Source organism: Brevibacterium zhoupengii, from assembly GCF_021117425.1.
GTDB lineage: Bacteria > Actinomycetota > Actinomycetes > Actinomycetales > Brevibacteriaceae > Brevibacterium > Brevibacterium zhoupengii.
Window position 1 is genome coordinate 3,395,394 of sequence record NZ_CP088298.1, and the last position, 57,671, is coordinate 3,453,064.

The 57,671-nt window shown below is 58.7% G+C and carries 45 protein-coding genes (1 of these 45 only partly in view); 14 read left to right on the forward strand and 31 right to left on the reverse strand.

Annotated elements, in window-relative coordinates:
• Positions 1–102 precede the first annotated feature (102 nt).
• Complete coding sequence (locus tag LQ788_RS15445) at positions 103–591, forward strand: cupin domain-containing protein (protein WP_231442450.1); 489 nt, start codon at positions 103–105, stop codon at positions 589–591.
• Between the two features lie 142 nt (positions 592–733).
• Entirely contained in the window at positions 734–1,465 is a 732-nt protein-coding gene (locus LQ788_RS15450; RefSeq protein WP_231442452.1) for an alpha/beta hydrolase family protein, read from the forward strand.
• A gap of 107 nt (positions 1,466–1,572) precedes the next feature.
• Here the strand turns inward: LQ788_RS15450 and LQ788_RS15455 are convergent, their stop codons facing one another.
• The 5 genes from LQ788_RS15455 to LQ788_RS15475 all read right to left on the reverse strand — a co-directional run bounded on the left by LQ788_RS15455 (position 1,573) and on the right by LQ788_RS15475 (position 8,056).
• Positions 1,573–3,966, reverse strand: a complete 2,394-nt coding sequence (locus LQ788_RS15455) for a bifunctional salicylyl-CoA 5-hydroxylase/oxidoreductase (protein WP_231442455.1) — start codon at positions 3,964–3,966, stop codon at positions 1,573–1,575.
• Positions 3,967–3,982: 16 nt separating this feature from the next.
• Complete coding sequence (locus LQ788_RS15460; protein WP_231442457.1) at positions 3,983–5,629, reverse strand: AMP-binding protein; 1,647 nt, start codon at positions 5,627–5,629, stop codon at positions 3,983–3,985.
• Between the two features lie 43 nt (positions 5,630–5,672).
• On the reverse strand, positions 5,673–6,605 hold the full coding sequence (locus LQ788_RS15465; protein WP_231442460.1) for an acyl-CoA thioesterase: 933 nt from the start codon (positions 6,603–6,605) through the stop codon (positions 5,673–5,675).
• A 34-nt stretch (positions 6,606–6,639) separates the two neighbouring features.
• Positions 6,640–7,113 (reverse strand): cupin domain-containing protein, encoded by a 474-nt coding sequence (locus LQ788_RS15470; protein ID WP_231442461.1) that lies wholly within the window; start codon positions 7,111–7,113, stop codon positions 6,640–6,642.
• A gap of 106 nt (positions 7,114–7,219) precedes the next feature.
• Positions 7,220–8,056 (reverse strand): fumarylacetoacetate hydrolase family protein, encoded by an 837-nt coding sequence (locus tag LQ788_RS15475; RefSeq protein WP_231442463.1) that lies wholly within the window; start codon positions 8,054–8,056, stop codon positions 7,220–7,222.
• A 237-nt stretch (positions 8,057–8,293) separates the two neighbouring features.
• Here LQ788_RS15475 and LQ788_RS15480 point away from each other — a divergent pair, with 237 nt between their 5' ends.
• Positions 8,294–8,734, forward strand: coding sequence for a RidA family protein (locus LQ788_RS15480; protein WP_231442465.1), 441 nt, complete (start codon positions 8,294–8,296; stop codon positions 8,732–8,734).
• Positions 8,735–8,887: 153 nt separating this feature from the next.
• Here the strand turns inward: LQ788_RS15480 and LQ788_RS15485 are convergent, their stop codons facing one another.
• The 8 genes from LQ788_RS15485 to LQ788_RS15520 all read right to left on the reverse strand — a co-directional run bounded on the left by LQ788_RS15485 (position 8,888) and on the right by LQ788_RS15520 (position 16,436).
• Positions 8,888–9,745: a PaaX family transcriptional regulator gene (locus LQ788_RS15485; protein WP_231442467.1), complete on the reverse strand. Its 858-nt coding sequence runs from the start codon at positions 9,743–9,745 to the stop codon at positions 8,888–8,890.
• Positions 9,746–9,900: 155 nt separating this feature from the next.
• On the reverse strand, positions 9,901–10,662 hold the full coding sequence (madM, locus tag LQ788_RS15490) for a malonate transporter subunit MadM (RefSeq protein WP_231442469.1): 762 nt from the start codon (positions 10,660–10,662) through the stop codon (positions 9,901–9,903).
• The gene (gene madL, locus LQ788_RS15495) at positions 10,662–11,069 is read right to left on the reverse strand and encodes a malonate transporter subunit MadL (RefSeq protein WP_231442471.1); all 408 of its coding nucleotides are present in this window, start codon (positions 11,067–11,069) and stop codon (positions 10,662–10,664) included. The genes madM and madL overlap by 1 nt, the downstream gene beginning before the upstream one ends.
• A 114-nt stretch (positions 11,070–11,183) precedes the next feature.
• Positions 11,184–12,254: an LLM class flavin-dependent oxidoreductase gene (locus LQ788_RS15500; RefSeq protein ID WP_231442473.1), complete on the reverse strand. Its 1,071-nt coding sequence runs from the start codon at positions 12,252–12,254 to the stop codon at positions 11,184–11,186.
• 2 nt (positions 12,255–12,256) lie between these two features.
• Positions 12,257–13,615, reverse strand: coding sequence for an LLM class flavin-dependent oxidoreductase (locus tag LQ788_RS15505; protein ID WP_231442475.1), 1,359 nt, complete (start codon positions 13,613–13,615; stop codon positions 12,257–12,259).
• Positions 13,616–13,657: 42 nt separating this feature from the next.
• Entirely contained in the window at positions 13,658–14,434 is a 777-nt protein-coding gene (locus LQ788_RS15510) for an ABC transporter ATP-binding protein (protein ID WP_231442478.1), read from the reverse strand.
• Positions 14,416–15,303, reverse strand: a complete 888-nt coding sequence (locus LQ788_RS15515) for an ABC transporter permease (protein ID WP_231442480.1) — start codon at positions 15,301–15,303, stop codon at positions 14,416–14,418. The genes LQ788_RS15510 and LQ788_RS15515 overlap by 19 nt, the downstream gene beginning before the upstream one ends.
• Positions 15,300–16,436, reverse strand: coding sequence for an ABC transporter substrate-binding protein (locus tag LQ788_RS15520; protein ID WP_231442482.1), 1,137 nt, complete (start codon positions 16,434–16,436; stop codon positions 15,300–15,302). Before LQ788_RS15520 ends, LQ788_RS15515 begins: the two co-directional genes overlap by 4 nt.
• Positions 16,437–16,749: 313 nt before the next feature.
• Between LQ788_RS15520 and LQ788_RS15525 the strand changes: the two genes are divergently transcribed.
• Positions 16,750–18,615, forward strand: coding sequence for a DEAD/DEAH box helicase (locus LQ788_RS15525; protein WP_231442484.1), 1,866 nt, complete (start codon positions 16,750–16,752; stop codon positions 18,613–18,615).
• Positions 18,616–18,723: 108 nt separating this feature from the next.
• Here the strand turns inward: LQ788_RS15525 and LQ788_RS15530 are convergent, their stop codons facing one another.
• From LQ788_RS15530 to LQ788_RS15550, 5 genes are read right to left on the reverse strand one after another with little or no spacing between them, the layout of a single operon-like run.
• A complete protein-coding gene (locus tag LQ788_RS15530; RefSeq protein ID WP_394801341.1) occupies positions 18,724–20,460 on the reverse strand; it encodes an ABC transporter ATP-binding protein in 1,737 nt (578 codons plus the stop codon).
• Positions 20,460–21,377, reverse strand: a complete 918-nt coding sequence (locus LQ788_RS15535; protein WP_231442488.1) for an ABC transporter permease — start codon at positions 21,375–21,377, stop codon at positions 20,460–20,462. Before LQ788_RS15535 ends, LQ788_RS15530 begins: the two co-directional genes overlap by 1 nt.
• Complete coding sequence (locus LQ788_RS15540) at positions 21,374–22,327, reverse strand: ABC transporter permease (protein ID WP_231442490.1); 954 nt, start codon at positions 22,325–22,327, stop codon at positions 21,374–21,376. The genes LQ788_RS15535 and LQ788_RS15540 overlap by 4 nt, the downstream gene beginning before the upstream one ends.
• A 1-nt stretch (position 22,328) precedes the next feature.
• The gene (locus LQ788_RS15545; RefSeq protein WP_231442492.1) at positions 22,329–23,876 is read right to left on the reverse strand and encodes an ABC transporter substrate-binding protein; all 1,548 of its coding nucleotides are present in this window, start codon (positions 23,874–23,876) and stop codon (positions 22,329–22,331) included.
• The gene (locus LQ788_RS15550) at positions 23,873–24,940 is read right to left on the reverse strand and encodes a TetR family transcriptional regulator C-terminal domain-containing protein (protein WP_231442494.1); all 1,068 of its coding nucleotides are present in this window, start codon (positions 24,938–24,940) and stop codon (positions 23,873–23,875) included. Before LQ788_RS15550 ends, LQ788_RS15545 begins: the two co-directional genes overlap by 4 nt.
• Before the next feature lie 712 nt (positions 24,941–25,652).
• On the opposite strand from LQ788_RS15550, the gene LQ788_RS15555 reads away from it, so the two are divergent.
• Positions 25,653–26,849, forward strand: coding sequence for a stealth family protein (locus tag LQ788_RS15555; RefSeq protein ID WP_231442497.1), 1,197 nt, complete (start codon positions 25,653–25,655; stop codon positions 26,847–26,849).
• Between the two features lie 48 nt (positions 26,850–26,897).
• Here LQ788_RS15555 and LQ788_RS15560 read toward each other — a convergent pair whose 3' ends face one another.
• The gene (locus LQ788_RS15560; protein WP_231447459.1) at positions 26,898–28,355 is read right to left on the reverse strand and encodes a polysaccharide pyruvyl transferase family protein; all 1,458 of its coding nucleotides are present in this window, start codon (positions 28,353–28,355) and stop codon (positions 26,898–26,900) included.
• Between the two features lie 217 nt (positions 28,356–28,572).
• On the opposite strand from LQ788_RS15560, the gene LQ788_RS15565 reads away from it, so the two are divergent.
• Both LQ788_RS15565 and LQ788_RS15570 read left to right on the forward strand, forming a co-directional pair.
• Positions 28,573–31,995, forward strand: a complete 3,423-nt coding sequence (locus LQ788_RS15565) for a CDP-glycerol glycerophosphotransferase family protein (protein WP_231442498.1) — start codon at positions 28,573–28,575, stop codon at positions 31,993–31,995.
• Positions 31,996–32,027: 32 nt separating this feature from the next.
• Complete coding sequence (locus tag LQ788_RS15570) at positions 32,028–33,872, forward strand: glycosyltransferase (RefSeq protein ID WP_231442500.1); 1,845 nt, start codon at positions 32,028–32,030, stop codon at positions 33,870–33,872.
• Between the two features lie 344 nt (positions 33,873–34,216).
• Here LQ788_RS15570 and LQ788_RS15575 read toward each other — a convergent pair whose 3' ends face one another.
• Positions 34,217–34,399, reverse strand: coding sequence for a hypothetical protein (locus LQ788_RS15575; RefSeq protein WP_231442502.1), 183 nt, complete (start codon positions 34,397–34,399; stop codon positions 34,217–34,219).
• 12 nt (positions 34,400–34,411) lie between these two features.
• Between LQ788_RS15575 and LQ788_RS15580 the strand changes: the two genes are divergently transcribed.
• A complete protein-coding gene (locus LQ788_RS15580) occupies positions 34,412–35,458 on the forward strand; it encodes a CDP-glycerol glycerophosphotransferase family protein (RefSeq protein WP_231442503.1) in 1,047 nt (348 codons plus the stop codon).
• A gap of 45 nt (positions 35,459–35,503) precedes the next feature.
• Here LQ788_RS15580 and LQ788_RS15585 read toward each other — a convergent pair whose 3' ends face one another.
• The 8 genes from LQ788_RS15585 to LQ788_RS15620 all read right to left on the reverse strand — a co-directional run bounded on the left by LQ788_RS15585 (position 35,504) and on the right by LQ788_RS15620 (position 48,842).
• Complete coding sequence (locus LQ788_RS15585) at positions 35,504–37,396, reverse strand: glycosyltransferase (RefSeq protein ID WP_231442505.1); 1,893 nt, start codon at positions 37,394–37,396, stop codon at positions 35,504–35,506.
• 46 nt (positions 37,397–37,442) lie between these two features.
• A complete protein-coding gene (locus tag LQ788_RS15590; RefSeq protein ID WP_231442507.1) occupies positions 37,443–40,103 on the reverse strand; it encodes a polysaccharide pyruvyl transferase family protein in 2,661 nt (886 codons plus the stop codon).
• 110 nt (positions 40,104–40,213) lie between these two features.
• A complete protein-coding gene (locus tag LQ788_RS15595; RefSeq protein WP_231442509.1) occupies positions 40,214–42,334 on the reverse strand; it encodes an acyltransferase family protein in 2,121 nt (706 codons plus the stop codon).
• A 172-nt stretch (positions 42,335–42,506) separates the two neighbouring features.
• The gene (locus tag LQ788_RS15600) at positions 42,507–43,430 is read right to left on the reverse strand and encodes a glycosyltransferase family 2 protein (protein WP_231442510.1); all 924 of its coding nucleotides are present in this window, start codon (positions 43,428–43,430) and stop codon (positions 42,507–42,509) included.
• Positions 43,427–44,257 (reverse strand): CDP-alcohol phosphatidyltransferase family protein, encoded by an 831-nt coding sequence (locus LQ788_RS15605; RefSeq protein WP_231442513.1) that lies wholly within the window; start codon positions 44,255–44,257, stop codon positions 43,427–43,429. Before LQ788_RS15605 ends, LQ788_RS15600 begins: the two co-directional genes overlap by 4 nt.
• Positions 44,258–44,375: 118 nt before the next feature.
• On the reverse strand, positions 44,376–44,765 hold the full coding sequence (tagD, locus tag LQ788_RS15610) for a glycerol-3-phosphate cytidylyltransferase (RefSeq protein WP_198396695.1): 390 nt from the start codon (positions 44,763–44,765) through the stop codon (positions 44,376–44,378).
• A gap of 108 nt (positions 44,766–44,873) precedes the next feature.
• Positions 44,874–46,142: a CDP-glycerol glycerophosphotransferase family protein gene (locus LQ788_RS15615; protein ID WP_231442515.1), complete on the reverse strand. Its 1,269-nt coding sequence runs from the start codon at positions 46,140–46,142 to the stop codon at positions 44,874–44,876.
• Positions 46,143–46,322: 180 nt separating this feature from the next.
• The gene (locus LQ788_RS15620) at positions 46,323–48,842 is read right to left on the reverse strand and encodes a glycosyltransferase (protein WP_231442518.1); all 2,520 of its coding nucleotides are present in this window, start codon (positions 48,840–48,842) and stop codon (positions 46,323–46,325) included.
• Positions 48,843–49,181: 339 nt separating this feature from the next.
• Here LQ788_RS15620 and LQ788_RS15625 point away from each other — a divergent pair, with 339 nt between their 5' ends.
• The 3 genes from LQ788_RS15625 (at position 49,182) to LQ788_RS15635 (ending at position 53,238) form a co-directional block, all read left to right on the forward strand.
• Positions 49,182–50,915: a CDP-glycerol glycerophosphotransferase family protein gene (locus LQ788_RS15625; RefSeq protein ID WP_231442520.1), complete on the forward strand. Its 1,734-nt coding sequence runs from the start codon at positions 49,182–49,184 to the stop codon at positions 50,913–50,915.
• A 36-nt stretch (positions 50,916–50,951) separates the two neighbouring features.
• Complete coding sequence (locus LQ788_RS15630; protein ID WP_231442522.1) at positions 50,952–51,986, forward strand: XcbB/CpsF family capsular polysaccharide biosynthesis protein; 1,035 nt, start codon at positions 50,952–50,954, stop codon at positions 51,984–51,986.
• Between the two features lie 133 nt (positions 51,987–52,119).
• Positions 52,120–53,238, forward strand: a complete 1,119-nt coding sequence (locus LQ788_RS15635; protein WP_231442524.1) for a magnesium and cobalt transport protein CorA — start codon at positions 52,120–52,122, stop codon at positions 53,236–53,238.
• 50 nt (positions 53,239–53,288) lie between these two features.
• Here LQ788_RS15635 and LQ788_RS15640 read toward each other — a convergent pair whose 3' ends face one another.
• Together LQ788_RS15640 and LQ788_RS15645 are read right to left on the reverse strand one after the other, a co-directional pair.
• Positions 53,289–53,666 carry a hypothetical protein gene (locus LQ788_RS15640; RefSeq protein WP_231442527.1) on the reverse strand — a complete coding sequence of 126 codons (378 nt, stop codon included), beginning with the start codon at positions 53,664–53,666 and terminating at the stop codon, positions 53,289–53,291.
• Positions 53,663–54,187 carry a PadR family transcriptional regulator gene (locus LQ788_RS15645; protein ID WP_231442529.1) on the reverse strand — a complete coding sequence of 175 codons (525 nt, stop codon included), beginning with the start codon at positions 54,185–54,187 and terminating at the stop codon, positions 53,663–53,665. Before LQ788_RS15645 ends, LQ788_RS15640 begins: the two co-directional genes overlap by 4 nt.
• Before the next feature lie 163 nt (positions 54,188–54,350).
• On the opposite strand from LQ788_RS15645, the gene LQ788_RS15650 reads away from it, so the two are divergent.
• The 3 genes from LQ788_RS15650 to LQ788_RS15660 all read left to right on the forward strand — a co-directional run bounded on the left by LQ788_RS15650 (position 54,351) and on the right by LQ788_RS15660 (position 57,244).
• Positions 54,351–55,205: a glycerophosphodiester phosphodiesterase gene (locus tag LQ788_RS15650; protein ID WP_231442532.1), complete on the forward strand. Its 855-nt coding sequence runs from the start codon at positions 54,351–54,353 to the stop codon at positions 55,203–55,205.
• 399 nt (positions 55,206–55,604) lie between these two features.
• Positions 55,605–56,591: a malate dehydrogenase gene (locus tag LQ788_RS15655; RefSeq protein ID WP_231442533.1), complete on the forward strand. Its 987-nt coding sequence runs from the start codon at positions 55,605–55,607 to the stop codon at positions 56,589–56,591.
• A gap of 59 nt (positions 56,592–56,650) precedes the next feature.
• The gene (locus LQ788_RS15660; protein ID WP_231442536.1) at positions 56,651–57,244 is read left to right on the forward strand and encodes a helix-turn-helix domain-containing protein; all 594 of its coding nucleotides are present in this window, start codon (positions 56,651–56,653) and stop codon (positions 57,242–57,244) included.
• 27 nt (positions 57,245–57,271) lie between these two features.
• Here the strand turns inward: LQ788_RS15660 and LQ788_RS15665 are convergent, their stop codons facing one another.
• Positions 57,272–57,671, reverse strand: the 3' portion of a protein-coding gene (locus LQ788_RS15665) for a ChaB family protein (RefSeq protein ID WP_231442539.1). It continues 17 nt past the right edge of the window; 400 of the gene's 417 nt are visible here — the last part of the coding sequence; its start codon lies off the right edge, out of view; the stop codon is at positions 57,272–57,274.

The following is a 57,671-nucleotide window of genomic DNA, read 5'->3' on the forward strand; positions in this document are numbered from 1 at the left end:
CATATACAGCTATTTTCACGATCGCAATACCTATTGCATATACGGGGTCGGCTCTGGCATGCTTAATTCACCAGCAGTGGCGCACCGACGAAGGAGTCAAACATGGAATCACAACTCGGCCAAGAGATTATCCTTGGAGACCTGCCCAAGGGCATTACTTTGGCAAGCGAGACGATGGGGAACAGATCGTGGAATGTCCTCGGTCATACTTACTTATCCAAGGTTGACGGCCCGGACAGCTTCGCATGGTTATCTCTGGACCCGGCTGACACCGGAGTTCCACCACACGTCCACCCCCTGCAAGACGAGCACATCTACATCCTCGAAGGCATCTACACTCTGTATCTCGACGGGGAGTGGATGAAGGCCGGCCCCGGAGACACAGTCCGTATGCCGAAGGGTCTTCCTCATGCCTACTACGTCAAAGGCGGCGAAGCTGCGAAGTCGCTGTTCTGGGTCAGTCCTGCGGGGCAGCTAGCGACGCTGTTCGATGAACTCCACAATGTCTCCGACCCCGAGGAAGTCGTAAGACTCTCGGCACAGCGCGACGTGAACTTCCTACCGCCAGGAAGCGTCCCCGGAGCCGACTGATCACCAACATCGAGGTACCCGCTTGTCGCTGGTTCCTCCACCTTCAGCTTCGACGTCCGCTATTGAGCGGTCCTCGAGGCTGAAGGTGCGTGAAGAGTCGGTACCCGCAAGATATCCACCTCTCGGCTACACGATGCGGAAAATGAATACTGAAGAGCTCGGAGCGCAACGATCGCTCTCGTATGGAAATGACAAAGACCAGGTCTTCGACCTCTGGCTTCCAATAGGCAGTTACATCCGCGGTATCGCAGTATTGGTCCATGGCGGATATTGGCGCCAGCGCCTCGATCGATCCTTGATGGCGCCGATGGCGGAACTGCTCGTCGCCGAGGGATGGGCTATCGCGAACGTTGAGTACCGCCGGGGCCCAGACAGTCCCTGGCCGATCCCGTCGAGCGACCTTCGCACCGCTGCACAGAAGGTTCGCGCAGTCGCAGCCGCGGAGTCAATTTCAGGACCCTTCGTCTTCATCGGCCACTCAGTCGGAGGCCAACTGTGTCTGCTCAACTCCGATTATTCAGATGCGCTGGTGGCATTGGCTCCCGTTACCGATACCGCGAGAGTCTATGCCGAGCGTCTGGGTGACGGCGCTGCCCATGAGTATTTCCAAAGATCGCCCCATGAGGCGCCAGATGTCTATCAAAATTCATCGCCAATATGCTGCGCACCCCCGGAAGTTCCCACTTTGCTGGTGCAGGGCAACAACGATGATCGTGTTCCACCTGAGCACACAGCGAGGTTCGCAGACATGGTCCGCCCCACGACCTTTGTCGACCTGCATTGCTTCGATCAAGTTGGGCATATCGAACTAATAAGGGCCGATTCAGAGCATTGGGTTTCAACTCTGCGCTGGATGAATGCGCTGACACTATAACTGCTGAGGTTTCGATCAAAGTTTCTGAAAGCCAGCTTTTGAAACGCAATCTGCTATCTGAACGCGCATAGGGCCGCCCTGTTAAGGACGGCCCTATGCGCTTCTCTTCAGGCTCCGCTGAACGCCGGCTCCCTCTGCCCCTCGGGCTTCCAACGCAGATGCGGATCATCGATCAGCTCATCATCGCGCAGCAGCGACAGTCGAGGCCTCACGGCGTCGGTCCTGGCAGACGGTGGCTTCCTCCGACCGGCACGGAACTGATTCGGCCATTGCGCGCCTGGCCCTTCATATTCCTGTTCGACTGCAGCATGCAGCGTCCAGTTCGGGTCGTAGAGATGTGTCCTGCCCACCGCGATGAGGTCAGCTCGTCCGGCCAGAAGGATCGAATTCGCATCGTCGAATGATGAGATCGCACCAACTGCGACTACCGACACCCCCGCCGGTCCGGCGACCTCCTGACGAATTCGATCAGCGAACGGCGTCTGGTATGAACGTCCGTACGCAGGTTGTTCGTCGGCAGTCACCTGGCCGGTGGATACATCAATACCGTCCACGCCATGGTCCACGAATGCCTGTGCGATCCGCACAGCATCATCGACCGTATTTCCACCCTCGATCCAGTCGGTAGCGGAGATTCTCACTGTCAGTGCACGGTCTGGCGGCAAAGCACTTCGCACCGCGTCGAAGACCTCCAGTGGGAACCGCAATCGGTTCTCCACATTCCCCCCAAACTCGTCCGTTCGGTGATTGGCTATTGGGGAGAGGAAAGCGGAGAGAAGATAGCCATGAGCCGCGTGGAGTTCGATGACGTCAAAGCCGGCATCTGCAGCGTTTTTGGTCGCCTGCACGTAGTCAGACAGAATGGTCTCCATGCCGTCGCGGCCGAGTTCGTTCGGCGGGATGTTTCCCGGACCATAGGGAAGCGCCGAGGCGGACACCGTCTCCCAGTTGCCCTCATCGAGCGGCTGGTCGATGCCTTCCCACATCAGCTTCGTCGAACCTTTGCGCCCGGCATGACCCAGCTGCACGCCAGTCTTAGACGCTGAATGCGAGTGGATGAAGTCGTTGATCCGACGCCATCCTGCAACCTGTTCCTCGGAATAGAGCCCAACACACGCCGGCGTGATCCTCCCCGCTCGCGACACAGCCGTCATTTCGGCCATGACAAGACCAGCGCCACCCATCGCCTTCGAACCCAGATGGGAGAGATGAAAATCGGTGGGAACTCCGTCATCCCCGGCCGAGTACATGTTCATCGGCGATACGACTATTCGGTTCGCCAGTCTCTGCGGACCGAGGCTGTGGGGTTGGAACATCGCGGGTGCCACCTCGGCGGAGTCCTGCTGGGAGGCAAAGTGCTCTTCCACTTGGCGAGCGAAATCGGGATCTCGCAGGCGAAGATTCTCCTGAGTGATCCGCCGCGATCGAGTGAGGAGGTTGAAGGCAAACTGAACCGGGTCCTGGCCAGCATACATTCCGAGCACTTCGAACCACTCCAAGGAAGCCTGCGCTGCCCGCTGTGTCGATTCGACAACCGGACGACGTTCCGTCTCATAGGCGTTCAACCCCTGGTCAATCCCTGCATGCTCGTGCAGGCAGGCGGCCAGAGCCAGAGCATCCTCCATAGCCAGCTTCGTCCCCGAGCCGATCGAGAAGTGAGCCGTATGCGCAGCGTCACCAAGGAGCACGACATTGTCATGCACCCATGAGGCGTTGCGTACCGTAGTGAAGTTGAGCCATTTGGAATTGTTGAGAAGCAGCTGATGATCACCGATTTCCTCGGCAAAGATCTCCTCAATCTTCCCGACCGCGAACTCGTCGCTGACACCGGGGGGCAGCGACTGTCCTTCAGTGGCGTCGAAACCTGCACGACGCCACACATCCTCATGCATTTCGACAATAAAGGTTGAACCCTTATCTGAGAACGGATAGCCATGCACCTGCATGACACCGTGTTCTGTCTCCTTGATGAAGAATTTGAACGCTTCGAATACCTCAGAGGTGCCCAACCACATGTACTTGTTGGGGCGCGCATCGACGGAAGGGGCGAAGTCCGACTCGAATTGCCGCCTGATCTGCGAGTTCACGCCGTCTGCAGCAACAACGACGTCGTAGTCTCGGGACAGTTCCTCAATGTCGGGTGCCACAGTGGAGAACCGGACGTCGGCTCCGACTTCTTGTGTCCGACGCTGGAGCATCTCAAGCAGATCCTTGCGGTACATTGCGGCGAAGCCCTGTCCACCGACCGTCATTGTTTTTCCCCGATAGTGGATATCGATATCGGCCCACCGGGCAAAATGTCGCTGCATGTAATCAGAGACGACTGGGTCGGCATTGGCAATGCCGCCGAGAGTCTCGTCAGAGAACACAACGCCGAAGCCAAACGTGTCCGATGCCGCGTTCCGTTCCCAGACTGTGACTTCGTGGCCTGCGTCGAGTTGTTTCATAAGCGCGGCGAAATAGAGTCCTCCAGGGCCCCCGCCGACTATTGCTATTTTCATTTCTTGTCGCCCTTTCTCATGCGTGGACGGCTGTGGCAGCTTCGGCCTTGAGCTCGTCACGAAGTTTGAAATGTTGGAGTTTTCCACTGGGATTGCGGGGCAGAGCCTCCACGAAGCGGATCTCTCTCGGGTACTTGTATGGCGCTATCTGTGTCTTGACGAAGCTCTGGATTTCGCGTGCCTTTTCCTTGCCTTCCGCCGCCTCTTCTCGCAGGACGATGAAGGCAGTCACCAGGGACCCTCGTTCCTGGTCGTCCTTGCCGACGACGGCGCATTCGACAACATCCGGATGCTCATTGAGCGCAATTTCGACTTCGGGCGCGCCGATGTTGTACCCGGAAGAGATGATCATGTTGTCGCTGCGCGCCTGATAGACGAAGTATCCGTCGTCGTCGCGGAGGAAGGAATCGCCGGTGACGTTCCACCCGTTGACAACATAATTGTGCTGGCGCTCGTCGTTGAGATACCGACATCCCAGCGGGCCGCGCACCGCGAGACGGCCGACAGTGTTGTCTGGCACCTCGTGGCCATCTTCATCGAGGATCACGGCGCGGAAGCCTGGCACTGGCTTGCCTACGGCTCCGGGCTTGATATCGTCACCTGCTGCGGATATGAAGACGTGGAGCATTTCAGTGCCGCCGATGCCGTCGATGAGCTTGAGCCCCGTTGCCTCGTATACGGCCTCCCAGGTGGCTTGCGGCAGATGCTCACCCGCAGAGACCCCAAGTCGGAGATCAGAGAGGAGATCTGCTCGGCCCGCTTTGATGATCGCTCTGTATGCCGTCGGAGCCGTGTAGAGAATCGTCACCCCTGAGTCGTGAGCGTACTGCGCCAATTCAAGCGGGGTTGCCCGCTCTACAAGGAGTGACGCGGCTCCGAAGTACAGAGGGAAGACGACGAGCGCACCAAGACCGAAAGTGAAGGCAAGCGGAGCTGAGCATGCGCACTTGTCATCGGGGCCGACTTTGACGATATGGCGGGCAAAAGTGTCGGCATTAGCGAGGATGTCACGGTGGAAATGCATTGTCGCTTTCGGCACTCCGGTTGTCCCTGAAGTCGGACAGAGCAATGCCACGTCGTCTGCGGCCGTGACGACATTGTCGAACGATTCTGCCTTCTGCCTGGATCGGACGGTGAGGTCGTTGTCAGCATCCGACCCGATCGGGATGACCTCGACTCCGCGGCTGGCTGCCGGTTCAGAGATTCCGTCTAGGAATCGGTGGTCGACGAGCGCGAGGTTGGGTTGAGTCAGCTCGAGAAGCGAATCGACTTCTTTGTCCCTGAGCATCGCCATTGTCGTGACGACTACGCCACCGGCTTTGAGGACTCCGAGCCAGGCTGCGACAATCCATGGCGTATTTGGTGCCCTGAGGAGCACGCGGTTGCCGGGCACGATTCCGCAGTCATCGGTTATCAGGCGGGCGATCTGATTGGACCGGGCTAAGAGTTCGCCGTAGGTCCATTCCTCGCCTTCCGGCGTAAAAAGGGCCAGCCTTTCGGGACCGAATCGCGCCACTGCATCATCGATGAGCGTCGTGGCCGCATTCAAACGATCCGGGTAGTGGACGTCGTCGATGGTGAATTCAAGGTCGGGCCAGAGATCTGCCGGTGGGAGGTTGTCACGGGCGAACGTATCGACGTAGCCCGATGGAGTCAGTTCCATGTGCTTTCCTTCATTGTCGTCGCAGGCTCCTGGGAGTCTGGCCTCAGGCGTGAGCGCCGGGGGCGATCATTCCTTCTTGGGCAACAGTGGCGATGAGTTCACCTTGACGTGTGAAAAATCGGCCCAGAGACAGCCCTCGCCCTGACTGCATAGATTCAGCATCCTGGGAGTACAAGAGCCAGTCATCCATGGGAGCTTGCCGATGGAACCACATCGCGTGATCGAGGCTGGCTGTGACCAGGCCTGGGCTCGACCAGGTCAGTCCTTGTGTCCGCAGCAACGGTTCGAGAATCGTATAGTCACAGACGTAGGTCAGACCGATGCGATGCAGGTTTGCAACTTCACGGTCAGGTCCCCCGGCTGTCAGTGAGGTGAAGGCCCGCACCCACACACCCTGGTGTGATGACGATTCCTGCGCCTTGCCGTCACTATTGTGCTCGAGGTAAATGGGCCCCGGGATATGCCGCATATCGAAGCTTCGACCGTTCGCCCAGTAACGGGCGGCGTCGGTCTCGACACCTTCCAAAACTTCTGCAGCCGAGGAAAGGGAATCGGGATCGACATGCAAGTCATCACCAGCGGGCATTGAGTATTCTGCACCAAGCGTTGGCGCTTGGAACGACCCGGTCGAAATGAACGTGGTCTTTCCGTTCTGAATACCACGAACGTGCCGCGTCGCGAAGTTTCGTCCGTCGCGCAGAATCTCGACGTCATAACGAACGGGTTCGAGCATGTTCACAGGTCGCATGAATGTCGAATGCGTGGAGTGGATGACCTTCTCGTCGACCATCGTCGCGATCATCGCTGCAGTCGCTTGAGCAACCATGTCACCGCCGTAGGCCTTCGGCCACGGTGCGTACTGCGGAATCGCTTCGAAGCTCTTCAAATCTGCCCCGGTCGGCGCGTCGACTGGCACCAGGTCGACCGCATCAAGGAACGTCTGCGAAGTCTGTGGAGCAAGAATCTGGGTCGTCATGTCACGTCTCTTTCTTTGTCTGGTCGTCGATCGCTCAGGCCCGGCGGTAGCCGGGGAGCTGCTCATCGGGGACTTCGTCGAGATTGACGACGATGTTCTCCGGTGTGCGTGCGGTGATCCAGACGAGCTCCTCGGTTGTCGACATGTTGGCCTCAACGTGCGGCATGTACGGCGGAACGAAGACCCAGTCACCTTCTTCCATGTCCAGGTAATCCTGATATTTCTCACCGAAGTAGATGCGGCCGCGCCCCCTGAGGACACGTCCGCCCGTCTCGGCTTCACCGTGATGGTGAGGCACAGACCGATAACCGGGTTCATTCGAAACTTCGCCGAACCAGATCCGAGTCGCCGGCGTGTGTTGGGGAGAGACGCCGGACACGCGAATGCAGTCGCCGGACTGTGTCGTGTTTCGGTCTTCCTCCCCGTTGCGGGTCACGACCGGCACGACTTGGCCTGCGTCGTCTGCATATTTCGAGTTATCAATTTCCGCCGCGGTGGAATTTGTCATGATGTTCTTCCTTTCGGGTTCTTCACCGGTGATCAGCGTCATCGATGATCGAATTTCTGCTTGGACGTACTGCGGTCTTCATAGCGTTGAGCTTCAGACTTTGAGTTCAGGTGCTTGCAATAGACACTGCGTTTTTCAAGATGCCCAACCCTTCGATCCTCGTGCTGATGACATCGCCGTCGGCGAGGAATCGCGGTGGGGTCATTCCCGAACCCACTCCCCCAGGAGTGCCGGTGAGCACTACGTCCCCGGGTGTCAACGGAGTGAAGCGGCTGATGTAGGAGATGAGCTCGGCCGGTGGAAAGACCAACGTCGATGTATCGCCAAATTGCACTCGTACGTCGTTGACCCAGCCTTCAACTGTGAAGGTCGGATCGTCGTCAAATTCGTCTGCTGTGGTAATCCACGGACCGACTGGAGTGCTCGCTGCGAAGTTCTTTCCTTGAAACCACTGCAGAGTGCGCTTCTGCCAGTCACGCATCGACACATCGTTCGACACTGCATATCCCGCGATGGCTGCCGCAGCCGTCTTCACATCTGCGTCTGAGACATAATCGCCGACAATCACTGCAAGCTCGGCTTCCCAGTCAACTGCCCGACTGTTTTTGACGTTGATCTCACTGTTCGGGCCAGTGAGTGTGTCAGCATACTTTGCGAACAACGTCGGATGTTCTGGCAGATCTCTTCCCATCTCAGTGATGTGGTCACCATAGTTGAGCCCGCAGCAAATGACCTTGTTCGAAGTGGTCAGCGCAGACGCGAACTCCACGACGTCCGAAGCACCAAAAGTCGGGCTAGATGACATTGCCGTTTCGGCCATTTCTTGCCAATTTTGCGATCGCAGCAGTTCGGCGACGTCACCGAACGGCAGAAGTGCCCACCCGTCAGCCGCCGCGACAGCGGCTTGGGTAACCTCCCCCATTCGCAGGGTCGCAATCTTCATCTCTGTTCACATCCTTGTGTATTGAGCGTCGTCATATTCACTGCCGAGCCCGTATCGCCCGAGGGAATAATATATCCTTTCTTTCTGACGTTCGTCATGTAAAGTGAATGTAGCACATATGGCGAGCGTCACAACACCCTGTGCAGGGATTCGGATCCGAGTCCAGTCGACCGATGTCGGCACTCACTCGCCGTTCGAGCAGTGAATGTAGGAAAGCAACGAGCCAACGGAGGAAGCATGAGTTCGCAGCAGAACACAATTGAGCACCTGCCCACTGAGCATCAGGTAGTCAACCCTGAAGCACTGCCCAAGCCCCGGGGTTACGCGCACGGCGTCAGAGCGGGTGACACCGTTCACCTCGGCGGTCAGACTGCTCTAGACATCAATATGAATATCGTTTCGGGCGGAATCGTCGAACAGTTCCGTCAAGCATTCGGCAATGTACTCGCCACTCTCGCTGAGGCTGGTGGCGAGCCTCGTGATCTGGTGAGCGTGACGATTTACCTCACTGACGTCGACGACTATATGGAAAACGGTCGGGAGATCGGGAAGGCCTGGCGCGAGATGGCAGGTTCGGACTACCCAGCTCTGGCAGGAATCGGAGTGAGTAGGCTCTGGCAGAAGGAAGCACTAATCGAGATCCAGGGAGTCGCGGTCGTTCCGCCCTCACGCGCGTAGGCGGACCAGCGGAGAGAGCTAGACTTAGATTCGACTTTCACCGCCGCAAGTGCAAATAAGCAGAAAGGTGGTCGTACAGACATCGTCTGTACGACCACCTTTCTGCTCTCTATGCTGACTGAATAGTGATTAAATCGCTTTAAAGCAGGTTATTCACTCCCGACGTCCGCCGGCGAAGACGTTGTCAACGTATTCGCCAGCCTGGGCCGAAAGCATGTGATGGACCTCGTGGAAGATAGCTCTCACGCGAGGGCCGTTCCACTCAGTGAGTACAACGTCGACAGGCAGCGGCGGAACTAAATAGGGTAGCCGTCGCCACATCGTAAGCATCGGCACATAGATACGGAATGCCTCTTGAGCGATTTGTGCAGCCTCTAATGATTTCGTTACTGAACGAGTCCGCCATTGTTCAGCGATAGTCTCGTAGAAGGAGAGAAACTCGTCGAAGTACGAGTTGAGTTCGTCGAGGTCCCACCACTGGCCGACCTTTTCTGCGATTTTCTCCTCACCCATATATTGCCCGGAAAAGTATTCCACGTATCTGCCCAAGCCCTTTCGGTCGAGGACTATTTGAGCTTCGTGGAGGTTGGCAGCCGGAGCGATCCAGAGGCCCTGTCCGACGTTCCCGAATCCCAGACCGGTCAGAGTGGCTCGAATTTGGTGACGAAGCGAACGCTGAGACTCGGGAACAGAGAATGTGACAAGTGCCCAGTAGCCGCCACTATCGGGGCGCTTTTCGGAAAAGATCCTCTCGTCGCCATCCGAGATCGTTTCGGACATCGACGGATCCAACACATAGGAGGCCACTCCTCCATCTCGAAACGAGGCGAGAATTCCCTTGCGCTTGAGACGAGAGATGGCCGATCGCACCCCTGGCGAGTCGAATCCGAGATCACCCATGAGAGTCACCAGCGAAGCAACAGGAATTGCGACGTGAGGCGGTCGACCATACATGCCGAAGAGGGTGAGGATAACGTCCTGGTGGCGTAGATTTGGTTGCGGAATAAGCATGAAAAACCGTCTGGTCTCCTCGCAGAATCAATCGCGACATTGATCGTCGCATGCAATGCTCGTTATTGGCCCATACTATTCGACAATTTCAGCTCTTCCGGCTTGCTCTCGTCCCTCCAAATCACGGCATAGAAACTACAACGTCCTTGGTTAGCTCAGCCGACGAGCGCCCTGACGGCGAAGAACAGCACCGAAGGTGCCATGAGCAGGCCGAGTCCGGTGTAGAACGTTGAGGTCATTGCCCCGTAGGGCACCAGTCGTTTGTCGGTGGCGGCCAGCCCGGCGGTGACTCCGCTGGTGGTCCCGAGCAGACCTCCGAAGACAATGGCTGAATGCGGATTGTTCAGGCCGATGTACTTGGCTACGAAGGGTGTGGCGACCATGGTCAGAACCGATTTCACCAGTCCCGCGCCGACGCTGAGGGCAATCACTCCACTGCCGGCTCCCAGCGCTGCACCGGTGACGGGTCCCACGATGTAGGTGGCTGTGCCGGCACCGATGGTCGTCAGGTCAACGGGGTCGCGGTAGCCGAAGAACCATGCGATCACGGCACCGATGACGAAGGACAGGACAACGCCGAGCACCAGCGCGATGATGCCGCCCATGCCCGACTTCTTCATCTCATCGAAGCTGGCGCCGAAGCCGGTGGCCACGATCGCTAAGTTGATGAGCATGCCGCCGCCCACGAGTCCGACCCCGGAGAAGAGACTGAGGTCGGCCAGACCGTTCTCGCCACCGGTGGCGACACCACCGATGTAGGCGAGGACAAGGCCCAAGATGATGGCGATCGCGGATGCCTGGAACTTCCCACGGGTGAGCACCTTGGTGATGAGGATGGCCACGGCCATGACGAGTCCGACGAGGGCGAAGGCGACGACGAGGTCGTTGTCCTTCAGCGTGGTGAGCAGGGAATCCATCACTTCACTTCGGCGAATTCTTCGACGGGTTCGTCGATGCCCGGCGTCTTCACCCGGGCGAGCACCGGCACGAGGGCGAAGCTTGCGATCACCGCGGCGATGCCGGCCACGAGGGCGACGGGTCCTGCTGTCACGGCACCGACGACGTTCTGGGTCGCGGCCATCGCCACGACGATGGGAATGTACATCCCGGACCAGAACGAGATCCCCGAGGACGTCTCCGGCTTGAGCCGGCCTTTGCGGGCAAGGAGGTTTGTGGACAGGATGAGCAGAAGCATCGCGATGCCCACGCCGCCGACATTCGCATCAACTCCGAGCAGATCACCCAGGATCGTGCCGATCCATGTCCCGATCAGCAGGCTGCCCGATAACAGGGCTACGCCCAGAATAATCACTGAAAACCCCACTGTTCGATTGTGTATCGCCCTCCCGGGCGTGGACCTCGGAAAGATTATACGACAAGGTCAGCTGGGTCGTAGTGGGAGTCGGGAACTGAGACAGGCGGGAGAGGGCGACCAACGTCAGTGCCGTTTGAGCAGCGGCAGCAGATTGCGCCCGATGTTCTCCACTTCCTGCAGGTACGGAGTATCCGAAAGGATGAAGTGACTGACTCCCAGGAGACGATATCGCTCAAGGGCATCGGCGACCTCACGGTAGGAGCCGACCAGCCAGGTCGTGCCTGCACCTTGCCCGCCGAGCTGTCCCGGCGCGGTGTAGAGGACATCGTCGAGAACCTCGGATTCCTCCCCCAACGCCACCAATCTGCGCTGACCGACCGATCGGCTGTGATCCTCCTTCCACGTTTCGGCGATCTCCTCCTCCTGCATTTTGGCCACCCGTGATCGCGCCACCGACCACGCCTCCCCGGAGGTCTCTCTGACCACGACTGTCACCCTCAGCCCGAATTCCAACGGCGCATGCTCACGGCCCACCTCCGCGCTGAGCGCGACCAGCCGGGCGATCCGCTCTTCGATCGCTTGGTAGGTCTCTCCCCAGAAGAGCTGAACGTCAGCTTCGGCAGCCGCCACCCGCTCTGCCTCGTTCGAGGCACCGCCGAAATAGAGGGTGGGGTGATCTCTGCCTTCCGCGCTGACAGGTCGCGCACCCAGCCGCGCGTCAGTCAGAGAGTAGTACTGCCCAGAATGGGTGACCGACTCCTCCGTCCAAAGACGCCGAAGCACGTGGAGGAACTCCCTGGTACGTTCGTATCGGCTCGCCCGGTCTGTGACGGTGTCGCCGTATGCGGCAGGAGAATCGACTCCCGTGACGATGTTGATCAGCGTCCGTCCCGAGCTCAGATGATCGAGCGTGGCTGCTGCAGCTGCGAAGTTCGCGGGATGCCAATAGCCGGGACGCGCGGCGATCAGAGGCTGAAATCGTGTGGTTCGCGCTGCCAGCGCCGTACCGACGGTGAACGTATCCGGCCGAGTCCAGCCAGTTCCCAGAAGCGCCCCGTCCCAGCCCCAGCGTTCGACGGCCCGCGCTTGCTCGGTCAGGGTATCGAGCGAGTTGTGGTCCTCGCGGACAATGTCTCCGCGGTGGCCAGGACGAGCCTGATTCGGGATGTACCAGAGGTAGGTGTTCTCCGTCATACTCAGGCCACCTCGCCAACCGCGTTCGGTCTCGCAATGCCTGCCCGCACAGCGGGTCCAGGAAGCGGCAGACCATAGTGGCCGCGCAGAGTCTCGGACTCATAGCCGCGGCGGAACAGCCCGCGATCCTGCAGTATCGGAATCACCGTGTCAACGAACTCCTCCAGTCCACTGGGGAGTGCTGGTGGCATGATGTTGAATCCGTCGGCAGCATCAGCCACGAACCACTCCTCAATCGCGTCGGCGATCTGCTCCGGTGTTCCAACCACGGTGCGATGTCCCCGTCCCCCGCCGAGGCGAGCGATGAGTTGCCGCACTGTCAGCTCTTCCCGCCGTGCGAGGTCCACGATGAGCGTGTATCGGGACTTGGCACCCTCGATCTCATCCTCGTCGGGCAGATCGTCAGGCAGCTGGCTGTCAAGGGACAATTCGTCTGGGGTGACACGCAGAGTCTGAGCAAGCTGGGCGAGGGCGAACTCCGGCCGAATGAGGCGGTCGAGCTCTTCGTCCTTAGCCCGAGCCTCGGCCTCGGTGGCTCCGATGATGGGAACGATGCCGGGCAGGATCTTCACGTGCGCAGGATTGCGGCCGTGCTTGATCGCACGGCTTTTGACGTCGCCGTAGAAGGCGACTGCATCATCGAGCCGCTGATGAGCAGTGAAGACCGCCTCGGCGAATTTGGCCGCAAGCTCTTTGCCACTCTCAGAAGAACCGGCCTGCACAAGGAGCGGATACACCTGGGGTGAGCGCGGAATGTTGAGCGGTCCCGCAACTGTGAAGAATCGACCGTCGTGATCGATCGCATTGACCTTCGAATCCTCGCCCCAGACCCCTGACTCTTTATCGGCGATGACAGCATCGTCGTCCCAGGACTGCCACAGCCCCTGAACGACGTCGAGGAACTCCTCTGCCCTCTCGTACCGGGTCTGATGTGCTGGTCGCTCGTCGAGTCCGAAATTTCGGGCCGCGTCGTTCCCTGCCGTGGTGACGATGTTCCAGCCGACCCGCCCCTTGCTGATGTGGTCGATGGAGGAGAAGCGCCGCGCAAGGTTGTAGGGGCTGTTGTAGCTCGTGGATGCTGTGGCGATGAGTCCGATGCGCTTCGTGGCAATCGCCAGTGCGCTGAGCAGAGTCAGCGGTTCAAGATTTCCGGCCGGCCGTCTGCCGACTTCAGCGCGCAGACTGGGCCCGTCGGCGAAGAAGATGGAGTCGAATCCTCCACGCTCTGCGGTCTGTGCGAGGTGGATGTAGTGGTCGATGTCCGTTCCGGCCTGCGGGTCGCTTTCGGGCAGACGCCACGAGGCTTCATGGTGGCCTGTGGTCATGAGGAAAGCGTTGAGGTGCAGTGTCCTCGTCGTCATGGTGGTCGTTCCTTTCGATTGGAAGGGGGAGCTTCTGCGGAGTCAGACCGAAGCGTCGACGCCGAGAGCCTGGAGCAGAGTTCGGCGCAGCTCCGTAACCTCCGGGTCGAACAATGAGCGTGGATGCGCGGCCGGAACGCGGACATCGTGGGAGATCCGGCCCGTGTCGAGCACGAGGATCCGATCAGCCAGCAGCAGTGCCTCGTCGATATCGTGGGTGACGAGCAGCACAGCGGGTCGATGCGTCGACAGCAGCTCGTGGAGCAGACCGTGCATCTTGGTCTTGGTCAGAGCATCGAGAGCGCCGAAGGGCTCGTCGGCCAGCAGCAGTTCGGGTTCGCGGACGAGAGCGCGGGCCAGCGAGACCCGCTGCTGCTCTCCGCCGGAGAGTTCTTTGGGCCAGGACTTCTCCCGACCGGACAGTCCCACCTCGGCCAATGCCGCGCTCGCTCGTTCGACCGGTCGATCACCGCGGAGTCCCAAAGTGACGTTCGGCAGAACTCTCTGCCAGGGCAGAAGCCGGGAGTCTTGGAACGCGACTGATCTGGATGCAGGAACATCGACCTGTCCCCCTACCTCTTTGTCGAGCCCGGCAAGGGCACGCAGCAGGGTGGACTTTCCCGAGCCGCTGCGGCCCAACAGTGCGACGAATTCACCTGCGGCGATGTCAACGTCGATCGAGTCGAGGACGGTGCGGGAACCGAATCTGCGGGTCAGATCACGGACGCGGACGAGGGGGCGATCCACCTCGGCGATGCCCTCTGCCCGTTGTTCAGCTCCGGGAGCAGGTGTTGTCGATGTCAGAGTGTCTGGCGCCATGTCAGCGCCCTCCTTTCTGCGATGCGGACCAGCAGGTCGCTGCCCACGCCGAGGATGGCGTAGACGACGAGTCCGACCACGATGATGTCGATCTGCCCGTACAGGCGTGCCTGGTTCATGAGGAATCCGATGCCCGATGTTGCGTTGATCTGCTCGACGACGACCAGCGAAGTCCACGCACTCGTCACAGCAAGACGCAGACCGGTGAAGAAGCCAGGCAGGGCTCCGGGGAGCGCGACCCGAGCAATGAAGTCGCGGTGTGAGAGGTCGAGGGTGAGCGCCAGCTCTTTGTAGCGTCCGTCGAGGCCGCGCAGGGCGGCATGGGTGTTGATGTAGATCGGCACCATGACCGAGAAGACGATGAGGGTGACCTTCATGCCCTCGCCGATGCCCAGCCACACGATTGCCAAGGGAATGAAGGCCAAGGTCGGCACAGCACGCTTGACGTTCATCGGCCCGTCGATGAGGCTTTCGCCGAGGCGGGACAGCCCGGAGACGAGCGCCAGGGCCACCGCAATGACGATGCCGAGGCCGAGGCCGATTCCTGCTCGTTGGACCGAGGTCAGCAGGTTTGAGGTCAGGCGACCGTTCTCGATCAGGGAGATGCCGGTGACGACTGCCGTCCAGGGGGCGGGCAGCACCTGCGGATCGATGAATCCTGTTGCTGACCCGATGATCCAAGCGGCGAGAAGGACGACGATGCCCAATGAGATTCGCCGCACGGAGATTCGCCGCCACCAGGCGACCGCAGCGTCGGGCGAGGGTGCGCTCTCTGAGCTGACACTGTGCTGCCCTGGCGCAAGTCGAAAGGTGTCATGACCGTTATCTGGCTGCGTCGGTGCATCGACCGCTGTGATGTCGGTGCTCATTCGTCGAGGTCCTCTCTGTCGTGATGGGCGCCGATCTCGTCGACCGTCTTGTCGATGACGTCATTGAAGCGCTGGTCATACATCTCGTTGGCGTCGACCTCAACCGGCAGCTCTCCGGCGTCGAAGGCGACGTCGATCGTGTTCTGCTGGTCGTCGATGACCTTGTCGAGGGTGGGGAACACAGTCGTTCCCTCCTGTTTGCGGATGAAGTATCCGTCGTCCGCGCTCACGCCCTGGTTCTCGACGAAGTAGTCCTTGACCCACTGATCGGTGTGGTTATTCACCCATTCGTTGGCCTTGATCGTGTGTTTGACGTAGGCGCGCAGTGCCGCCGCCTTCGCCGGATCCTCCAGAGCCTCTTTTCGCGCGTAGATGTAGTTGAGCCCAGTGCCAAGACCCGATGTCTCCTTGTCCGGGAGATAGCCGCCGCCTTTGGCCTCGAATCCGTCGAGGTAGCGTGCCAGCCTGGCACCGGTCAGCGGAGCGATATCGACTTCATCAGACTGCAGCGCTTCACTGAACTCTGCGAGCTCGAGGCGGACGAGCTCGACGTCGTCGGTGCTCAGCCCCTCTCGCTTGAGAAGCTTGAGGACGATTGATCCCTGAGCGGTCCCCTCGGCATAGGCGATTTTGGCTCCCTTGAGCTGCGAGGTGGAACGCACCTTGGTGTGAGGCGCGGTACCGAGTCTCACTGAGTCCGGGTTCGAGCGGAGCGCCAGAATGATGGGGACGACCTCTCCTGAGGCGAAGGCATGGATCGGCGGGGTGTCCCCGACCCGAGCTACATCGACGGCATCCGCGCGGAAGGCTTCGAGGATCTCGGGCCCTCCGACGAAGTTCGAGAATTCGTGATCGAATTCGAGCTTGCCCAGCTCGCCCGAGGACTTGAGAGCGACTTGCTGCTGTTCCTGCTGATCGGCGATGCGCAGCACAGTACCCTCTGGAACCTCAGCAGATAGCGCCTGATCCTTGAGATCGTTGACCGAACCCTGCCCAGAGGCACCCCCACCACACGCGGACAGAGTCAGAGCAGCAACAGCAAGCGCGCCTGCCCAGCCGAATCTGCGGCGCGTAAGAGCCGCCGACTGTGTATGTGCGGGAGACAAAGCGGATGGGCGAAGTGGAATGGCCATGCTGCGGGTGTCCTTTCAATAGGTATCTGCAATCGGTTTCGCACGGAGTTTGAGTGCCCGCGATTCCCATACGCTAGGTGCTCGGCCGCTCGGCCTGCGGCGCTGTCGTCAACCAGCTTCATAATTAGTCTAGTAACTTCATAGACTTACTACCTTTAAGCCGAATGAGGAAGTGAATGCAGGCCTCCGAACGAGGAGAAATCGTCGTCTCGGCAGGCGGCGATGTATGCTGGTAGTACTTGCGAACCCGATCACGGGTTCCCTGCGTCGTCAGGACGCCTCGTCTCTGCGGTGGTGAATCACACCCGGCCGCATGATTACGAAGCCTTTCCTCTCGGCGTCTTGGAGCGCCAAACGGCGTTCTCACACCTTGACCGGGAGCGGCTTTCTGCCAGCATTCGATGGCGCCCGCGCGTCTTCCGGCACGTCGAAGGGCCATCTCATAGCTCCCTCACAGAACACCATCAATCGGACAGACACGACCGACCAGGACTCATCGTCCTCAGTCACCTTCGCCGAACTCGGCGTCCCTGCCCCATTGACCGAATACCTCGCATCCGAAGGCAAGACCACCGCCTTCCCCATCCAGCAGGACACTCTTCCCGACACACTCGCAGGTCGCGATGTGCTGGGCCGAGGAAAGACCGGTTCCGGTAAGACTCTCGCCTTCTCCATTCCCATGGTGACGCGTCTGGCCGCCGCGAAATCGGCCGGCTCGAAGCGCAGTCGCCCTCCTCGGGGCCTCATCCTGGCTCCCACGCGTGAACTGGCAACCCAGATCACGAACGTCGTCGATCCGCTGGCGCAGGCCTACGGCATGACGACCACGACCATCTTCGGCGGAGTGAAGCAGAAGCGCCAGGAAGTCGCCCTCAACGCTGGTGTCGATATCGTCGTCGCCTGCCCGGGACGGCTCGAGGACCTGCTCCAGCAGGGCCTGGTCTCCCTGGACCACATCGAGGTCACCGTCCTCGACGAGGCCGACCACATGGCCGACCTGGGCTTCCTGCCCAGCGTCACCCGGATCCTCGGCAAGACCCCGGAGCACGGGCAGCGGATGTTCTTCTCCGCCACTCTGGACAACGATGTGAACAAGCTGGTGCGCCGGTTCCTCCACAACGAGGTGCTCCATTCCGTCGACGATCCTTCCTCGCATGTCTCCGACATGACGCACCACGTGTTCGAGGTCCCCGATGACAATAAGAACGAACTGGTTCACCGTCTCGCCTCCGGCACCGGACGTCGCATCATGTTCACGCGCACCAAGCACCGTGCGAAGCGCTTCGCCCGGCAGCTCACCGCGCAGGGGATTCCGGCCGTCGATCTGCACGGCAACCTGTCCCAGGGCGCACGCGATCGCAACCTCGCAGCATTCAGCGAAGGCGATGTGAAGGTCCTCGTGGCCACGGACGTCGCCGCCCGCGGAGTGCACGTCGACTCCGTCGAGCTCGTGGTCCACGTCGATCCCCCGACCGAGCACAAGGCGTACCTGCACCGCTCCGGTCGCACGGCGCGCGCCGGCAGCTCCGGCGAGGTCGTGACGATCATGCTTCCCGAGCAGCGCAGAGACACACAGACGCTCCTGCGCAAGGCCGCCATCAAGGTCACCCCGCAGAAGGTCACCTCGGACTCCCCCGCAGTGACCGACCTGGTGGGCGAAACCGCTGACTATGTCGATCCGCAGATCGCCATCGACGCCGCAGCTGAGAAGCAGAAGGCTGAGCAGCCCCAGGGCGGTCAGCGCTCGTCCGGGCGTCGTCGCGGAGGTCGCGGGGCCAGAGGCGGCCGTGGCGGCGAGTCGGGTCGCGCCAACCAGTCCGGTGGCAGCACCGGCGGTCGAAGCCAGGAAGGCCGCTCACGTTCGAACGGCCAAAGCAGCCGCGGCGGAGAAAACACCCGTGGCGGCCAGAACACTCGCGGCGGGCAGCGCGGCCAGGGTGGTCAGAGCACCCGCGGCGGCCGTCCATCCGAGAACACCCGCGGTGGTCGTCCTTCCGAGGGTGGCCAAGGCGGACGTCGCAACGAGAGCACTCGTGGTGGCCGTCGCAGTGACAGCACTCGCACCGCCGGTGGCAACCGTCGGGCAGCGGAGACTCGGGGCACGAGCCCAGAGACCCGCAAGCGCAATCGCGGCCAGTCCTCTGGCAGCTCACGCACGGTCTATTCGACCAACACCTGAGCACCGCGCGCAGCAGAGCAGCAATCGACGGCCTTGCCCTAGTTGACTAGGGCAAGGCCGTCAGCTGTCTGTCATTCGAGTACTCTGCTGAGAGCGAGAACCAACCCCTCAGAACTTCGGTACGTCTGAGATCAGTGTGCGCGTGTACTCGTGCTTCGGGTTCTCCAGCACCTCGGCGGTGGGACCGTAGTCGACGATTGTGCCTTTGTTGAGCACGGCGAGGTTGTCGGCGATATGGCGTGAGAGCGCAATATTGTGCGTCACGAACAGCATCGCCAGCTCGTGTTCCTTCCGCAGTGTGCGCAGCAGCCCGATGATCGAGGCCTGCACACTCACGTCGAGTGCCGAGGTGATCTCATCACAGACGAGCACCGAAGGCTGGTTCACCAACGCGCGAGCGATCGCGGCTCTCTGCCGCTCGCCTCCGGAGAGGTCGCCCGGCCTCCGGTGATAGAAGCTGCGCCCCAGACGCACCGAATCCAGGGCCTCTTCGACTTGTGCCTTCCTGGTCGCGGCAGTGCCCTCACCGCTCATCTCCAAGGGCACGGTCAGTGACTGACCGATCGACCGCCGTGGGTTGAGGGAGGAGAACGGTGACTGGAAGACGTACTGGATGCCGACCCGCTGCTCGTTCGTCCGCTTCCGCGTCGACTTCGCCAGCTCAGTGCCGCGCAGCGCCACTGAGCCCGAGTAGTCATCGTTGAGGCCGGCCACACACCGTGACAGCGTTGTCTTACCCGATCCGGATTCACCCAGCAGCAGCGTGCAGTCGCCGGGTTCCAGGGTGAGGTTGATGCCGTCGAGGATCTGCGCCTTCCCGTAGGCCAATGCCACGTCCTTGACCTGCAGCAGCGGTGCCGTCGCCGAGGTGGCTGCACCGTCGGCAGGTTCAGTCGAGTCCTCAGACTTCGACGTCCCCGCCGAGACGAGAATGTGTGTGGCCTTGGGTTCTGGCTCCGGTTCCGCTGCCGCACCCTCGCCGATGGTCTTGCGACCGGCGAGGTCCGGCACGGCGGACATGAGCATCTTCGTGTATGCGTGCTGCGGATCCTCGAGCACGGACGCCACCGGGCCCTCTTCGACGAGATCACCACGCAGCATCACGGCTACCCTGTCGGAGATGTCCTTGATCACCGCGAGGTCGTGGGTGATGTAGAGACCGGCGACATTGTTCGCCACCGTCATCTGCCGGATCGTTTCGAGCACGACTGCCTGCGTGGAGACGTCGAGGCCGGTAGTGGGCTCGTCGAGGATGAGCACATCGGGGTACATGGCGAACGCCATGGCGATGCCGATGCGCTGCTGCTGACCGCCGGAGAGCTGGTGCGGCCACCGCTTCTGGTAGGCCTTGTCACCGGGCAGTCCGACATCGACGAGAACTGCGGCCACCCGCTCGATGCGTTCGGCCTCGGAGTTGCCGAATTCGTGGATGTCGAGGACCTCACGGATCTGCTCCCCCACTCTCATCGCCGGGTTCAATGAGAGCGCAGGGTCCTGCGGGATATAGGCGATGCGCGACCCGCGCAGGGATCGCACGGCCACCTCGTCGAGTTCGACCACCTCGACGGCGGTGTCATCACCGCGCGGCCACAGGCTCACGGACCCGGACGCGAACTTCAGGCCCTCTCGGAAGTGGCCCATGCAGGCCAGGCCCGCTGTGGTCTTGCCCGATCCTGACTCCCCCACGAGGCCGAGGATCTCGCCGCGGCTGAGTGCGAAGTTCACTCCGTGGAGGATCTCGTCGCCGGCGTTCGTCGCGATCTTCAGATCGGTGACACGAAGGACGATCTTCTCGTTGGGCAGGTTCGCATCATCATGGCGGACGGTGGTTGTCTGGGTGGTCATCATGCCTCCACTGAAGTCGATGCGGTGGCCCTTGCGAAGGAGTCCGCGAGCAGGTTGGTGCCGATGGTGAGCAGCGCGATGGCGATCACCGGCAGCAGCACACCCCAGGGTTGGATGCTCAGCGCGATCCGGTTCTCGTTGATCATCAGGCCCCAGTCAGCCGCGGGCGGCTGCAGGCCCAGTCCCAGGAATGACAGGGACGCGATGTAGCCGATCGAGTAGGTCAGGCGCAGCCCGGCCTCAACGCTCAGCGGGCCGGTGATGTTGGGCAGCAGCTCACGCAGCAGCACCTTCCACCGCGGCATCGCATACATCTCCGCGGCGAGGATGTAGTCCTCGGTGATGACGCCCAGGGTTGCCGAGCGTGCCACGCGGGCGATGCGTGGGGCGTGGGTGACGCCGATGACGGTCACCAGCACCCAACCTTGTGGGCCGAGTACGGTGATGGCCAGCAGCGCGAACACCAGCTGTGGGACGGCGAGGATGACATCGTTGAGGCGCATGATGATCGCATCGAAGGTCCCGCCCACATAGGCGGCGAGCATGCCGATGATCGCGCCCAGAATCATGCCCAGGGCTGTGGCGAGGACCGAATACACGATGAGGGTGAGTCCACCGGCGAAGAACCGGGAGAGCACATCGCGGCCGAGGTTGTCTGACCCGAAGAGCCCATGTGGGCTGAAGGGCTTGGCAACGAATTCGGTCGCCGTGTTGCCGGTCGCCCACGGCAGCAGCAATGGCCCGCAGAAGGCCAGGAGGAGGACGATGAGGGTGAGGACCAGACCGATCTTGCCCTGTTTCTGCGCCAACACGCGTTTGAAGAACGGGGTGTAGGTGGTCTGTGATTCCTTGGGCACCTCACCACCGTCGACGGCGGCGGATTTGAGGTCGTCGAGGCTATTCGTATTCGTGCTCATGCTGCACTCCTCAGCTTCGGGTTGGTGAGGATGCCGACGACATCGGCCGCCAGGTTCACCACAACGTAGACAGCGGCGACGAGCATGGAGATCGCCTGCACGACCTGCACGTCACGGTAGGTCACCGCGTCGATGAGCGCTTGGCCCAGCCCCGGATAGCGGAACAGGAACTCGACGACGACCACGCCGCCGGCCAACCACGCCAACTGGATGGCCACGACCTGTGCAACTGGTCCCAGCGCGTGAGGCACTGCATGGCGCATGATGACACGCGTCTCGGGAACGCCCTTGAGCCGGGCCATCTCCACAAAACCGGAATCGAGGACTTCGATCATCGTCGCGCGCATCATCCGCACAATGTAGGGAGTGACGACGAGGATGAGGGTCAGGGTGGGCAGGATGAGCTGCTCGGGTCGGCCCCACACGGGTTCACCCGGCGGAGCCAGGGTCACAGCGGGCAGGATCTGGAAGACCGAGGTCGCGAAGATCGCGATGAGGCCGATGCCGATGACGAACTCGGGCATGGCTGCGAAGACGAGGCTGAGGCCCGTCATGGCCTGATCACGTCGGCCGCCGCGATGCAATGCCTGGTAGACGCCCAAGCCGATGCCCAGAGGTACCGAGATGATGGCGGCTGCGGCCATGAGGATGAATGAGTTTCCGACTCGGTCGCCGAGAAGCTCCGCGACGGAACCGCCGCTGGCCGTCGAGGTGCCGAAATCGCCGACGAAGAGGCCGCCCAGCCAGGAGAAGTAGCGCTGCCAGGCAGGCTGGTTGAGACCCAGCTGCTCATTGAGCGCGGCGATGCGCTCCGGGGTGGCCTGCTGGCCGAGGATGGCTCGGGCCGCGTCGCCGGGCAGCAGCAGCGTGGCGCCGAAGACGAGGAGGGAGACTGCGAGGAGGATGAAGGCGGAGAAGATCAGCCTGCGTCCGATGACTTTTCCGAACATGTCACACCTTTCCGATCCATACGCGGTCGAACCGCCAGCCGCCCAGGGGGCGCCCGGTGGAGTTCTTGACCAGACCGCCGACGTACTTCTGGAAGGCATCGACCTGGTTGGCGAATCCCCAGATGATGTAGCCGCCTTCGTCGTAGAGCATCTTCTGCAGTTCGTGTTCCATGTCGCGTCGCTTCTCGACCTCGGGAATGCCGCGGACCTTGTCGAAGATCTTGTTGAAGGCCGGTTCGTCCCAGTGGGTTTCGTTGAAGGGTGACTCTTCGAGGGCGCAGGAGATGACCTGCGGCAGGAAGTCTCGGGTGTACCAGAAGTCCTGAGCGAAGTCCCACTGCAGGTATTCCTCGCCGAAGAACGTCGTCGCATCGACTCTGCGGATCTTGACCCGAATCCCTGCCTCGGCGGCCTGCTGAGCGAAGACCTGAGCAGATTCCACGGCACCGGACTGAATCGGTGCGGTCACCAACTCGACGTCGAGACCATCGGGATAGCCCGCCTCGGCGAGGAGCTTCTTGGCTTTGGGAATGTCCTGTTTGCGCTGCGGGAACTCGGGATAGTTCTCACTCAGCGGACCGAACATGTCATTGCCGACGGTGCCGAAGCCAGAGAGGACCTGTTCGATCATCTGCTCCCGGTCGACGACGAGACGGAAGGCCTGACGCACCTTGACGTCATCAAAGGGCGCCTTGTCCACGCGCATGGTCAAGGGCAGCCACATACCGGTCTCGGAGTTGAGAATGGCCATGCGTTCATCGGCGCCGATGACTTCGACCAGTGCCACCGGGATCTGCGCGATCGCGTCGACCTGGGTTGAAAGGAGCGCGTTGATGAGCGCATCTGAGTCGTTGAAGTTCAGCAGCTGCACCTCGTCGAGGTACATCTTGTCGTAGTCGAAGTAGTGCTCGTTAGGTACGAGCACCGTCGACTGGGCTGGAGTGAAGGACTTGAGTTTGAACGGCCCGGAACACACTGGGTTCTCCGGGTCGTAGCCTTCGGGGACGATTGCCGCGGTGTATTCGGCCACAGCGTCTTTGAACAGTCCGTTGGCCTCACTGAGGTGGAACTCCACGGTGCAGTCATCCTTGGCGACAACTTTGTCGAGCATGGAGAAGTTCGCGGCCGCTGTTTTGGGATCGTCGGGGTCAGTGATCCGCTTGAAGGTGAAGATCACATCATCGGGGGTGATCGGACTGCCGTCGGAGAACTTGATGCCTGCTTTCAGTGTGCACGTCCACACGGTGGCGTCGGCATTGGATTCGAAGGACTCGGCCAACAGCGGCACGACTTGGGAGTCGTCGTCCCACCCGTAGAGTGCGTTGTAGAGGTTCACTGCGCGGCAGACGTCGCCGCTGTTGACGGGAATGTGGGCATCGACGGTGTCCGCGGAGTTGCCGCCGGTGACTCCCACGCGCAGGCTTCCGCCTTTGACGGGATCTCCGGCATCGGCGGCTCCGACGGATGTGCCCCCGCAGGCGCTCAAGCCGGCGAGTGCGGATATCGACAGCCCAGCCCCCAACGCTTGTCTTCGATTCGGTGTGATCATGTGCCTTCTTCCTGCGGGTGCGGTACGGGTCGGTCAGAAGTTCGGGTGCCTCGCTTGCCTTGTGTCGGCGAACCGTGGTCAGGCACTGCGGCCGCGAGGTGGTCGTTGAGATAGTCATCGAGCATCTGCAGCGCTTCGTCATCAGTGATGTTCATCTGGCCCGTGCTGCGTGCAACTCCGAGTCCGTCGATGAAGACGCTCAGTCCCTTGGCCATGAGGATGGTGTCACCAGCACGAATGGTGCCGGCCTTCTGACCGGCGAGGACGACCGAGGCGAACAACTCGAACCATTCCGCGTACACCTCGTTGAGCGTGGCTCTGGCGTGCTCATCGACGGCGGCCCGGGCCCAGCTTTGGACCCAGATGGACCATACGCGTCGAATCGTGGCATTGACCCCGGCGTGGACACGCGCAAATTCGCGCAGAGTGGTCAAAGGGTCATCGGGGTCGGTGAGTCCGCGGATGCCGGAGAGGATGTCAAGGGTGTAGCGCAGTGTTGCCTGCAGCAGCTGCGGCTTCGACCGGAAGTGGTAGTTGACCGCCGAAGTGCTCAGTCCGCTCGCCTGTGCGACGTCCTCGGTGCGCACGTTGTCGACGCCCAGGTCAGCGTAGAGTTCCCAGGCTGCCGCGACGATCCGATGCCGGTTGCGTTTGCCCTTCGACATCCACTCCCCTGCCTTGGCCAGGTTCGGGAGTGATTCCTCGTAATCCAGCGAGGCAGTCGCGTCCGCAGACCCGGTCCGAGCATCGGGCCGCGCATCGGTGCCGGCCGGACCGTCGCCGGCTTCACGGTGGAAGTGGGGAACAGTCCGTCGCCGAGGTGGCTGTGCCGATCGTCCGGTGCTGAGCCAGTCCGTGCTGACGTTGGTCAGGGTGGCGATTCGCGAGATCTCCTCGACCCGGAAGTTTCGTGTTCCGGCCAGAGACTTGGAGAGTTTGCTCGGCTCAATGCCGATGTTGCGAGCGACTTCACTGTGGTTGATCCCGGCGGATCTGATCGCATCACGCACGCGGCTCACCAGGGACTCCTGGCTGTTGCCTGCACCATTGCTCGTCTCGACCACCACTACATTCTGCACAGTTGTTGCGATTTTGGCAATAGTTACTGGTGGGTTTGTTAGTTTTTCGTGACCTTCGGAGCGCTGCCCGTTTTGCTTTACAGCCGCTGTTGTTGAGGTTCGTCGGTGCGTTGACGCGTAACAAAACAACATGAACGATATAATTCTTGTTCAATAAATGTTGGCGAAACTTCTCGACGAAGCTTTTCCAAGCGAGCTACTTGCGCTACAGATACGAGGAGGCCCCGCGACCGTGCAGTCACTGCCATCGACGGTACGTTCCCACTTGGTCAAGAAACTGACCCCCAAACGCAAAGCATGGGCCTCAAAATTGCGTCACGGTGAACATGCTTGGCAGCGAGTGGGCACTAGCGACCGGCGCAACCCTGCCAGTAAAAGAACAACCTATGACGCCCGAGCCGAGCAAGAGGCTTCCCTCGCCGAAGTGCGTCGTCTAATGAGCGCAGCTGAAATCGAATTCGTCGAGCTGCCCCGACCGAGTGTTTTCAATCCTGTCCTGGTCGTCAAGGCCAGCGAACTTACACGACTTCTCTCTTCGGTAGTCGCCAACTTGTCGCATGCACGTGAAGGGAGCAGCCGAACTACTTCACCACTCGCAGACGAAATTTGGTCCATTAGCATCTATGATGCCCGGGGCGCCAAAATGAGTCGCCGAGGCGCCCGGAGACGACCATCGAAGGTTGCCAGAGTCAACTGCTTGAGAAAAATTGTCGCTCCCAATTCAAGTGTGCTGAGCACACCCGACCAAACGGTGTCGATCGAATTGTGGCAAGAGCTGAGCTCGAACGTTAAGCGCACCGATGGTGGACTTCATTTGCCCGGAACCATGCGCCGTCGAAATTCCGATCACGGCTTGGCCGTGGACTATATGGTGCCAGCTACTTGGGAAAGAGCGCTGAGGAACCACTCTCGTCTTGCCCTTCCTGCACCTCACCTGCGGGAGCTGCAGGAACCGGTCGACATTGTCTATACGTGGGTCGACGGGTCCGACCCGGAGTGGCGAGCACGAATGACCGCACTTCGCGACAGGCTTGATTTAAGGACCACCGCTTCTTCGTCGCTTTCGGAATCGCGGTTCACCTCGCGCGATGAATTGAGATTCTCACTTCGCTCACTCGAATACTATGCTTCGTGGGTTCGGCGAATCTTCATTGTTACGGATCAGCAGATTCCTGAGTGGTTGAACAAGGAACACCCGAAAGTCACCGTCGTCGATCACCGTGACATCTTCACCGACACAGGGGCACTTCCCGTCTTCAACTCGCACGCCATCGAATCTCAACTGCACCATATCCCCGGTCTAGCCGAGCACTATCTCTATCTCAATGACGACTGCTTCTTCCTCAGACCTACTGACCCTGAGTTGTTCTTCACAGCGAACGGCCTGTCCAAACATTTTCGATCGATCGTGCCCATCGATATCGACCACTGGACCCCTCGGGATCTTCCAATCATCTCCGCAGCCAAACAAGGAAGAGAGCACCTCGTCGATAAGTACGGCCGCACAGTCACCCACCGGTTCAAGCACACTCCACACGCGCAGCTTCGTTCCGTGCTCGAAACAATGGAGGCCGAAGAGCCCGAGCTCTTCGCGCGAGTTGCAGCTTCACCGTTCCGCTCGCCAGAGGATGTGTCCATCCCCTCGTCCCTCCACCACCTCGATGCTTTTGCCCGGGGACGATCAATCGAAGGGCAGATCGGTTATCAGTTCGTAGACCTCAACGAAGATGATTTGGAACTGCGCCTGCTCCGGGTCGCGCGTCGCACCGATTTGGATGTGTTCTGCCTCAATGAGACCACGCTCAGAGAGGAGTCAGAGCCGTCGGTGGATGCCTTAGTAGCCCGCTTCCTCAATCACCGTTTCCCTGTACCGTCAAGCTTTGAAGTCGACTAACGCGCGTCGAAATCCCCGCATCAGACCACCGCGCGGTACCGGCTGCATTCACTGGCCGCTTTGGCGGCGAAACAGCTTTTTCAGACTCAGCGGAACTTTCATCATCTTGTCTACTCGCCTGTCAGCACGGTCTGCAGTAGATCGGACTGATCGCACCGTACTTTGTGTTTCCCCAAGCGCGGCTTCTGCCTTGGCCAGACGACTTTCGATTTCGTGAAGCCTGCTCTCGGAAGGTTCTGCACCACTTGTCGCCTTGGCCGCTTTCTGCGCCTTTTTGAGAGCGAGGTAGCGACTCTGGAGCATCGAGGTCATACGGACGAACTCGGGTGGCACATCGTGCCACAGGCTTGCCTGTGGGTCCGGGTAGTCTGTCGATGACACACGATGCTCGTAATCTGCCAATGCGCCTTCTTGTCCGGGATCGTAAATGTGGGTGAATCCGTTGTCGTGTATGAAATCGCTCAAGACGTCGAAGCGTTCGGCGTGTCCACGATTGAACTCGGTGTAATCGGCTCGCGCATAGAGCTCTGCAACGGTACTCGGACATTCTTCAGCCGTGAGGTCGATAGTCGGCACCCCGTGATAGCGCGACAGTTCAAGAGTTCGCCCGTCATGGGCCAAGACGAGACCCGGCGTGCCCGCCAGGATGGCAGCTACATTTCCATGAATACGCGGGCCGAAGGAGAAGCTCATCTCGCTCATGCGCTTAATCCATACCGGCGCATCAAGATGAAACTGTGCCTTCGCCCCGCTGAACTGCGAGTGACTGCGTGAGAGCGGCAGTCGCTCGTCGTGACCACTGTAAGGAGTCGTCCCCCACAACATCATTTCCAAGGTGGCGAGGTCCTGCGGCATGTAGGTGGCGTCGAAATTGTCTTCAGCATCAGCGACGAGGTCGCCTCCGAACAGATTATTAGTCTGCACGTTGTAGGCGATTGGTGATCCCGGATTGAGCTCGTCGGCTTGCTCGACGCGATGCCCTCGCCCGTTCATCGTCATCGACGGGCACCCAACCACGATAACGTCCTTAAAACCGAGCGAGGTCAGATACTCAGCCGTGAGTTCGCCCCTCACTGTCAGTGCACTTGACTTGTCCAGCACCGCCTTCGCAAACCGTCTCACCGTCGGTTCAATTTTCTTCAAACTTGCTGGGTTGCCGTCCAGAGGCAATTGTGCGCCGCCAGAGAGCATGAGGAATGGAATCTTGAGATTTTCGATGAATTCTGTTGTACGGGTGAGTTCAGCCTCGAACCCCGGACGGAAAGCGTTTGCCAAAGGCAGAATAAAGCCGTCGTACTCGTCGTTGACCTTTGCCGCCATCGATTTGTTGATCTTGTAGCGATTTGCGTCGACTATGGCGTCAGCGGTCGAAAAGAGCTTATGAGCGGCATTGCCGAAGATCAAGTTGCCGTTATTTCGGCCAATTGTGTTGCGGTCAAGAGTATCGAATCCGTTGTAGGGCTCGAACGGAGTCTTTCCCAGCCTCATCAAATATCGCTTGCCCATTTCTTCCACACCATTCACTGTTGTTTTCGAGCGGCTGTTGCACTATCCGCCCCACTCTACTGTTCACAAACACCACGCGGCCACTGTCAACGAACCTCGTTAATGACCGGAATGTCGCGCCCACTGCGGCAACGCCTCGCGCCGCGACCCCGCCTGAAGTCATAGACTTAGCTCATTGAGGTCTGCAGTTAGACGACGACATAGTGGAGGAAGCCCCTTGGAGATTCGGAATCTCATCGCCCGCAGCGCAATCGCCACAATTGGCAGCGCGCGGAGAAAAATGACGAAGGCTTCTAAGGTAATGTCGCTTCGTTCGCAGACTCCGCCTCGCCCAACATCACGGTTGCAGTCGCTCAGTATCACCCATGCGCAGAACCTCCTCCATGTCGATCTCACGCCAAACGCAGCTGTTATCCCCACAGGACTCTGGATTGAGCACGATGGCAACCTAGTTCGCCTTGGCTCATTGGAGACATCCTTATCGCGGAACTCTGATGCTCAGCCCGTGACCACCTGCTCGATAAGCGTCAATCTCGATAATGTCATCGAACGACTCCCGGAGTGGTCTTCACCTACACCGGCTGAGGCAGATGCCGAAAACGACGACACCGGGTTCGTACTCCGCTTGCATCTCGAGTTCGACGGTATTGACTCGGGTGCTCTCCCCAGCTCTCACCTCGAAGCATCACACCGCGGCGTACCAGTGGCACTAGTTCGGCTGGGTCGGGCCAAGCAAACCCAGGCGTCAAATTTCAACTACCGCCATGCGAATGACCATTTCTACTATCCTCTGATCAACCGCAATGGTCATGTGGTGATCGAAGTGGATCGACCTCACCGGCCTTATGCGCAGGTCCGCAATGACGGCCTGATCATCGAGAACGGTACGCTGAAGGTCAAAGGGAGAATCACCGCACGCGGCACTGAATATGTAAGCGCCAAACTCGTAGTGCGCGGCCGAACCTCCGGGTTCCGAGCAACTTCCGAGGTCGACCTCAAGCTCAACGAGGCGCTCTCAACAAATCGGTTCGGTCTCAACCACTATGTCTTTGCATCTGAACTCGATTTCAACGAACTCGTCGACGAGATCAGCGATGACAATGCAGACTTGTATTTGGACCTGGATCCCGCTTTAGCAGACAAGCCAAAGCGAGCGCGAATCGGGACAAGCCGCTACCTCGTTCGCGTCAGCACGACTGGCAATACGGTGAAGTCCGGATCGCGTACTGTCTCAATCATCCCCTACTACACATTCAAGGCAAAGTATCCCTCCCTGCACCTTGAAGTCTTCCACTCGACCGACCACGAATACATGCAAACGCTGGTGTCGAACCGACGTTCCTGGAAACCGCCCCGCCCTTCAGAACGTCGCCCAGTGTGGCTGATCGGTGAACTGCCCTACAAGGCACAGGACAATGGACTCCAATTCTTCAAATTCATGCGTGACGAACATCCCGAAATCGATGCATATTACGTAATCGAACCAAATTCGCCGGAAAGAGCGAACCTCGACGGCTACGACCATGTCGTAGACTTCCGCTCGCACGAACATATCCAAGTGGCCCTTGCCGCTGACAAAATCATCGGAACTCACCACCCGGATTTCCTCTATCCCACGAGGGAATCTGGCTTCCAAAGAGCTTTGCACGCCGAATCAGTATTTCTCCAACATGGCGTCACAGCTGCCAAGTGGATGGTGCCCAATTACGGTAAGTTCATCAGTGGTTTCGACGTGGACCTCATCACTGTCTGCTCTGAACGCGAGAAGGAATTCTTCGTCAAAGATTTTGGCTACGCGCCCGAGCAGATAGCAGTCACCGGCTTCGCCAGATTCGATGCTCTGCTTGCCGACGATGTCAATGTCCGTCCAGGCCAGCTCATGATCATGCCGACGTGGCGAGCGTGGTTGCAAGATCCTGACTACTTTGCCGAATCGGAATACTTCCAGCGTTGGAACTCCCTACTGACCAGTGACCGTTTGCGATCACTGATGGAAAAGTACAATCTCGAACCGGTCTTCTGCCTTCATCCGAACATGCAGCAGTACAGTTCGCACTTCCGTGATGCAGGAATTCGCGTGGTCGTCCAAGGCGAAACTGACGTCCAGTTTCTCCTTAAACAGAGTTCCATGCTCATCACTGACTACTCGAGCGTCGCCTTCGATTTTGCGTTCCTGCACAAACCAGTTGCCTACTACCAGTTCGACACTCGTCGGTTCGCTCAGCCACATGCCGATCCGGAAAGGGAATTCCCCGGTCCTGTAGTCGCAGATGAGGACCAACTTCTAGACGCCATTGAGACCGCATATGCATCGGGCGGTGAAATGGATCGAAAGTATCGGGAACGAGCTGACCGCTTCCTAACAAATCGTGACACCAATAGTCGGGAGCGCATCTTCCACGCAATTCAAAACTCGGTCAGTCCTCGCACAACGATTACGGATCTGGCCCAGAGCGAGCCCGCCCAGGCCGCGTACAGACTCGTACGGCGCAATAAGCGCTATCTGTCTGTCATGAAGAGGCTGTACAAACTGATGCGTTGGGCTCCCCTAGATTCTGGAACCATCGTTTTCGAAACGGGCCAGGGTAAGCAATACGCCGACAGCCCCCGCGCAATTCACGAGGAGCTGGTCCGACGCGGGGACACCCGCCGGAAAGTATGGATCTACCACAAGCGGCTGCCGGTGACGGACCAGTACACCACCGTCGTCAAACGGCACTCGCCCGCGTTCTTCTGGTACCTTGCCACAGCGAAATACTGGATCAACAACCACAACTTCCCGAACTACATCCACCGGCGGAAGCAGGGGCTGTATATCCAAACGTGGCATGGAACACCGCTCAAGCGCATGTTCCTCGATCAAGACAACTTCTACGGACGCGATCCTGGTTACATTGACCGGGTCAAAGAGGCTTCGGCACAGTGGAATGCACTGGTCTCTCCCTCACCATACGCAACAGAGGCGATGAGATCGTCATACGCATATGAGGGACAGGTCTATGAGCTGGGTTACCCACGAAACGACGTGCTGCGCGGCCCACACACACAAAAGATTCGCGACGACCTTCGCCACCGGCTCTCAATCCCGCGTGATCAGACGGTAGTGCTATATGCTCCGACCTTCCGCGATGACCAGCCAACGACCAAAGGACGATTCGCCTTCGACTGGCCGTTCGACCCGGAGGAGTTTGTCCAACATTTCGGCAATGGCGTCACACTTCTCTTGCGCACGCACTTCCTGGTCAATACCAAGCCCGTTATCCCAGAAGCTCTCAAGTCCAATATAATCGACGTCAGTGGTCTTCCAGATATCAACGAACTCTTCTTAGCAAGTGACATTCTCGTCACAGATTATTCATCGTCATTCTTTGACTATTCAGTCCTCGAACGGCCGATCATCTTCTTCGCTTACGATCTGGATAATTACCGCGACAACCTTCGCGGTTTCTACCTCAACTACGAAACGGATCTCCCAGGTCCGGTGACAACCACTTCGGGCGAACTCTTTGCCGAAATCGACAAAGCGGCTGTATCCACTGAAGCTGACAGGGAACGCCTGAGAATTTTCGCGCGGATGTACGCTCCCAACGACGACGGTCATGCGGCGGCTCGAGTCATCGATAGTCTCCTCGCGGACTAGCACTGCCGTTGGATTCTGCACTGGAGGAACCCATGCTCAAACGAAACCCTCACTTCCCCAAGGCTTCCATCTACGGGCTCATCGGGGGAATCCCAGAGACGTTCGGTGGCAGAACGAGTGTGTGCCTGCAGAGAGCTAATGCGATTGCTGAGCTCGATGAGAGACATGTCGAGATTCTCACGCTTTCTCCCAAGAATGGTGTTGACACTCAAGCACTGACGGAGCGGTTGCGCGAGGAGGGCCGTATCGGGAATCGCGTGGCGATCAGAAATGTGTGGGCGGATCTCCGTCACGCTGACGCGCACGACTTGTTGCAGATAGCAGGGAACAACTCCCAGTCGATCACCGTCGACCCGACACAGCTGCCTGCATATGACGGATCGCCGGAGATCCTAGAGGTCGATTCCGCCGGAAAGACGATCCGTGCTGACCGATTCAGGGAGGACGGCACTCGCTACAACAGCTATCGACCGGGCGACCTGGATACCAAGAAGAGTTCCGTGCTCTTCGACCTGCGAGGTCGTCCAATTGCGCAATGGGCTGAACAGTACGAGCTCTATTTTGCATGGATGGACTGGCTGATCGGTACCGAGCCCGCGATCATCATCAACGACGGCCCCCCGTTGGCACGGTATCTACACAAGTACCAACGCGCAAACGTTGTCCTCGTTCAAACCATTCACAGCAAGCACTCGGCAGATCCCACCAAGCGCACACACAGGTTGGGGTGGACATATACTCCTGCGCTGAAGAATGTTGACCGATTCGATCACCTGGCAGTACTCACCGAGTCACAGCGGTCCGACCTCTCCGACCTCAATTACGTGATGGACAATGCGTCGGTTCTGCCAAACATGACCACCGCCGAACCGATCAAACGGATCAAACCTCGCAAACCAGGTGCCGGAGTCATGCTCGCGCGCACGACTTTCCTCAAACGCATCGATCACGCGATCACTGCCGTTCACAAGGCGCAGCAAACTGGTGTAGATGCCACGTTCGACATCTATGGGGTCGCAGACGAAGCTCAGGAGTCCTTGGAAGCGCTCATCGCTGAGATCGGGGTGGGCGACACCATCCGGCTTCGCGGATTCGATCCGAGAGCGAAGAGCAAATTTGAAGAATCATCATTCACTCTCCTCACCAGCGAGTATGAAGGGCAACCGCTAGTTTTACTCGAAAGTATGGCGGTAGGTTGCATTCCAATCGCGTACGACATCAAATACGGGCCAGCAGACATCATCACCCACGGTGTCAATGGCTTCCTCGTATCGCCCGGAGATGTCGATGCCATGGCCAAGTGCATCGGAGACCTTCACTCCATGGCCGAGCCTGAGCTCCTTCAAATCCGCAAAGCAGCCATTAAGCGAGCTCAGGACTTCTCGCCGGAGAAGATCACCCGAATGTGGGGAAGGATGCTCAACCAGGCAGTGGACAATAAGGTCCCACCCCGACAAGTTGAAGGCAAGGCGCAACTGGTCGACCTAGTCGTCGATGGAAACGAAATGCAGCTAACCGTGAAGATCACTGGAGATGCCGCGAAAAATCCAACGTGGTCGTTGCTGACTTGGACCGAAAGGAATGGCAAACGATTCGGTCGTCTGCCCGCACACGGCGAGGAGGTCGAAGGTCAATTTATGATCACTGCGTCAGCCCTTGCTGACGATTTTGCTTCTATCGACCGTGGCTTCGTTGACCTTTGGATCGACTTGCGTACAGACGGACAACCTTGCCGGCTGCGTATCAAAGGGGCTCAAGCACTCGAGCCCACCAAGTTCGCATGGGCGGAGCTGTATTCGACTAAGTTCGGCAGTCTGAGCATCCGCTACGACTCGCCACACCTTGAATCCGCTACCGAGTCGCCGCAGGTCAATTAGAGGTTGGAATTCCGCCGTGCTCTTAGAATGGACACAGCTCGCTCGATGGCGTGAAGCTGCGTGGAACACGTGGCTATCCGGACTACTTGCATGGCGACCAGGACCGGATGAAGCCGGCGACGAAGGTGCGATAGCCCCTAGCAATTCCGGTCCTCTTTTGTTACACCGGTCTTCGTCAAAATGATTGAGCTCCCCACAGCACATATCTACTAGAATTTGGCCCGCACTGTTATCGGTGACATCGTTGGCACCTGTGGAGAAGCAAGTCGGAATAACAGGCACTGAGACTAGAAGGGTCCATTGTGAAGAATCTGGTTCGCAAGACAGCGTTGGCCGCTGTGCGATCATCTGCTTGGAAGAACACCAGCAAATGGATCAGGGGCACCGAGCGTTGGAAACAGCTCGAGGACGAATACGACGGAAGCTATGTCAAGGCTGAGGTCGTCGTCTACTTCGGGGATCGCCGACCTAAGTTCTATCAGCTCGATCAATGGCTTCCCGTGCTCGAACAGCTCCACAGAGTCCACAAGGTCGTCCTCGTGTTCCGCAAACCTTCCGCCCTGCTTGACGCACGTGAGCGAACACGGCTGCCGATGGTGCTCAAACGCAGGTTTGATCCACTCCACACCTTCTACCACGCCAACGATTTCAAGCTAGCACTGTACGTCAACAACGGCATGACGAACTTCCAGTCGCTCGGCTTCGCACCGATGGTGCATGTGCATGTCAATCATGGCGAATCAGACAAACTGAGTATGGTCTCCAACCAGGCAAAATCGTACGACAGAGTCTTCGTCGCCGGCGATGCTGCAATAAACCGGCATCGAAAGTCGCTAGTCGATTTCGACGAGTCAGTTCTGGTGAAGGTCGGCCGACCTCAATTGGATATTGACCGGCCATCAGAATTGGAATCTTCATCGTTGACAACGATTATGTACGCGCCGACGTGGGAAGGTGAGAACGATGCCAACAACTACACCTCGGTCGACCTCTTCGGCCCGCAGATCATCGAAGCTGCATTGAGCCTCGATCACACCCGTGTCATCTACAAGCCGCACCCTCGCGTAGGAACGTCGAAAAACACTGCTATGGCGGAGTCGAACGCGCGTATTATCGAGCTCATCGAAGGCGCAAACGAATCGATTGCAGACGAAGCTCAACAGCATCAGGTCCTCATGGAAGGCGACATCCTCGCGATGTTCGACTCTGTTGACCTTCTCGTCACCGATATCTCCAGTGTCGGCCTCGACTTCCTCTATCTGCAGCCAGACAAGTCTTTGATCCTGACCGATCGCCGCGACGATATCGGCAGGCTCAATGAGGAAGCACCGATCAGCTTGGCCACTCCGATCATCGATGGTTCGACGGTCGGCGAGACGGGTGCGCTTTTGCAGAAGATGCTGACCGACGATTCTTCGGAAGAGTCGCGCCAAAAGCTGCGGCGCTACTATTTCGGAGAAGGCGAGAAGGGCACATCAACCGTACTCTTCACGAAGACGATCAGCGAATTGATTGCGCAGAGGACTTCGGCAATGGAGAACTTCCACTTCGAGAAGAGCACCAACGCTGAGGCAAACGACGAATAGTCCCCTCTCGGGTCGCCTCAGCTCATGCTCTGGGTTCGCCTCAGCTCATGCTCTGGGGCGAACCGAGAGATTGCCGTGTTTCGTCGAGTACCATTCGCGACTTCCTGAGACCGCCGAGTTGAATGCCTTCGGAGTGCTGATTCTGCGCTTTGCATTCCACGGATCACGAGGGCGCCGCAGGTAAACATCAAAGGTCTCGCCTACAGACTCCGAGAACTTCTCATCGTCGACGGTGAAGGTGAGGACAGTTCCTCTGCCGAACTTCCGCGATTCGATCCTAGGACCGCTGCAGAGAACGTAGGAGTTGAGCTTTCGGCCCGAGAGGACGAGCTGAACTGCCTCCGCAGTCGACTCATCAAGCTGGTTGACCTCGATCTCAACTCGAGTGCCGTGCTGGGATGGCGAAACGTGCACCTGTTTGGCGTCGATACCCCTACCGGTCTCTCGAGCATCAACGGTGGGCAGAGGCGCGGGCCTCATCTCTTCCAGAACCTTCTGCCAACGGCGGTATCCCGCCTCCGGAAGGTACCGTTCGACGGTGTCCACCGCTGCCGCCCGCATCGATGCAACCCGATCCGGTTCAAGCTCGAGGAAGGCCCCAATCTGATCAGCCAGAGCGTCAATTTCGCCGAACGGAGTGATGTAGCCGTTCTGGTCCTGGTCAACCAGGTCCCGTGGCCCGTAGGTGATGTCGTAGACGATGGGCACGCAACCGGCCCCCATCGACTCCATCAGTGCCAGAGGGAGTCCTTCACTGGTACTGGTCAGAACCGATATTGAAGCCGACTGCAGTCGCGCTGGCACGTCGTTGACGTATCCGGGAAGCTGGATTCGATCGCTGACCTCGAGGTCTTCGACTAGCTTCTCCAGACGCTGGCGCTCAGCACCTTCTCCGAGGACGGTGAGAGTGACGTCCACTCCCCTGTTCTTCAATTGAGACACTGCTCTGACTACGTGGTCCACGCGCTTGAGAGCAACGAGATTCGCGATCATCACGATGTTGTTCCTCGGTCGATCGACAGGGGCCTCTGACACAACGGCAGCGGGCGGAAGCTCGCCGGTAAGGAGCTTGATATTCGTACCGGAGATCCCCCGTGCAGTGATTGCCTCGGCCTGCTGCCGGGTTTGAACCCCGACGATGTCGAATCGATCGAAATTGCGCATAGTCTCGACCCGCCGCGAGAGAAACTCACCGTGAGCACCGTGCCACGGCTGGCGAAGGTGAGAGCCGTGCATAAACAGTATGAGGGCAAAAGTTCTGTCTGAGATCTCGTGGACGAATTCGCTGATCTTCTTGTCGTCAACGATGAGCACAGCAGGCTTCTCTGTGACCATGGCTTCAATCCATGCATTGTAGAAGTCCCGTGGGCGACGCCATTCGGCTATAGGCTCCCCTGTCGACGAGTGGAGAACAAAGCGACGGCCGATTTTCGGATCCTGTACATCGGCCAAAAGCAGACTGCCATCGTTCCTCAGGTAGTTTCGTCGAATGATCCGGCCTGTACTCGGTTTGCGGAAAACATCGTAGAAATCGGTGATGCTCTCGACTTCTCCGTCTTCCTCCGGGACTGGGTCGACCGGTGTCACGCCCTTGAGTTCGGCGAACTGGGCGTCAGACCTGTCGCGCAGATCTTGCCAGATGTTGACCAGACGAAGATCCTCGGTGATCCGACCCTCTGCCAGCAGCCGCTTCCGGACTTCGTCGACGTACATGCGCGGGCTGAGCGTCAGCAAAGTCTGCGACAGAGGTCGACCGAAACTTTGAAAGCTTCGGATCCGCCGCAGAGCCGCAGTCGTCATTCCTCCGATCGACTCAGGAATTCCCCACGTCGCGTTGAATACGTGAACAGCGTCTGTGCCTGGGGCAACTGGGCCTTCGGGCACTGCGGACAGCTCAGCGTCCGGCGCGGAGCGGAACAGTCGGGAGACGAGACTCATTTGTGTCCTCCTCCATCGCTCATCGCAACATCTACTTCTGCGTATCTCATGCCGGCAATGCCATATGACTGAGGTGACGAGTCTGACCCCGCCAGTTGACGATCCGGGGGCTGTCCGAAGTCTCCCAGTGAGCACGGACGTTCCAGTCAGCGTCGAGCTCGGCATAACGTCCGCCCACCGCTACTTGAAGTGAGTCGACGTAATTGATGCCCACAGTCTTCAGCAGTCCGACGACACGCTCTGGCACACCTTCGTTTCGCAGACGGGCCAGGTCGAGTACCGCGATCTGAGGATCGAACACGACGAAGTCTTCGTTCAATGTGCTGTGGCTGGCAAAGACGAAGTCCAAAGCCCCCACATGGTCGTCTTGAAACGCGCTGGCTATGCGTCGCATGAGAGTGAGGCCGCTGGTGCGCGTCTTCCTCACATCCTGTTTCGCGCCCAACATGGACGAGCCCAGGTTAGTCCTGCTGAGTTCTGCGACATCCGCCGAGATCTCGGCTGCGGCCGGAAGCACCACGAGACGATCGTGATCTGCGAAGAGGACAGGCAACAATGCCTGAGTCAGGTCCTCTCGAGCAGTGATTCCAGGGTAGGCGACAGCACCGAGGACATGAAGAGTACCGTTGGAGAGAGTCGCTCCGATCTCGGAGACACGCTCAGCATCGAGAGCACCTGACGCCAGCCACAGACGATACCGACTGGACGAGTTCTCGTCGATGGACTTCGCCGCCGTCTCTACCAAGGTCTCTTCACCCTTGTTCACGGACAGGTAGACATCCGTTGTTCCAGACTCCGGCTGCGGCTTGTTCGTTGCGCTCGCTGCCGAACCGAGCTCGGCGCTCGACACATCGGGAAGAGTGGACTCCGCCAGGTACTTGTCTGCTGCCGCCATATCGTCTTCGGTGATCTCGATCCATTTGGCATAGATCTCGTCTTCCGACGCGCCTTCGGCGATGAGCGGAATGATGATGGCCAGTTTGTCCAGGATGCCTGTGCGAATGGTATCGAATTCGGCATCGTTGATGCCGTACAGTCCCCCGAATCGAGAGTCGGATTTGTTCTTGGGCTCGAATTCAACGGCGGCCCCCACTGATCGCGCAGGAAGATTGGCATGTAGCCGTGAAGTCAGGACTCGGGAGTACTTGTAGGCATAGTCGGAAACCCAGCTTCGTGCCAACTCGAGATTCTCGGGGAAGGATTTGTCCCTGATCGCGGTTACAGTCTGTTTTCTCGACGGTCCCTTGCCGCCCTTCATCCAGTCGACACGAAGAGTCCCTGAACGCTTATCACGGTCTCTGGCGGGGAAGAGTGTATCGACGGTCGTCGTCAGGCAACCGGAGAAGAATGCCGGGACACCGACGGCTCGCAACACAGCCACTGATTGCCAGTCGCGGCAGCCGACTGGCCCGTACTTCTTCAGGTAGGCGATGGCATCGGGAGTCAGCATCTCCGGGTACCGCACGAATACTGAGAGAAGAATCGGCCGCAGATTCGGATGGAACGGAATATTGAAGGACTTGCCGAAGATATCGTGCATATACCAGCCGAAGGCGATGTACCAGGTGTCTTCTGGGATGTCCTGGTAGACGTTGCCGTCCCGGTAGACCTCGACAAGGTTGAGCTCAGCTTCGGGGCCGGCGTACTTCCGTTCCTGCTTCACGGAATTGCGCAGCTTCGCGAAGAGGTCGGTGAGCCCTGTGTCTCCCGTGAAGCTGAGGTTCTCGTACCTGAGAAGATGACCGATCGACGCAAGTGTCTGAATGTAGTCGCCGATGTTTCGCGAGCGGATTCCCGGCTGGTCGTAGCTGAGAACTCCGAAGTTCCTTTTGCCCGGCGTCGTCGGCAGCGGCTGCAGGTGAACACCTCCGGGAAGCCATTCGCGCATTCGCATGAGCTCGTACTTGACTGCTTCGCTGAGCTTGTCCTCGCCCCAGGCAAGTCGGCTGTCCAACAACGTGCGGACATGTGCGAAGGCATCGATGCAGAATGCTGATTCCGCGGTCCGCAGCACAGCCTTGGAATTCCATTTCTCTGTATCGCCCATCTGGTTCGACCGTTCGATGAGAGGAAGAGCCTCGTTTCCGAGGGTGTCAATTGCGGTCGGGTAATACTCAAGCGCGGCTGCAGTGATGAGCTCTCGATCGTCGATGCGTTCGAACTCGTTCCAGGCCGCCTCCGGATTCGAGGCACGATGATACGCCATACCCAGCAGAACACGGCCGATCTGCTGATGCTCAGGTCGTCGCCGCAAGTTGAGACCGATCGATACCGCTTCGCCATGGAGTCCCGCCTCGACCAGCGCTCTGCCGGCTTCGACCATCGAGGCTCCCAGCGATGATCCGCTGATCAGGGACTCAGCGAGAATCGAGTCCGCATTGAGTCGTGCAATCTCACGAAGCTTGGCGTCGACTTCCTTCTTCGCCGGCGCTACGGTCCATCCGTCGATGTCTCCAGCTGTACGGCCTTTGAGCGCCGAGGCCAGATTACGGTAGGACCGAGCGGTCTCGAGAGCGATCTTCTTTGCGCCCTTTGCCGAACTCGGTGATTCCGCGGTTCCCGTGGCACCACGCTCACGAACATACTTCGTTCCCGAAGCTCGTTCCACGACAGGCAGAGCACGGCGGGCAATACCGTGGACGACGGGCTTCACCAGCTCTCGCCCTTTGCCGATGAATTTGTCCTTTGCGTTTGCCTGTTTGCTCACTCGCCTAGTCCTTTGCAGAAGTTTGGGTGATTCGCTGATTGTAACGATGAAAGTCTGTCGTTGAGTGTCAGTTTGCTGGCTGCATCGAGAATGCGGCCCCTGTCCTGGAGTCAGTCAAACGTCTCCAAACCAGTATGTCGAAGCCTGTAGTCGAACTGCGGCGCCAGGGTCTTGGCATATGTCGCAGTGATGTGCGCGGTGTCGAAATAGGTGATGACTCCCCCGATGACTGGTTCGCACGTGCCGTCGGGACAGAACCAGTCCTCTGGATAGATAACGGACAGATTCTCCGAATCCAGTGATCTGGCGGAGGCAGCCAGAGGGTCCATCCAATGCCATGACTTCGGAGTCCCTGAGCACTGCTCAAGGTCGTCTTCATGATTGGCTACACAATCTGGAACCTGGATATCTGCTCCTCCGGGATAAGGAGTGTCTCTAACGACCACGACGTCCAGTTTCGCGTCGGTCCAGCTCTGCAGGATCTCCTTGTGACCCTCCGGAGCCTGTTTCTCAGTTTCTTCCCACGACTTTCCGTTGAGAGGGGTCGACTGGCGCTCAGAGGTGATTACCGCATCGAATCCTCCGGAGGTTGTGCGGTCGACGACCCAGTCTGAATAGTCTTGGCAGCCTTTGATGCCCTCGGGCGTGCCCAGGTCCTGCGGCAAGGTGGAGATGCTGCAGTTCGAGGCTAGGAACGTGGTGATGGTCCAATCGTTCTTTTCGGCCAATCTCTCCAATGTCGGCAGCCAATGTCCGGCGTGGGAGTTCCCGACTAAAGCGACCTTCTTCTTGCCGTGCCCATATGTGCATTCTGGACGGTCCGTGTACGGTTCGCTTGCCCAGCACCCATCAGAGTAGGCCTTGGACTTGTCGTTCTTCGCTGCGGCCGGTTCCATCAGCAGCGATTCAGTGTCGTCGCATTTCGGATTGTCTTTGGCGCTTGGGAGCAGTGACGCTGCCCCCAGACAGGAGTCAGGGTCGTCCAAGGCGATCTGGAGGTCGTCCTTGTTCTGCTCGACGATTTTGTCGGACACCCACATCTGGCTCAGTCCGAGAGCACCGACAAGCACCATGGCGATGATTGCAAACCCGAAAGTCCTCTTCTGGCCGCCGAGCAGAGTCGTCTTCCGAAAGCGATTCTCCACCCATGTGGTCGACGCCCACGCCACCGCAATCGACACGAGGATAATCACAGCTTTGTCGAGGCGTCCCAGGTTCTCGGTTGTTCCTACCTGTGCCGAAAGATATGGGACGAGCACGATGAGTGGCCAGTGCCAGAGATAGACGGAGTAGGAGATATCGCCCAAGAACTGTATTGGACGCAAAGACAGCACGGGCAAGAGGGAGGATCGTCCGCGAGAATCCGCCAGGATGACTAGCGCTGTCGAAACCACGGGCAGGAGCGCTATATAGCCGGGGAAGGGCATGTCCGGCCGAATGATGAACGTACCTACGATGATACCGAGGAACCCGATCCACCCGATCAGCGAGCTGAACGGAAGCCGCTTCGGACGTACGTAGATGACGAAGACCGCGACGAGGCCGCCAGTGGCCAGCTCCCACATGCGGGTGGGCGTGATGAAGTAAGCCATTGCCGGCTGCGCAATCGTGTACCACACGGAGAACACCAACGAAGCGACGAAGATCCCGACGACGGTGAAACCGACTACAGCTTTGGAGTGCTTGGCCTTCGTTCCGATGAGGAATGCGAGCCCGATGATCACAGGCCAGATGAAGTAGAACTGTTCTTCGACGGACAAGGACCAAAAATGCTGAACCGGAGACGGAGCGTTGTCGGCCGCGAGATAGTCGACGCTTGAAGTCGCGAAGTCCCAGTTGACCACGTAGAAGGCGGCAGAGAAGATCTGTCGTCCGGTATCGACCCAAACTGACTGTGGCGCCACCAGGTACGTGGCTATGCCGACGACGAAAAGAACAAGCAATGACGCTGGCAGCAGGCGGCGGATGCGCCGGGCCCAGAAACTCGCTACATCTTTCCAGCTCTTGGGCGGAGATTTGATGAGGTGGCTGGTGATGAGGAATCCGGAGATGACGAAGAAGACGTCCACGCCGATGAACCCACCTGTGAAACGGTTCGGCCAAAGGTGATAGAGCAGTACGATTCCGACGGCTAAGGCCCGAAGACCCTGGATATCAGCTCGGAATCCTGCTCTGCTTCTTTGACTGTCCGCTTTCGGTTGAGCGGCAGTTTCGGTATCCGTCTTCTGCATATTTCGCGTCTAGAACTTTTCTCAGCCGGTTGGAGAGGACCCGACTGCGGTCGCTGTCTTTGCGTGCATCGTGGGGGAAGTGGAAAAGCTTGGCTTTCATCGCGTCCGCTGTGCCTCCGGGTTCTGTTGCAAGTCAGATCGGCCCAGGCCGCATGGCGAGGCCCCCATTGGTTCAGATGATCGGGGGGCGTCCGTGCCGAGACATTCTCAGGACTCCACGGCCGGACAGTTTGTGCGGCTCCTCCTCATCACTCCAGGGATCGAGCTTCCAGCCTTCCTTCCAGCCGGTGAACCAAGGCTTGAGCTGTTCGGGCTTATTCGCCCATTTCAGACACTGCATCATGGTCCACGAAGCAACATAAGCCCAATTGAAGGGCCACGGCAGATTTCGCCTGGCCAGCCATACTCGGTTGCGAGCGTTCATGTAGAAGTACTCGTCGTGTCGCCTGGGATCGATCACCGGGTGTGCCACGGCGACGTCACCCATGTACCAGACTGTGTAGCCAGCGTCCCAGACTCGCCAAGCCAATTCGATACCTTCGTGTGCGTACCAGAACGGCGCAGGCCATCCGCCGCATTCGTCGAAGGCCTTGCGCTGCATGCAGACAGCACCTTCCCACACAGAGAACACATTTGAGGAATGGTCGGCTTCACCTTTCCTCAGACGAGGAATCCATCGTTTCGGTGCTTCCGGTCCTCCCGGCTCTTCAACACGAGGCTGGACCAGTCCGATCTTCGGTTTGGTGCGCATGAGCTGGGCCATGCGCATCAATGTTGTGTCATCAGGCAGCCAAGCGTCATCATCGAGGAAGAACAGGAACTCGCCAGCGACGTGTGGCACTCCGGCGTTCCGTCCCGCTGGGATACCCAAGTTCTCAGGAAGCGCCAGCTTCTTGACGCCGGCGGGAATTCCCTCTGGTTCCCAACCGTTGCCCACGCACACAATGTCGAGTTCGACGCCCTTCTGCGCGAGCAGCGTCTGGAATCCACGATTCAGATCGTCAAGACGCTTTCCCTGCGAGAGAACGACGACACCGAAGGTGTACTTCCGAGTCGATTCGAATCGCTGGTTGAGGATTCTCGTCTTATCATTCATGACAGTCTCCTCGAGGCCATGATGGACATGAAATGCCCGATGACTGACAGGAGACATAAGGGTGCGAGAATCACAACGAGCCAGCGCTCACCGAACAGAGGAACGGCGCCAGCCGACGTTGCAATAATGGTGACGATGCTCGCTGCCAAGGCGAGGAGCGACATCTCAACAGAGTGATAAATGCGATGGAATGGCACAAATCGAGCTGCTCGTTTGAGTTTCGCTACAAATCCCGGGTTCAGTGCAGTTGCCGCTTGAGAGTCGGCGAGTTTGTCCAGACCGTTGAACGCTCGGGAAACGTGAACCATATCGTTGAGAGCCTTGTTGAGCAGAACAAGACCAGCCAGGACCGTGCCGGCCAGCAAGTACGGATATGTTCCTCCAGGGTTCTCACTCAACCCCTTCCACTCCCCCATAGCCCTGATACCCAGTGCTACAGCGACGAGGCCCTCCGTGGTGTAGTGACCGACCTTATCAAGAAAGACTCCTTTGGCTCCGCTGGTCCCGCGCCACCTGGCCACTTCTCCATCGCAGCAGTCGATGTACATCTGAACCTGGGAGAAGAACACCGCCAGGACCGCGCCCCAGATCCCAGGAATCAGCAAGCTGGCAGCAATGCACCAGCCCGCGAGGATCATCAGCCCTGTGACGCCGTTTGCACTGATTCTCGTACGCACGAGAATCATCGTGAAATAGATCGAAATGTGTCTGAGGTAGAGTTGCGCGCTCCAGTGCTCAGCGTTCTTTCGGCTCCGAACCTCGATGGGCTGAGCCTTAGCCCGAAGCTCAGACAAAGTCGGGTGGCTCTGCGGTTCCCGTGTAGACACACCCGCTCCTCTCTGCTTTAAGGCAAGTGTTTGGTGTTGTGTGGCATTCTACTTTCACCACAACGGATGCCCGTGTGTACGCGCAGGGGTGAAACGAACAAGGATGTCAACCGAGCGGTCAGGACTTGCCGAGCTCCGTTTTGATCCGAGTGGTTGAGATTTCGGGGGTGCGTGGCAGGTATACCACTTCGCACTTGTCTTTGAGGAAGTCGAACTTCCCTTCCCAGTCATCGCCCATGACAAAGGTGTCAATGTGGTACTTCTCGACATCGGTGACTTTCTGTTCCCAGTTGTCCTCAGGAATCACGAGGTCGACGTAGCGAATCGCCTCCAACATGTGCTTACGCTCTTCGTACGAGAAGTAGGACTTTTTGTCTTTGCCTGCGTTGAATTCGTCACTGGAGAGAGCAACGACGAGGTAGTCACCCTGCTCCTTGCAGCGCTGGAGAAGGCGGATATGGCCATAGTGGAGAAGATCGAACGTGCCATAGGTGATGACTCGTCGCATAGAGGTAACCATCCAAACGTATAGGGCCCAGTGGGCAGGCAGGCGGAAGCAACAGTTCAGCGGCAGTTTACCATTCTGTTACCAATCGCCACAGATTTGTTATGTGTCTCACGCCTCCAGCTTCAACCGGCGTTCCTCTGTCCTTCGCCCAATGACGATTTTGCTGGACTCGACGAATCGTGCGATCTGTGCTCCAGGTGAAGTGTCTCCCAGGTAGTGGTCGCTCAGCCTCGCAGCCGCATCGTTCTGTGCTTCAGCCTGCGCGATGAGATCGACGATGTCGTCGCCACCCTCCGGCCGAAGGCACGGGCAACGGTCGAGGAGCCCGCCCGCGAGGACCTCGGCGCCCGAATTATGCGGCTCGACCATGACGAGTGGCTTCTTCGACGATAGCCAGTCATAGGCCACGGACGACACCTCAGCCACAGCGACATCGGCAATGTCGAACTGCCAGGAAACATCGGGTGTCCGATCAAGCAGCGCACGTGGGTCGGAGTCAATGATGTCCTCAATGGCCTCGAGTGCTTTGGCGAAATCATGATTCATGCCCCCTGTACGAGGATGCGGCCTGAAGATCACTCGATAACCAGCGTCGAGCAGGCTCGTGACGACTGCCTCACCATTGTGAACAAGTGACCCGTAGGCCATCGCTTCGGAATCGCCTTCCCACGTCGGGGCGTAGAAGACCACTTGTCCGTCCGTTTCTGCTGCGGCGAACTCACGCCACACATCTGGAATCGAACGCGGCCGGTCGAGCTGCGGTCTACCGACATCGAGCATGTTCTCGACTTCCATGCCGAACAAAGTCCGCTCAATGCGGTCCCTGGCTGCTTCTCCCGCGGTAAAGACGTAGTCGTAAGCTTTGAGCTGATTGGAGATCATCGAGATCTTCTCGCTCTCACCATGACTGAGATGCACGTGGGCCGGACCAGGATAGCGCAACGCCTGGAAATTCGGGGTGCCCTGATTAACGTAGAAAACTGCTCTCAGAGTTGACGAAGTCATGAACTCATCGAGACCTCTGGTCAGCCGCGAGAAGCGAACTGGGAGGTGCGTGACTTTGCTCAGATGCTTCGCGACGATGGGACTGCGGACGATGATCCCGAACGGGTGATCGCTGAGACCTAAATCCTTCAGCTCAGCCTCCAACTGTTCGAACGGCCAGATCCATTGTTCGAGCTGATAGACAGAATCCATTCCCACGCCGAAATATGCGGCTGCCACGAATTCGTCCGTCGCCTGTGGGTAGAAGTCCGCAGGGAGCCGTGACTCTTGAATCCGATCGCGGAATTTTCTTGCCCCGAGCTTGGCAGCCGACTGGGCGAAATTGACCCCTTTGATCGCTTGATGCGAGAGGTCATCCGGAAGAGTTGTCATAGGACTATTGTGCACGTGCAGATTCGAGGAACCTGAATCTGTTCTCCACCTGCAGGCAACATGACCTGGAACTCTGATCCATCACACCAGAAAGTGAGTTGAGTTGACCGTCGCCTAACCTCGGCTACCGCTGGGCCTTGGCCCCGATCGACCAATAACGGTGGTCCGGGACCAAGAGATTCAGCCGAAGATCACCTTGGTGAATTCGTCCACGACTTCCTTGTTGTAGGCATCACCGTCGAAGGGTGCTGCATGAATCTTCCCATCAAGATATGCCTGCATCCCCTCTGCCAGCGCTGCCTCATCTGCATCAACGATGAGCCCCCCGCTGCCCTCCATCGCGCTGTGCACCGATCCGAACCTCGTTGTCACGATGGGCAACCCGAGAACCCTTGCCTCGAGGATCACAATCGGCTGTCCTTCGTAATCGCTGGACATGACGAAGCAATCGCATGCGGACATTACAGAGTAGGGATTCCTCAGTCGACCGGTGAACTCCACCGACCCCGCTATGCCCAAGGAGACTGTCAGTTGCTTGAGCTCCTTTTCCAAAGGACCTTCGCCGATGATGATGAGCTTCGCGGCCGGCGCCTCCCGCGCAACCAGAGCAAATGCACGGATCAGCCGAGCATGATTCTTTTCAGGCGACAGCCGACCCACTGTGACAAAGGTTGTTCCGGCTCCACTACCTACAAAACTTGACAGGCTCTGCTGGCGATTAGCCTCGGAAATGATGTCCTCGAACGAATACGCCTCCCCCAAAGCCTTGACTGCACTTCCCAGGTTCCGCAACGAATAGTCGCCAGCGGCAGGGTTCTCCAGCATAGTTCCACCGCTGCCAGACCTGATCCGTTCAACGTTGATCGTGTTGCGGGCGCTGGTGAACTTATCACTGGGTGCATACCTGCTGAGGTTCGTCCGATTGATCTCATTGAGGTCCGGTGAAACTGAGACCAAAGTGTCGAAATCACGATAGAGCTTGAAGACGCCAGTCAGGTTCTGGAAGTGAGGACGAGTCCCATTCACTTCCCTTTCAGCATCCGCCTCGAGGTCGTTATGCAGCCAGATGGCCTTCTTCGCTGCCGTTGCGTGCGCCACGATTCGAGTCCAATATGAGGAATAGCCGCTGAAATCAACTGCTGCATCAAATTCAGCGTGACCGAAGATCCGTCGCCATTCCCAGTCCCACACAGCCGTGTCCTTATCACTGTCTGGCAGATCGTCTATCGAAGCTTCGTCCAGTTCGTGCATACTGCCCAACAGAGGCAGTTGAAGAATGCTCGGATCTCGAATCAACTGCCTGACGTGACTCGGAATCATTGCAGCATTTTCTTTTCGGTCCCTTTGATTGGAGCGATAGAAGAACGCAGTGACGTCGTATTCGCTACTGTCAATGCTGTTCAGAAGATTCAACGCGGATGATGTGATCCCATTCGTGATCATTCCGCCAAGGTAGATGACGAGCTTCTTGCGGCCGTCGCTGAAGTCTCTTTTAACGTTGTAGCCAGACTCGTTGCCACCGAAGACGATATCGAGAACTCGTTTTCCAGCTTCCCCGTCGTCACGAGGCGTCAGCTCCGCTGAGAGTTTCGCATACCGGTCGCGCTCGTCTGGGAATGCGGAATCGAAACTGCTCTGGTCGCGCATCTTCACGACATTCGCATTGAGTTCTTCCACTGACCGGGAGACAGGGCCAGGAAGCTCTGTGGTCTCGAGATAAACTCCACGGTCGCTGGCGTAACTATCCGAATCCGGAATGTGGAATGCGACTGGGCGTCCGGTAGCCAGATAGTCAACAAAAATGCTCGAATAGTCCGTGATCAACAGATCTGTGATAGCAAGCGCTTCGTTTGCCGGCACGTCGTTGTGGATCAGAAAATCTGAAAATTCAGGATCTTCCACCAACTGATCGAAGATCACTTGGTGCGCCTTGAGGAGTATGACCCAGTCGTGGAGTTCAGGGTTCGCACGCAGTGCTGCCAGCGTGGCCTTCAATCGACTGGCGTCAGCACTCGGCCGGTAAAAGGATTCCCCTCGCCAAGTGGGGGCATAGAGCAGAACTTTCTTTCCCTCTGTCTCGACCCCTCGGTCCCTCAACGACTGTCTGGCGACAGCCCCGGCATCTGGTCGGAACATGCAATCAGATCTCGGATACCCCTCTTCGAGGATTGCACCCGTGTACACGTTATTCAGCTTGTATGCGTTCAGATACATCTGATTGGTCATGAAGGCGTTCTGGGACAATAGATAGTCGGCCGACATGAAATTCCGAAGCACGTTCCGCGCCCCGTCAGCGCCGCCTTCGATGTCATAACCCATCTTCTTCAGCGGAGTGCCATGCCACATATTCACATAGGTCTGATCAGGTCGCTTGACGAACTCAGCCGGGAACGTTGCGTTGTTGACCAGGTACTCGCTGCTCTCGAGCTTCTCAAAGTAGGACGCTGACTTGTATCTGACGAAGCTCACACGCGAATGGCCTGCGAACTTAGTACGGAACTGCGTTGACCATGCTTTGTCGGACAACACCCATGTGTGGTGAAAATTGACGAAACGCGGATCCTCAAGCATCTGCCGGAACAGTGCTTCCGGGTTGCATAGAGCTCCATTGCCCGAGAACGATTCCCAGATGACGGTGTCTCGCTTCAGCGGTCCGGTCAGAGCCTTTGAAAATGCCCTGGACCGAACAGCGCTCGACACTGACTGTCTATTCTGGCGCAGCTGACGCGACCACTGCACCCGTTCTTTACGCAAATAGGCAGACATCGCAGACGGAAAGACGTTCAGAAGTACACGCTTGGTCCGGGGTCCTATGTGCAACTTGCTCCACTCGCTAAATGTGACCACAGTCATGGCCTGGGGATTGAGTACCGAAATTTCGGCTGTCAGAAGACGGCAATTAGTCTATCGCCACAGCAAATGTACACTTACCAGACACTCCATGGACAGCTCACGTTTACCAACTATTTACGTGTGCATCTCTACCAGGGAATGGATCCTCATGTCTGTACCCGCCAGCGTTGACCAAGGGAATCACACGTGTCAGTACAAGAAAAAGCCGCACCAAAGAGTCTACTGAAGCACCGCAAAATGGCGGACCGAGAGTTCTGGAAAGACAAGATTCGGGACCCAGAAGACCTGAAGACTCGTCAGGCGGAGTACGTCGTCTCGGTGCCGACCAATTCACAGGTCGTCTTCTACGAGAGCATGTCCGGCGCAAGGATGATGGACTCCCCGTACGCACTCTTTCTCCACCTCTACCGCGATCCTGAGTTCAGCAAGCTCCATCACGTGTGGTCGGTGAGGTCTGAGGATCTGATACCCGATGAGCTCCGGGACGATCCCCGCGTCACGTTCGTCACCCGGGGCACCGATGCCCACCTCTACTTCCTGTCTCTTGCCGGCTACATCATCGGCAACTCGCTCTTGCCCGAATACTTCGTTCGCAAACCGGACCAGAAGTATCTCAACACGTGGCATGGCATCGCCTACAAGACCCTGGGGCGTACAGATGCTTCGCCCTTGGGCGCAGCTGGAAGCGTCTACAATCTTCTGCAGGCGACCCACGTTCTGACTCCGTGCCCTTATATGACCGAGACGGAGCTGACTCGGTTCTCGCTTCGAGGGGTCTTTTCGGGTTCCATGGCAGAAATCGGCTACCCACGTCAAGATCTGACGTTGAATATGTCGGAGTCTAGCGCTCTGCGTCTTCGCGAGAGCCTAGATTTGGATTCTACAAAGAAGACGGTTCTCTACGCACCGACATGGCGCGGGAACAAAGGATCTGCACGATTCGATGGCGATCAGCTGCAAAGAGATATAGAAGCCCTCGCGAAACTCGACGCGAACGTCATCTTCCAGGCTCACCACATCATGCTTCGCCATATCAAGAATGTGGACTATGGCAACATCATTGTGCCACCGGCCAATACAACTGCGAACGAACTACTTGCAGTTGCCGATCTGTTGATCTCTGACTATTCGAGTATCTTCTTCGACTTCTTGGCGACGGGTAAACCCATCGTCCACTACCTCTACGATTACGCAGAATATGCCGACGACCGAGGCCTCCTACTCGACCAAAGTGATCTGCCCGGCCCGATAGTCTCAACCGCTGACGAACTTATATCAACGGTCACCAGTCTGATCTCGGAATCGTACCGACCAACGACTCGTTATCAGCACGCCCGAGAGAGGTTCTGTCCTCACGACGATGGACACGCCAGCCTTCGCACCATTCGCTGGTTCATGCTTGGCGACAATAATGGCATCCAGCAGGTTGAAGCACGCCCCCGACCGACAACCATCTTCTGGGGAGGGCGACTCGACAAAAGCAGAAAAACTGAGGCTTTCCTGGACTCTCTGGATACTGCCGCAAAGTCAGGCGACAGTGACGTCACACTCCTTGTGGCACATTCGGTGAAGTCGAACTCCGTCGCAATGGAGCGAATCAGACAGTTGGATCCGTCTGTCTCGATCGTGGCACGCAATGATTTCGAAATGATTATGACGACAGACGAGAAGCAAGCTCGCACTGGCACAGACATCTCCCCGGCACCCAAGGAGACTACGGAGAGAAATTCCGTATGGAACCGTCTGAAGGGTGCGTTCGCCCGGAAAGCTCCTGTGGCTTCGGCGGAAGATGATCCTCTTGTGACGATGTACCAGCGCGAATATCGGCGGGTATTCGGTGATGCGCAATTCGATGAATTGGTCGAGTTCGAGGGCCTGTCCGACTTCTGGAGAAAGCTGGCTCAGCATGCGCTCAAATAGGACAAACTCCAAATTCGAGTCTGGTACCGTTCTGCTGTGATCCAGAACATTCTGTGGCTGACTCTTGAGACGAGTCCTGACGACATCCCTGCGATGATCGCTGAAAACGACGGCTTGCCGCGATATTTTCGCATCGACACTTCGCTCGCGGCCAAGCCCGACCATGACCTCATGAAGCTGGCGCTGAAGAACAGTGATGCCAAGGACCTATTGGTTCGGCTCACCAATCTGGGCTTCTCTCTGTATTACAACACTACGGATGAGAGCAGATTCATCCGGCATGACCGCATTGTGCACCACTGGCCGGCAGTCAAGGATGGAACATTCCAGGTCTCGGACAAAGGGATCGTACACCAGTTCGAGCGCCCGGAGTCAGGAACAATTTCACGACTCGTAGTCATCTTCTCTCCGATCAATTCCAAACCTCGCCTGATCCGCTATTTCCGTCCGTCTTTCGCCACGTTGATGAAGTATGTTCCCCGCGATACAGCAATCCTTCGAATCGCTGATGTGGGAGGTGTCAAAGGGGCCTTCTACTTGGACACCAGCTTCATGCCTGACAACAGCTCCAAAATCCAACATCTGATACAAAGTACGATCGCTGAACATGGCATCGATGCGCACGATGTTGTCCTCTTCGGCGCTTCCAAAGGTGGCACGGGGTCTCTGTACCACGGACTGACGGGCGGTTGGAAGTTCGTTTCTGTCGATCCGATCGTCACTGACAGTTGGTACGAGCAGTACGAAAACGACTATCACTTCACTGCGCAGGGGGTCTTCCCTCGGTCGAAACAAGAGATTTTCACTGAACTCGTCAGACGAATCTCAACTGCGCGGCGAGGCGAGCCGTTGAACTCGGTGATTGTGACGTCATCGAGGTCTCCTCAGTACCCGTATACTTCGGAGATCATTCATCCACTTCGCGATAGTCTGAGCGTGCTCGACAGCGGCAATCCGAATATTCTCAAACACCCGGATGTTGCGCCCAAGACCATCTATGCGCAGGTGATGGCGATCAATACGCTCCTGCTCGGGTTCAGCCTCCCCCTTGGTGAATCGGTAGTCCCCTGAGGGTCATGACCACAGGATACGGCATGCCTGTTCAATCAATTTTGCACGAGTGAGCGACACCGCACATTCTGCACAATCGACTCCGGTACTCCCCTCGGCTACGTTTGAGTCTTAGTCGACCGAAAGATTCACCATGGCACGAGCACGCAGGCACAAGTCCGAACCGATCTACAAGCGCAAGCGCAGCGCTGGTGGGTTACGCGAGTCTGAGAAACCGGTCCTGCTCAGCCGCCGAATCGTCGACAGCAAGCCTGGCGATCTGTCGGTCTCGTCGACCTTTGCTGAAGCTCTGACCGAGCAGCCGACGGATCATGCCCTCGCTACAGCGTCATTCACACAGGTCGTCATCCCCAAGTCCACGCCCGAGCTGCTCGCGGAGATCGCCTCGGCGTGGGAGTTGCACCCGGTCCTCGTCGAGGACCTGTTCCACGCGAATCAACGCCCCAAGGTCGACCGCTATGACGATGTGCTCTTCGTCGTCCTCAAATCCGCGGTCTACGTCGACTCCGCCGAGGAGGTCGAGTTCAAGGAATTCCACCTGCTGATGAAGGACAACGTTCTCATCATCATCTGCCAGGATGATCGGTTCATCGATGGGACACCGATCCCCGACCGTGCTGAAGACATGGATGCCTATTTCAACACCGAGGACCGCCAGTGGACTTCTGACCGGGAGCTGCTTTCACTTGGCCCAGAAGCTCTTGTCTATCGGCTCCTCGACACTGCGGTCGACACCTACTTCCCGGTGTTGGACGGGCTCCAAGATGACAAGGACGGAATCGAGCGACAGGTCTTCAGCGGAGACACTGCCGCAGCTGAACGCATTTATCTGCTCAGCCAGGAAGTCATCGACGTCCTGCACACCACCACCCATCTCAACCGGCTCACTCAACGGTTGGGCAACGGGGCTGCGAAGTATGCGATCCCAACAGAGCTGCAGGCCTACCTCGACGATGTCATCGATCATCTGACTCGTGTTCTGGCTGAAGCTGCCGAGCTGAGAGAGGCACTGTCACAGATCCTCAACGTCAATTCCACCCTGGTCGCGCAACGTCAGAACGAAGACATGAAGAAGATCTCCGGGTGGGCCGCGATCCTCTTCGCTCCCACCCTCATCGGTGCGATCTACGGCATGAACTTCGACGATATGCCCGAGCTGCACTGGGCCTTCGGATATCCGATGGCACTGGGCCTGATGGTCGGACTCGGGGTAGTCCTCTACACCGTATTCAGAATGAAGAAGTGGATGTGAGCGGCTGAACTGGTCTGGCCGGGCCTGTCTGCATATCGCCTCAGGTCACATCACTCGACGGCGATGACAAATGTTGCCACGGCGAGCACGACACTTGCCGGAGTCATCGTCCAACGCTCCGCACTGCTGCGAGTAGCCACGTTTCCCACCACGCTCACTGCGAAGAAAGCGAACAGCACCCACGTCAGAACAATCACTGCCGCGTTGACACTGCCCGGCAGCACTCCGCTGCGGCTGAGAAGCAAAGCGGCGAACCCTGCGTACAGGATGACTGCCACGGTGCTGCCCAGACGCAGCCGACCAGGGAGCACGCGATGCTGGCCGCCCCAAACGACAGCCCCGAAGGGCAGACCGAAGATGACCAGAACCTGCAGAACGGCCAGCGCACAGAGCACGGCGAGCGCAACAGCCAGAGCAGCAGATGTCATGAGTTCATCTCCAGATCATCGAGCCACTCCAGCGTGAGAGAGCTCGTACCGATTCCGTGGTTCAGCGTTGCGCGCTGATAGCGGTAGATCTCGCGAAGCTCGATCGGCACCGCTTCGTCGTCGAGGCGGTCCGCCAACTCGCCGAGAGCGTTCGCTTCCTCGCCAACTCGCATGCGGATCAGCGCTATGCACTCGCTTCTCTCACTCGGCGGCAGGTGGCCGAGCAGAAAGATCTTCGACAGCATCATCTGGTCAACATCCGACCCTATGATCGGCGAGAGCATCCATTGATGCCACGCTTCTCGTCCCTGCACAGTACCGCTGTAGAGCCTCTTTCTGCGCCGGGAATCTGCTGCCTTCTCCACCGTCACCTTGCCGTGCACTTCCAACTGCTTCAGCGCACGCTGAATGCTTCCGAAGCTCGCCGCGTAGAACAGCGAAATCCCTCCGGTGAAGCGCTTGTGGACGTCGTAGAGGGAATGCGGGCCATCCAACAGAAGGCCGAGGATGAGGAACTGCATGCACACAATATATCTCATAGATATATAGACGAGCGCACTTCGCCCACAATCTTGCCCCGCACAAGGTCCGGCAATCCTCGTTTCCTCCCCCTTCGTCTGATCTCGTTCGAACGTTCATTCCCCCTTTTCCACAAGCTCACCTGGCAGCCCTAGCGTCGCGAATGTGAATACACACACAGCGAAAATCACCAGTCCCCGCTCCTCCACGATCCTCGCAGCGGCAGTACTCACCGCTGCCGTGACCCTTGGAACAGGCGTCTCAGCCGCCTCAGCACACAGTCTCGGCTCACCGTCCGAGAACGACTTCGGCGCCCCCGATCAGGTCTCCGAACTCGAATTCCCCACCACGATCTCCCACCGAGGCGGCGCCGATATCTACCCGGAGGAGTCCATGGAAGGGCTCACCGCCTCGGCGAAGGACGGGTTCCTGCCCGAGATGGACATCCAGTTCCTCGAAGACGGCACCCCGGTCCTCATCCACGACGACACGGCCGACCGCACGCTCAACGGCGCCAGCGGACCGATCCGCGACCTCAGCCGCGAGGAATGGGACGCCGCGACAATCAAGCACCCACAGGGTGGAGAGCCGGCGGAGACGGTCACCCTCGACGAGGCGCTCGACGAACTCGGCGGGGAGGTCGTCATGGTTCCCGAGATCAAGCCAGGGGCCACCTCGGCGGAGGTCGATCAGGTTCTCGACGTCTTCGACGAACGTGGATTCAAGGACTCACTCATCGTCCAGTCCTTCGACTTCGAGGCGGCGGAGACGATCGCCGAGCGCGGCTACACCTCGCTCTACCTCATGGGGTCCACGCTGCCGACGGAATCGTTCGACGAGATCTCGGATGCCGGCATCGAATGGGTCGGACCCAGCAAGAACCTGCCGACCCGGGACCTGCGCAAACTCGACAAGGCTGGCTTCCATGTTGCGCCGTACACCCTCGCGACGGCGAAGGACGGGCACCGTCTGCCCGGCTGGATCGACGGGTACTTCACCGACGACGCCTGGACGAACTGACCGACACTGTGGTGGGCCTTGGCGTGGTCACTTCGAACCGTCGTCAGGGCCACCCGGTGATTGCCCACTCTGAGCGCGACGACACAATATGACCCCTTCACGATGTCCCGTGGAAGCGAGCCGATATAATCAGCTTGTCACCAACTTCTCTCTGAAGAAGCTGCAGTGACATCCAACGCAGCGATGCCGCTAGCGACCTTGACGGGCCTCAACAAGGAAGTCGACTCCTCGTCCTGCCGCTCGGCGTCCTCCTCACTGATGTGACGTGTCTGGCGTCTTCGAAGAAGAACGCTCCTTGCGCACATTCACGCCGATGACCGACCGTAACGGTCTCATCCGCACGAGGGGACAGCCCGCATCGCTTGCGGCAAATCCCGCCCCAGTTAAGGAGCACATCCTATGAATACTCCCATCAAAGTCGCCGTCACCGGTGCGGCCGGCCAGATCGGCTACAGTCTCCTCTTTCGCATTGCCAGCGGCGCACTTTTCGGCCCCCAGACCCCGGTGCAGCTGCGCTTGCTGGAAATCGCACCAGCACTGACCGCTCTCGAAGGTGTGGTCATGGAACTCGAGGACTGTGCCTTTCCCACTCTCGACTCAGTTGAGATCGGCGATTCGGCCGAGCACATCTTCGACGGCGTCAACCTCGCTCTGCTCGTCGGCGCTCGGCCCAGGTCTCAGGGCATGGAGCGCAGCGACCTCCTCGAAGCCAATGGTGCGATCTTCACCGCCCAGGGCAAGGCGCTCAACGCAGTCGCCGCCGACGATGTCCGCATCGGCGTCACCGGGAATCCGGCCAATACCAATGCGCTCATCGCCATGCACAATGCGCCCGACATCCCCGCCGAACGGTTCAGTGCGCTGACCCGATTGGACCACAACCGGGCGCTGGCACAGCTGGCCAAGAAGGCCGAGGTGCCGGTCAGCGACATCGCCAAGATGACGATCTGGGGCAACCATTCGGCCACCCAGTATCCTGATATCTACCATGCAGAGATCGGCGGGAAGAATGCTGCCGAGGTCATCGGCGACCAAGGCTGGATCGAGAACGATCTCATCCCTACGGTCGCTGGGCGCGGTGCCGCCATCATCGAGGCCCGTGGCTCCTCCTCAGCGGCCTCTGCTGCCGCGGCGACGATCGACGCCGCCCGCGACTGGCTGCACGGCACACCCGAAGGCGACTGGGCCTCGATGGCCGTTGTCTCCGACGGCTCCTACGGTGTGCCTAAGGGACTGATCTCCTCCTATCCCGTGACAACCTCGGGCGGGAACTGGGAGATCGTTCAGGGGCTGGAGATCAACGACTTCAGCCGCACGATGATCGACGCCACCACGGCTGAGCTCGCCGCTGAGCGTGAGACCGTGACCGGCCTCGGACTGATCTGAGATCACGTCTCCGGGCCTGATATTCTCGGCTTCACATGTTCCCGTGACCGAAGGTTCCCATGAGCGCCGATAATGTCCCGCAGACTGCGGCTGATCCGAGTGTGGAGTACATGGGTGCACTCATCCGCAGGCTGCGGGAATCGGCCGGGATGACTCTGACTGACCTCAGCCGTGCGGCTGGGGTCAGTCAGGGCCTGCTGAGTCAGATCGAACGTGGCCGTGGCAACCCTGCCTATCTCACGCTGCTCAAGATCGCCAAGGCCTTCGATGTGCCCGTCGGACGATTCTTCGACTCGGGCGGGGACCCTGCCGACAACCGTGTGGTCCGTGCCGACGGCCGCAGGCAGCTGCAGGTCACCGATCGCGGCCTCGTCTATGAGCTGCTGACTCCGACGATGAACGGGCAGCTGCTGGTGCTCAAGGTCCGGGTCCCGGCTGGGTACTCCAACGAGACCGTTCCCTTCAGCCATCATCGTGCGGAGGAATGTCTGTTCGTACTCGAAGGGACCTGCTATTTCCAGATCGGCGAGGACGGGTACACCCTCGATGTGGGTGACAGCATCACCTACCAGGGCGACCAGCCGCACTGGTTCCGTGTCCTCGGTGACACCGAGGCGGTCATCATCGCCACGATGACTCCCCCGGTGTTCTGAGGCTCGATTTCAGTCGTTGGCCAATCTTCAGGCGTTCTTCTTCGTCTGCCGGTTGCTTTCGCGTTCGAGGGCTTCGACGAGTTCGTTCTTGTTCATCGTCGAACGGCCCGGGATCTTCAGCTTGGTCGCCTGCTGATACAAATGCTCCTTCGTCGCGTTAGCGTCCACTCCACCGGCCGTTGGGCGATCGGTGTTCTTCCCGCCCTTGGCCTGTGCGTCGGATGGTCCGGACGACGATTTCGGCTCCCACCTGTCGCCCACCTTTTCGTGGGTGTGCTTGAGCGCATCGTAGGCCACCTGGTGAGCACGCTCTTCGTCGTTGTATTCCTCCATGGCGGAGTCATAGGTCTTGGCAAAGGTGCGCTGGGCCTTGGCATCCGAATGTCGCAGGGTCGCCGGAAGCTCTGACTTCTTCGGGACTCCTGAA

Coding starts and splice junctions, on each gene's coding strand:
- LQ788_RS15445 (WP_231442450.1), top strand. CDS start 103: ATGGAATCACAACTCGGCCAAGAGATTATCCTTGGAGACCTGCCCAAG.
- LQ788_RS15450 (WP_231442452.1), top strand. CDS start 734: ATGAATACTGAAGAGCTCGGAGCGCAACGATCGCTCTCGTATGGAAAT.
- LQ788_RS15455 (WP_231442455.1), bottom strand. CDS start 3,966: ATGAAAATAGCAATAGTCGGCGGGGGCCCTGGAGGACTCTATTTCGCC.
- LQ788_RS15460 (WP_231442457.1), bottom strand. CDS start 5,629: ATGGAACTGACTCCATCGGGCTACGTCGATACGTTCGCCCGTGACAAC.
- LQ788_RS15465 (WP_231442460.1), bottom strand. CDS start 6,605: ATGACGACCCAGATTCTTGCTCCACAGACTTCGCAGACGTTCCTTGAT.
- LQ788_RS15470 (WP_231442461.1), bottom strand. CDS start 7,113: ATGACAAATTCCACCGCGGCGGAAATTGATAACTCGAAATATGCAGAC.
- LQ788_RS15475 (WP_231442463.1), bottom strand. CDS start 8,056: ATGAAGATTGCGACCCTGCGAATGGGGGAGGTTACCCAAGCCGCTGTC.
- LQ788_RS15480 (WP_231442465.1), top strand. CDS start 8,294: ATGAGTTCGCAGCAGAACACAATTGAGCACCTGCCCACTGAGCATCAG.
- LQ788_RS15485 (WP_231442467.1), bottom strand. CDS start 9,745: ATGCTTATTCCGCAACCAAATCTACGCCACCAGGACGTTATCCTCACC.
- madM (WP_231442469.1), bottom strand. CDS start 10,662: ATGGATTCCCTGCTCACCACGCTGAAGGACAACGACCTCGTCGTCGCC.
- LQ788_RS15500 (WP_231442473.1), bottom strand. CDS start 12,254: ATGACGGAGAACACCTACCTCTGGTACATCCCGAATCAGGCTCGTCCT.
- LQ788_RS15505 (WP_231442475.1), bottom strand. CDS start 13,615: ATGACGACGAGGACACTGCACCTCAACGCTTTCCTCATGACCACAGGC.
- LQ788_RS15510 (WP_231442478.1), bottom strand. CDS start 14,434: ATGGCGCCAGACACTCTGACATCGACAACACCTGCTCCCGGAGCTGAA.
- LQ788_RS15515 (WP_231442480.1), bottom strand. CDS start 15,303: ATGAGCACCGACATCACAGCGGTCGATGCACCGACGCAGCCAGATAAC.
- LQ788_RS15520 (WP_231442482.1), bottom strand. CDS start 16,436: ATGGCCATTCCACTTCGCCCATCCGCTTTGTCTCCCGCACATACACAG.
- LQ788_RS15525 (WP_231442484.1), top strand. CDS start 16,750: ATGATTACGAAGCCTTTCCTCTCGGCGTCTTGGAGCGCCAAACGGCGT.
- LQ788_RS15530 (WP_394801341.1), bottom strand. CDS start 20,460: ATGACCACCCAGACAACCACCGTCCGCCATGATGATGCGAACCTGCCC.
- LQ788_RS15535 (WP_231442488.1), bottom strand. CDS start 21,377: ATGAGCACGAATACGAATAGCCTCGACGACCTCAAATCCGCCGCCGTC.
- LQ788_RS15540 (WP_231442490.1), bottom strand. CDS start 22,327: ATGTTCGGAAAAGTCATCGGACGCAGGCTGATCTTCTCCGCCTTCATC.
- LQ788_RS15545 (WP_231442492.1), bottom strand. CDS start 23,876: ATGATCACACCGAATCGAAGACAAGCGTTGGGGGCTGGGCTGTCGATA.
- LQ788_RS15560 (WP_231447459.1), bottom strand. CDS start 28,355: ATGGGCAAGCGATATTTGATGAGGCTGGGAAAGACTCCGTTCGAGCCC.
- LQ788_RS15570 (WP_231442500.1), top strand. CDS start 32,028: ATGCTCAAACGAAACCCTCACTTCCCCAAGGCTTCCATCTACGGGCTC.
- LQ788_RS15585 (WP_231442505.1), bottom strand. CDS start 37,396: ATGAGTCTCGTCTCCCGACTGTTCCGCTCCGCGCCGGACGCTGAGCTG.
- LQ788_RS15595 (WP_231442509.1), bottom strand. CDS start 42,334: ATGCAGAAGACGGATACCGAAACTGCCGCTCAACCGAAAGCGGACAGT.
- LQ788_RS15600 (WP_231442510.1), bottom strand. CDS start 43,430: ATGAATGATAAGACGAGAATCCTCAACCAGCGATTCGAATCGACTCGG.
- tagD (WP_198396695.1), bottom strand. CDS start 44,765: ATGCGACGAGTCATCACCTATGGCACGTTCGATCTTCTCCACTATGGC.
- LQ788_RS15615 (WP_231442515.1), bottom strand. CDS start 46,142: ATGACAACTCTTCCGGATGACCTCTCGCATCAAGCGATCAAAGGGGTC.
- LQ788_RS15635 (WP_231442524.1), top strand. CDS start 52,120: ATGGCACGAGCACGCAGGCACAAGTCCGAACCGATCTACAAGCGCAAG.
- LQ788_RS15640 (WP_231442527.1), bottom strand. CDS start 53,666: ATGACATCTGCTGCTCTGGCTGTTGCGCTCGCCGTGCTCTGTGCGCTG.
- LQ788_RS15645 (WP_231442529.1), bottom strand. CDS start 54,187: ATGCAGTTCCTCATCCTCGGCCTTCTGTTGGATGGCCCGCATTCCCTC.
- LQ788_RS15655 (WP_231442533.1), top strand. CDS start 55,605: ATGAATACTCCCATCAAAGTCGCCGTCACCGGTGCGGCCGGCCAGATC.
- LQ788_RS15660 (WP_231442536.1), top strand. CDS start 56,651: ATGAGCGCCGATAATGTCCCGCAGACTGCGGCTGATCCGAGTGTGGAG.